General features: G+C 36.5%; 61 protein-coding genes and 3 other annotated features (1 of these 64 running past the window's edge). Of the genes, 25 read left to right on the top strand and 36 right to left on the bottom strand.

The window, feature by feature from the left end; all coding sequences use genetic code 11:
- The 7 genes in view from trpA to trpE are tightly spaced (at most 3 nt apart) and all read right to left on the bottom strand, a layout consistent with a single transcriptional unit that may run on beyond the window.
- A protein-coding gene (gene trpA / locus BAQ46_RS02605) for a tryptophan synthase subunit alpha (protein WP_061131558.1) crosses the window boundary here: on the bottom strand, nt 1-391 show its 5' portion. The gene continues 386 nt to the left of window position 1, outside the view; only the first 391 of its 777 coding nucleotides appear in the window; it begins with the start codon at nt 389-391; its stop codon lies off the left edge, out of view.
- Between the two features lie 3 nt (nt 392-394).
- Nucleotides 395-1588, bottom strand: a complete 1194-nt coding sequence (gene trpB, locus BAQ46_RS02600) for a tryptophan synthase subunit beta (protein ID WP_001105011.1) — start codon at nt 1586-1588, stop codon at nt 395-397.
- Entirely contained in the window at nt 1585-2199 is a 615-nt protein-coding gene (trpF, locus tag BAQ46_RS02595) for an N-(5'phosphoribosyl)anthranilate isomerase (protein WP_061185263.1), read from the bottom strand. Before trpF ends, trpB begins: the two co-directional genes overlap by 4 nt.
- Nucleotides 2196-2957 carry an indole-3-glycerol phosphate synthase TrpC gene (trpC, locus tag BAQ46_RS02590; protein ID WP_061131556.1) on the bottom strand — a complete coding sequence of 254 codons (762 nt, stop codon included), beginning with the start codon at nt 2955-2957 and terminating at the stop codon, nt 2196-2198. The genes trpF and trpC overlap by 4 nt, the downstream gene beginning before the upstream one ends.
- A gap of 1 nt (nt 2958) precedes the next feature.
- Nucleotides 2959-3984: an anthranilate phosphoribosyltransferase gene (gene trpD / locus BAQ46_RS02585; protein WP_061131555.1), complete on the bottom strand. Its 1026-nt coding sequence runs from the start codon at nt 3982-3984 to the stop codon at nt 2959-2961.
- The gene (locus BAQ46_RS02580) at nt 3981-4568 is read right to left on the bottom strand and encodes an aminodeoxychorismate/anthranilate synthase component II (RefSeq protein WP_000636349.1); all 588 of its coding nucleotides are present in this window, start codon (nt 4566-4568) and stop codon (nt 3981-3983) included. The genes trpD and BAQ46_RS02580 overlap by 4 nt, the downstream gene beginning before the upstream one ends.
- On the bottom strand, nt 4565-5983 hold the full coding sequence (gene trpE / locus BAQ46_RS02575) for an anthranilate synthase component I (protein WP_061131554.1): 1419 nt from the start codon (nt 5981-5983) through the stop codon (nt 4565-4567). Before trpE ends, BAQ46_RS02580 begins: the two co-directional genes overlap by 4 nt.
- A 52-nt stretch (nt 5984-6035) precedes the next feature.
- Nucleotides 6036-6280 (bottom strand) — a binding site (T-box leader).
- Nucleotides 6281-6322: 42 nt separating this feature from the next.
- Nucleotides 6323-6560 (bottom strand) — a binding site (T-box leader).
- Nucleotides 6561-6866: 306 nt separating this feature from the next.
- Between trpE and putP the strand changes: the two genes are divergently transcribed.
- Both putP and BAQ46_RS02560 read left to right on the top strand, forming a co-directional pair.
- Nucleotides 6867-8345 carry a sodium/proline symporter PutP gene (gene putP, locus BAQ46_RS02565; RefSeq protein WP_000107220.1) on the top strand — a complete coding sequence of 493 codons (1479 nt, stop codon included), beginning with the start codon at nt 6867-6869 and terminating at the stop codon, nt 8343-8345.
- 164 nt (nt 8346-8509) lie between these two features.
- Nucleotides 8510-8908: an Ig-like domain-containing protein gene (locus BAQ46_RS02560; RefSeq protein WP_071741575.1), complete on the top strand. Its 399-nt coding sequence runs from the start codon at nt 8510-8512 to the stop codon at nt 8906-8908.
- A 24-nt stretch (nt 8909-8932) separates the two neighbouring features.
- Here the strand turns inward: BAQ46_RS02560 and BAQ46_RS02555 are convergent, their stop codons facing one another.
- Both BAQ46_RS02555 and BAQ46_RS02550 read right to left on the bottom strand, forming a co-directional pair.
- Nucleotides 8933-9328 (bottom strand): PH domain-containing protein, encoded by a 396-nt coding sequence (locus BAQ46_RS02555; protein WP_071741574.1) that lies wholly within the window; start codon nt 9326-9328, stop codon nt 8933-8935.
- A gap of 76 nt (nt 9329-9404) precedes the next feature.
- Nucleotides 9405-10316 carry a DMT family transporter gene (locus BAQ46_RS02550; protein ID WP_000808261.1) on the bottom strand — a complete coding sequence of 304 codons (912 nt, stop codon included), beginning with the start codon at nt 10314-10316 and terminating at the stop codon, nt 9405-9407.
- Between the two features lie 203 nt (nt 10317-10519).
- Here BAQ46_RS02550 and BAQ46_RS02545 point away from each other — a divergent pair, with 203 nt between their 5' ends.
- From BAQ46_RS02545 to exsF, 6 genes are all read left to right on the top strand, one after another.
- Complete coding sequence (locus tag BAQ46_RS02545) at nt 10520-11251, top strand: alpha/beta hydrolase (protein ID WP_071741573.1); 732 nt, start codon at nt 10520-10522, stop codon at nt 11249-11251.
- 92 nt (nt 11252-11343) lie between these two features.
- A complete protein-coding gene (locus BAQ46_RS02540; protein ID WP_000765876.1) occupies nt 11344-11862 on the top strand; it encodes a YjcG family protein in 519 nt (172 codons plus the stop codon).
- Between the two features lies 1 nt (nt 11863).
- Entirely contained in the window at nt 11864-12286 is a 423-nt protein-coding gene (locus BAQ46_RS02535) for a GNAT family N-acetyltransferase (protein WP_000543279.1), read from the top strand.
- A gap of 99 nt (nt 12287-12385) precedes the next feature.
- Nucleotides 12386-14452, top strand: a complete 2067-nt coding sequence (locus BAQ46_RS02530; protein WP_061131551.1) for an ATP-dependent helicase — start codon at nt 12386-12388, stop codon at nt 14450-14452.
- 143 nt (nt 14453-14595) lie between these two features.
- Nucleotides 14596-15063, top strand: coding sequence for a spore coat protein CotY (cotY, locus tag BAQ46_RS02525; protein WP_001277713.1), 468 nt, complete (start codon nt 14596-14598; stop codon nt 15061-15063).
- 167 nt (nt 15064-15230) lie between these two features.
- Complete coding sequence (gene exsF, locus BAQ46_RS02520; RefSeq protein WP_000492942.1) at nt 15231-15734, top strand: exosporium protein ExsF; 504 nt, start codon at nt 15231-15233, stop codon at nt 15732-15734.
- 78 nt (nt 15735-15812) lie between these two features.
- Here the strand turns inward: exsF and BAQ46_RS02515 are convergent, their stop codons facing one another.
- Both BAQ46_RS02515 and BAQ46_RS02510 read right to left on the bottom strand, forming a co-directional pair.
- Nucleotides 15813-15998, bottom strand: coding sequence for a hypothetical protein (locus tag BAQ46_RS02515; RefSeq protein WP_011181560.1), 186 nt, complete (start codon nt 15996-15998; stop codon nt 15813-15815).
- A gap of 101 nt (nt 15999-16099) precedes the next feature.
- Nucleotides 16100-16459 carry a DUF1360 domain-containing protein gene (locus tag BAQ46_RS02510; RefSeq protein ID WP_000899670.1) on the bottom strand — a complete coding sequence of 120 codons (360 nt, stop codon included), beginning with the start codon at nt 16457-16459 and terminating at the stop codon, nt 16100-16102.
- 125 nt (nt 16460-16584) lie between these two features.
- On the opposite strand from BAQ46_RS02510, the gene exsY reads away from it, so the two are divergent.
- Nucleotides 16585-17043, top strand: a complete 459-nt coding sequence (gene exsY, locus BAQ46_RS02505; protein ID WP_001277732.1) for an exosporium assembly protein ExsY — start codon at nt 16585-16587, stop codon at nt 17041-17043.
- Between the two features lie 60 nt (nt 17044-17103).
- Here the strand turns inward: exsY and BAQ46_RS02500 are convergent, their stop codons facing one another.
- The 10 genes from BAQ46_RS02500 to BAQ46_RS02455 all read right to left on the bottom strand — a co-directional run bounded on the left by BAQ46_RS02500 (nt 17104) and on the right by BAQ46_RS02455 (nt 25120).
- A complete protein-coding gene (locus tag BAQ46_RS02500; RefSeq protein WP_074543462.1) occupies nt 17104-17628 on the bottom strand; it encodes a spore coat CotO family protein in 525 nt (174 codons plus the stop codon).
- Between the two features lie 140 nt (nt 17629-17768).
- Complete coding sequence (gene fabI, locus BAQ46_RS02495) at nt 17769-18539, bottom strand: enoyl-ACP reductase FabI (RefSeq protein WP_000421886.1); 771 nt, start codon at nt 18537-18539, stop codon at nt 17769-17771.
- A gap of 108 nt (nt 18540-18647) precedes the next feature.
- Nucleotides 18648-19502 (bottom strand): dTDP-4-dehydrorhamnose reductase, encoded by an 855-nt coding sequence (gene rfbD, locus BAQ46_RS02490; RefSeq protein ID WP_071741572.1) that lies wholly within the window; start codon nt 19500-19502, stop codon nt 18648-18650.
- An 11-nt stretch (nt 19503-19513) separates the two neighbouring features.
- On the bottom strand, nt 19514-20482 hold the full coding sequence (rfbB, locus tag BAQ46_RS02485) for a dTDP-glucose 4,6-dehydratase (RefSeq protein WP_001024147.1): 969 nt from the start codon (nt 20480-20482) through the stop codon (nt 19514-19516).
- A gap of 15 nt (nt 20483-20497) precedes the next feature.
- Complete coding sequence (rfbC, locus tag BAQ46_RS02480; protein ID WP_000451992.1) at nt 20498-21043, bottom strand: dTDP-4-dehydrorhamnose 3,5-epimerase; 546 nt, start codon at nt 21041-21043, stop codon at nt 20498-20500.
- 8 nt (nt 21044-21051) lie between these two features.
- Nucleotides 21052-21789 carry a sugar phosphate nucleotidyltransferase gene (locus BAQ46_RS02475; RefSeq protein ID WP_000676174.1) on the bottom strand — a complete coding sequence of 246 codons (738 nt, stop codon included), beginning with the start codon at nt 21787-21789 and terminating at the stop codon, nt 21052-21054.
- A 14-nt stretch (nt 21790-21803) separates the two neighbouring features.
- Nucleotides 21804-22484: a glycosyltransferase family protein gene (locus tag BAQ46_RS02470; protein ID WP_000654997.1), complete on the bottom strand. Its 681-nt coding sequence runs from the start codon at nt 22482-22484 to the stop codon at nt 21804-21806.
- Nucleotides 22485-22496: 12 nt separating this feature from the next.
- Complete coding sequence (locus BAQ46_RS02465) at nt 22497-23183, bottom strand: glycosyltransferase family protein (RefSeq protein WP_001272381.1); 687 nt, start codon at nt 23181-23183, stop codon at nt 22497-22499.
- Entirely contained in the window at nt 23180-23869 is a 690-nt protein-coding gene (locus BAQ46_RS02460; RefSeq protein WP_001087862.1) for a class I SAM-dependent methyltransferase, read from the bottom strand. Before BAQ46_RS02460 ends, BAQ46_RS02465 begins: the two co-directional genes overlap by 4 nt.
- Before the next feature lie 150 nt (nt 23870-24019).
- The gene (locus tag BAQ46_RS02455) at nt 24020-25120 is read right to left on the bottom strand and encodes a glycosyltransferase (protein WP_000932900.1); all 1101 of its coding nucleotides are present in this window, start codon (nt 25118-25120) and stop codon (nt 24020-24022) included.
- A 165-nt stretch (nt 25121-25285) separates the two neighbouring features.
- Here BAQ46_RS02455 and BAQ46_RS02450 point away from each other — a divergent pair, with 165 nt between their 5' ends.
- The 7 genes from BAQ46_RS02450 (at nt 25286) to BAQ46_RS02420 (ending at nt 32640) form a co-directional block, all read left to right on the top strand.
- Nucleotides 25286-26128, top strand: coding sequence for a BclA C-terminal domain-containing protein (locus BAQ46_RS02450; RefSeq protein WP_071741571.1), 843 nt, complete (start codon nt 25286-25288; stop codon nt 26126-26128).
- A 122-nt stretch (nt 26129-26250) separates the two neighbouring features.
- Nucleotides 26251-27096 carry a TylF/MycF family methyltransferase gene (locus BAQ46_RS02445; protein ID WP_000428847.1) on the top strand — a complete coding sequence of 282 codons (846 nt, stop codon included), beginning with the start codon at nt 26251-26253 and terminating at the stop codon, nt 27094-27096.
- Between the two features lie 136 nt (nt 27097-27232).
- The gene (locus BAQ46_RS02440) at nt 27233-27991 is read left to right on the top strand and encodes a class I SAM-dependent methyltransferase (RefSeq protein ID WP_001004741.1); all 759 of its coding nucleotides are present in this window, start codon (nt 27233-27235) and stop codon (nt 27989-27991) included.
- Between the two features lie 6 nt (nt 27992-27997).
- Nucleotides 27998-28933, top strand: a complete 936-nt coding sequence (locus BAQ46_RS02435; RefSeq protein ID WP_000427737.1) for a glycosyltransferase family 2 protein — start codon at nt 27998-28000, stop codon at nt 28931-28933.
- Nucleotides 28934-29075: 142 nt separating this feature from the next.
- Nucleotides 29076-30236, top strand: coding sequence for an FtsW/RodA/SpoVE family cell cycle protein (locus tag BAQ46_RS02430; protein WP_000654692.1), 1161 nt, complete (start codon nt 29076-29078; stop codon nt 30234-30236).
- Between the two features lie 74 nt (nt 30237-30310).
- Nucleotides 30311-31051, top strand: a complete 741-nt coding sequence (prpE, locus tag BAQ46_RS02425; RefSeq protein WP_000872681.1) for a bis(5'-nucleosyl)-tetraphosphatase PrpE — start codon at nt 30311-30313, stop codon at nt 31049-31051.
- Between the two features lie 200 nt (nt 31052-31251).
- A complete protein-coding gene (locus tag BAQ46_RS02420) occupies nt 31252-32640 on the top strand; it encodes a peptidase G2 autoproteolytic cleavage domain-containing protein (protein ID WP_071741570.1) in 1389 nt (462 codons plus the stop codon).
- 47 nt (nt 32641-32687) lie between these two features.
- On the opposite strand, the gene BAQ46_RS02415 is transcribed toward BAQ46_RS02420, so the two are convergent.
- The 4 genes from BAQ46_RS02415 to BAQ46_RS02400 are packed head-to-tail and all read right to left on the bottom strand — an operon-like array spanning nt 32688 to nt 35453.
- Nucleotides 32688-33581, bottom strand: a complete 894-nt coding sequence (locus BAQ46_RS02415) for an RluA family pseudouridine synthase (protein ID WP_001079095.1) — start codon at nt 33579-33581, stop codon at nt 32688-32690.
- Between the two features lie 15 nt (nt 33582-33596).
- Nucleotides 33597-34394: an NAD kinase gene (locus BAQ46_RS02410; protein ID WP_000673184.1), complete on the bottom strand. Its 798-nt coding sequence runs from the start codon at nt 34392-34394 to the stop codon at nt 33597-33599.
- A gap of 18 nt (nt 34395-34412) precedes the next feature.
- Nucleotides 34413-35051 carry a GTP diphosphokinase gene (gene yjbM / locus BAQ46_RS02405; protein WP_001081482.1) on the bottom strand — a complete coding sequence of 213 codons (639 nt, stop codon included), beginning with the start codon at nt 35049-35051 and terminating at the stop codon, nt 34413-34415.
- Between the two features lie 30 nt (nt 35052-35081).
- Entirely contained in the window at nt 35082-35453 is a 372-nt protein-coding gene (locus BAQ46_RS02400; RefSeq protein WP_001180003.1) for a UPF0738 family protein, read from the bottom strand.
- Nucleotides 35454-35599: 146 nt separating this feature from the next.
- Here BAQ46_RS02400 and BAQ46_RS02395 point away from each other — a divergent pair, with 146 nt between their 5' ends.
- The 4 genes from BAQ46_RS02395 to BAQ46_RS30535 all read left to right on the top strand — a co-directional run bounded on the left by BAQ46_RS02395 (nt 35600) and on the right by BAQ46_RS30535 (nt 38053).
- Nucleotides 35600-36178, top strand: coding sequence for a CYTH domain-containing protein (locus BAQ46_RS02395; protein ID WP_071741569.1), 579 nt, complete (start codon nt 35600-35602; stop codon nt 36176-36178).
- Nucleotides 36179-36358: 180 nt separating this feature from the next.
- Nucleotides 36359-36757, top strand: a complete 399-nt coding sequence (locus BAQ46_RS02390) for a globin domain-containing protein (protein WP_000043380.1) — start codon at nt 36359-36361, stop codon at nt 36755-36757.
- The gene (locus BAQ46_RS02385) at nt 36757-37650 is read left to right on the top strand and encodes a ClpXP adapter SpxH family protein (protein WP_000360652.1); all 894 of its coding nucleotides are present in this window, start codon (nt 36757-36759) and stop codon (nt 37648-37650) included. Before BAQ46_RS02390 ends, BAQ46_RS02385 begins: the two co-directional genes overlap by 1 nt.
- A 229-nt stretch (nt 37651-37879) precedes the next feature.
- On the top strand, nt 37880-38053 hold the full coding sequence (locus BAQ46_RS30535) for a hypothetical protein (protein ID WP_000754592.1): 174 nt from the start codon (nt 37880-37882) through the stop codon (nt 38051-38053).
- Between the two features lie 117 nt (nt 38054-38170).
- Here BAQ46_RS30535 and pepF read toward each other — a convergent pair whose 3' ends face one another.
- The 4 genes from pepF to mecA form a co-directional block, all read right to left on the bottom strand.
- Nucleotides 38171-39997 (bottom strand): oligoendopeptidase F, encoded by a 1827-nt coding sequence (gene pepF, locus BAQ46_RS02375; protein WP_061131545.1) that lies wholly within the window; start codon nt 39995-39997, stop codon nt 38171-38173.
- 50 nt (nt 39998-40047) lie between these two features.
- On the bottom strand, nt 40048-41292 hold the full coding sequence (locus tag BAQ46_RS02370) for a competence protein CoiA (RefSeq protein ID WP_061131544.1): 1245 nt from the start codon (nt 41290-41292) through the stop codon (nt 40048-40050).
- An 80-nt stretch (nt 41293-41372) separates the two neighbouring features.
- A complete protein-coding gene (locus BAQ46_RS02365; protein WP_000799204.1) occupies nt 41373-42917 on the bottom strand; it encodes a cardiolipin synthase in 1545 nt (514 codons plus the stop codon).
- A gap of 72 nt (nt 42918-42989) precedes the next feature.
- Entirely contained in the window at nt 42990-43673 is a 684-nt protein-coding gene (gene mecA, locus BAQ46_RS02360) for an adaptor protein MecA (protein WP_000350710.1), read from the bottom strand.
- 339 nt (nt 43674-44012) lie between these two features.
- Here mecA and BAQ46_RS02355 point away from each other — a divergent pair, with 339 nt between their 5' ends.
- Entirely contained in the window at nt 44013-44687 is a 675-nt protein-coding gene (locus tag BAQ46_RS02355) for a TerC family protein (protein ID WP_000362603.1), read from the top strand.
- A gap of 49 nt (nt 44688-44736) precedes the next feature.
- On the opposite strand, the gene spx is transcribed toward BAQ46_RS02355, so the two are convergent.
- Nucleotides 44737-45132, bottom strand: a complete 396-nt coding sequence (gene spx / locus BAQ46_RS02350; RefSeq protein WP_000258267.1) for a transcriptional regulator Spx — start codon at nt 45130-45132, stop codon at nt 44737-44739.
- Nucleotides 45133-45724: 592 nt separating this feature from the next.
- Here spx and BAQ46_RS02340 point away from each other — a divergent pair.
- The gene (locus BAQ46_RS02340) at nt 45725-45928 is read left to right on the top strand and encodes a hypothetical protein (RefSeq protein WP_000559978.1); all 204 of its coding nucleotides are present in this window, start codon (nt 45725-45727) and stop codon (nt 45926-45928) included.
- 28 nt (nt 45929-45956) lie between these two features.
- Here the strand turns inward: BAQ46_RS02340 and BAQ46_RS02335 are convergent, their stop codons facing one another.
- Entirely contained in the window at nt 45957-47603 is a 1647-nt protein-coding gene (locus tag BAQ46_RS02335; RefSeq protein WP_000728616.1) for a peptide ABC transporter substrate-binding protein, read from the bottom strand.
- A gap of 350 nt (nt 47604-47953) precedes the next feature.
- On the opposite strand from BAQ46_RS02335, the gene BAQ46_RS02330 reads away from it, so the two are divergent.
- A complete protein-coding gene (locus BAQ46_RS02330; RefSeq protein ID WP_002163724.1) occupies nt 47954-49399 on the top strand; it encodes an MATE family efflux transporter in 1446 nt (481 codons plus the stop codon).
- Nucleotides 49400-49543: 144 nt separating this feature from the next.
- On the opposite strand, the gene BAQ46_RS02325 is transcribed toward BAQ46_RS02330, so the two are convergent.
- The 5 genes from BAQ46_RS02325 to BAQ46_RS02305 form a co-directional block, all read right to left on the bottom strand.
- Nucleotides 49544-50479: an ABC transporter ATP-binding protein gene (locus BAQ46_RS02325; protein ID WP_000166346.1), complete on the bottom strand. Its 936-nt coding sequence runs from the start codon at nt 50477-50479 to the stop codon at nt 49544-49546.
- Nucleotides 50472-51515 carry an ABC transporter ATP-binding protein gene (locus BAQ46_RS02320; RefSeq protein ID WP_000854346.1) on the bottom strand — a complete coding sequence of 348 codons (1044 nt, stop codon included), beginning with the start codon at nt 51513-51515 and terminating at the stop codon, nt 50472-50474. Before BAQ46_RS02320 ends, BAQ46_RS02325 begins: the two co-directional genes overlap by 8 nt.
- Nucleotides 51516-51533: 18 nt before the next feature.
- Nucleotides 51534-52550 carry an oligopeptide ABC transporter permease gene (gene opp3C / locus BAQ46_RS02315; RefSeq protein WP_000974101.1) on the bottom strand — a complete coding sequence of 339 codons (1017 nt, stop codon included), beginning with the start codon at nt 52548-52550 and terminating at the stop codon, nt 51534-51536.
- Nucleotides 52547-53476, bottom strand: coding sequence for an oligopeptide ABC transporter permease (gene opp3b, locus BAQ46_RS02310; protein ID WP_000534165.1), 930 nt, complete (start codon nt 53474-53476; stop codon nt 52547-52549). The genes opp3C and opp3b overlap by 4 nt, the downstream gene beginning before the upstream one ends.
- 126 nt (nt 53477-53602) lie before the next feature.
- On the bottom strand, nt 53603-55258 hold the full coding sequence (locus tag BAQ46_RS02305) for a peptide ABC transporter substrate-binding protein (protein WP_000727207.1): 1656 nt from the start codon (nt 55256-55258) through the stop codon (nt 53603-53605).
- A 319-nt stretch (nt 55259-55577) separates the two neighbouring features.
- Here BAQ46_RS02305 and BAQ46_RS02295 point away from each other — a divergent pair, with 319 nt between their 5' ends.
- Both BAQ46_RS02295 and trpS read left to right on the top strand, forming a co-directional pair.
- On the top strand, nt 55578-55958 hold the full coding sequence (locus tag BAQ46_RS02295) for a DUF3899 domain-containing protein (protein WP_001044991.1): 381 nt from the start codon (nt 55578-55580) through the stop codon (nt 55956-55958).
- A gap of 105 nt (nt 55959-56063) precedes the next feature.
- Nucleotides 56064-56280, top strand: a binding site (T-box leader).
- Between the two features lie 75 nt (nt 56281-56355).
- Nucleotides 56356-57345 carry a tryptophan--tRNA ligase gene (trpS, locus tag BAQ46_RS02290; RefSeq protein WP_000110985.1) on the top strand — a complete coding sequence of 330 codons (990 nt, stop codon included), beginning with the start codon at nt 56356-56358 and terminating at the stop codon, nt 57343-57345.
- Nucleotides 57346-57671: the final 326 nt, after the last annotated feature.

The following is a 57671-nucleotide window of genomic DNA, read 5'->3' as shown; positions in this document are numbered from 1 at the left end:
CATACGGTAAATCTGGAACGATAATACCGTCCACACCTGCTTCTAAGCATCTCTCAATGAAGTGTTCTTTTCCGAATGCAAGTACTGGATTTAAGTATGTCATGAGTACAAAAGGAATTTGTACTTCTTTTCTTACTTCTGCTAACGCTTGAAAAATGCCCTTTAATGTTACACCGCTATCTAGTGCTCGTTTCCCTGCTCTTTGAATCGTTGGGCCATCTGCGACTGGATCTGAAAACGGGATACCAATTTCAACGATGCTTGCTCCTGCTTCATCAAGAAAACGAATTCTTTCTTTTAATTTTTCAAGGCCACCATCTCCGCCCATTACGTACGGAATAAATGCTTTCTTGCCATTTTCAAATGCTGCTTTCATTTTTTCTACTCCCATTGTTTACACCTCTTCCATATAACGTTTTATACTCTCTACATCTTTATCACCGCGGCCAGATAAACAAATGACAAGCCCTTCGTCTTTCTTCATTTGCGGCGCTAATTTTAAAGCGTACGCGACAGCATGCGAGCTTTCTAACGCCGGGATAATTCCTTCTTTTTTCGTTAATAATTGAAATGCTTCTAACGCTTCATCATCAGTAATGGAATGATAAGAAACGCGGCCAATATCTTTTAGCAAGCTATGTTCTGGCCCAACACCAGGGTAATCAAGTCCCGCCGAAATAGAGTGAGCTTCTTGAATTTGTCCTTCTTCATTTTGCAGAAGATACATCATCGATCCGTGGAGAACGCCAACGCTTCCTTTCGTTAAAGTAGCTGCATGCTTTTCTGTATGAACTCCTTTTCCAGCTGCTTCTACGCCGTAAAGAGCAACTTCTTCATCGTGTACGAACGGATAAAACATACCCATCGCATTACTACCACCGCCAATACAAGCAACGACTGCTTCTGGTAACTTTCCTTCTAACGCCTCATATTGTTTTTTCGTTTCATTTCCAATTACACTTTGGAAATCACGGACAATTTGCGGGAATGGATGTGGTCCGAGAACAGATCCCATAATATAGTGCGTATCATGCACGTGTGAAACCCAGTAACGAAGTGCCTCGTTTACCGCATCTTTTAATGTACCGCTACCTGCCGCTACACTTTCTACTTTCGCTCCGAGTAATTCCATTCGGAACACATTTAATTTTTGACGTCTTACATCTTCTTCTCCCATAAAAATGACGCATTCTAATCCGAGTAGAGCACATACAGTAGCTGTTGCAACTCCGTGTTGTCCAGCTCCTGTTTCAGCGACAACTTTTTTCTTGCCCATTCGCACCGCAAGAAGTGCCTGACCAATTGTATTGTTAATTTTATGAGCTCCTGTATGGTTCAAATCTTCACGTTTTAAATAAATCTTTGCACCTCCGCAATACTCCGTCATATTCTCAGCGAAATAAAGCGGTGTTTCTCTTCCGACATACGTTTTTAAATAATGATTTAATTCCTTTTGAAACTCTTCATCTTCCATTGCCTCTTTATATGCTTCTTCTAATTCTAATACAGATTGCATTAACGTTTCTGGAACGTATCGTCCTCCGTATATACCGTAGTGACCTTTTTCATCTGGATATGCGTAGTTCATTTAGAACACTCCTTCGCTTTTATAATAAATTGTTTTATTTTCTCTACATCTTTCTTTCCTTCTGTCTCTACTCCGCTGCTCACATCGACCATATATGGCCTAACAGTTCGAATTGCTTCTTCTATATTGAGAGTGTTTAATCCACCAGCTAATATCGTTTTCTCTCGTAATTCTTTTGGCATATGTGCGAGTAGTTCCCATGAAAATTTCTTTCCATTTCCTCCGTGAAACCTTTCTTTTGGGCTATCAAATAATATATAATCCGTTTCATACACTTGAGCATTTTTCATATCAATCTCTGAAGTTACTCCGAGCGCTTTTATAGACGGAATATTCAATCTTCTAATCAGATGATTATCTTCGTCCCCATGTAGTTGCACATGTGTTAACCCGCATTCATCTGCAATTTTCTGGATCACTTCTACTGATTCATTTACGAAAACACCAATTTTTAACACGTTGGCTGGAAGTTCCTGAATGATTTCTTTCGCTAGCCCTGGAGTAATTTTTCTCTTACTTTCTGCAAAAACAAATCCGAGTGCATCAGCTCCGTATTCGCAAGCACGTTTTGCTGTTTCCATATCAGTGATCCCGCAAATTTTCACTTTCATATGTTCACCTTACAATCTTCAAAAAAGGTACGAATAGAAGATGATGTCATAAGTGCTTCCCCAACTAATACACCTTTTGCTCCTGCTTTTTTAACACGAATAATATCCTCTTTTGAATGAATCCCGCTTTCGCTAATCCAAAGTAATTTCTCCTCATTCAATCGTTTTCCAAGCTTTTCTGTTTGGCCTAAATCGACTTCAAATGTTTTTAAATTACGGTTGTTAATACCGATAACGTGCGGATTTAATTGAATTGCAATTTCTAATTCCTGTTCATCATGAACTTCAACAATCGCTTCTAACCCTTTTTCTAATACGTAGCTATACAACTCTTTTAATTTCTCTTTCGTTAACGCCGCTACGATTAGTAAAATAATATCTGCACCAGCTTCATACGCTCTATCAATTTGAATCTTATCGATTATGAAATCTTTACATAAAAGCGGAATGCTACTTTCTTCTCTTGCCGTTTGTAAATCATAAAATGATCCTTTAAAAAATTGACCGTCTGTTAAAACAGAAACTGCACCAGCGCCGCATTCTTCATATGTCTTCACTTGTTTTCGTACATCAACATGTAAATTAATATCTCCTTTTGATGGTGATGCTCGCTTTACTTCTGCAATGACAGTAAATTGCTCTAGAGCCTTTACAAGTGAGCGCGTTTTTCTTTTTTCTTTTACTGGTGTATATGTTTCATATAATGTCGCAACTTCCTTTTTCTTTTGATCTACAATTTTGTCTAAAATCGTCCCCACTTTAATTCACCCTTTCTAATTTTTCATTACTTGCTGCAATTAATAAGTTTAGTTTCGCTAATGCTTTTCCAGAGTCAATGCTATGTGCTGCGAGTGTTATTCCTTCTTCAATCGTCTTTGCTTTTCCATTTGCGAAAAGAGCAAGCCCTGCATTGAATAAAACAGTATCACGGTAAACACTCTTTTCTCCGCTTAATACTCCGAGCGTAATCTTTGCATTTTCTTTCGAATTCCCTCCTCTAATCTCTTCGTTTTTCACTATTGAGAATCCATATTTCTCAGGTTCAATACTCGTTTCTACTATTTCATTATCTTTTAAAATGACAACATGATTTTCTCCTTGCAATGATGCTTCATCTAAAAACCCACTTCCGTTTATGACAAGTGCTTGTTTTCTTCCTAGTTTCTGTAGTACTTGCGCAACTGGTAGTAACATATCTCGTTTATAAATGCCGACAAATTGTGTTTCTAAATTCACCGGATTCGTTAACGGTCCAATTAAGTTAAAGATCGTCGGAACGTTTAATTCTTTTCTTATTTTCATAATGCGCTTTAATGCTGGATGCATCGCTGGTGCGAATAAAAATGCGATTCCGACATGCTCTAATAAATAATCAATTTCGTTTGGCGTACTACTAATATTTACACCGAGTTCTTCTAATAAATCTGCACTTCCTGTTTTACTAGAAACAGCACGATTACCATGTTTTGCAACCTTTACGTCAGCTCCTGCCAGTACAAATGCTGATGTTGTGCTAATATTAAACGTTTGGGCACCGTCACCACCTGTCCCGCAATTGTCCATCGCGCCTTGTATATGATTCGAAAACGGTAATGCCTTTTCGCGAAGAGCTCGAACGAGACCGTATATTTCTTCTGCCGTTTCACCTTTCGCTTTCAGTAAGACTAAGAAAGCTGCAATTTCACTTTCCAATATGTTTTCATTTAATAAAAGAAGCCCCGCTTTATACATTTCCTCTTCTGTTAAATGTTGTCCCTCCACCAATTTACGAAGATAGTTATTCATACTCTTTCCTCCTCTTTCACTTCGCCTAAAAAGGCACGTATTAACTTTCCGCCTTCTTCTGTCGCGATTGATTCCGGATGAAACTGTAATCCGAAGAGCGGATAATAATTGTGACGAACTGCCATTATTTCTCCATCGTCCATCGCTGTCGCTAATATGTCAAAACACTGTGGCAAGCTCGTTTGTGCTGCAACAAGAGAATGGTAGCGCATCGCTGTTAGCGGCTGCGTCACATATGAAAAGATTGACGTTCCGTTATGTTTCACACGCGATGTTTTTCCGTGTTTAATGCGCTCTGCTCTTACAATCTCTCCTCCAAACGCTGATATAATTGCTTGATGACCAAGGCAAATACCTAATATGGGAACGTTCTTATAAAAATGATGAATCACTTCAATACAAATGCCAGCATCCTCTGGTTTTCCTGGTCCTGGCGAAAGCACAATTCCTTTTGGGTTCATTTCTTCTAATTGTTCTATCGTTATTTGATCATTTCTTACGACAACAATTTCTTCTTCGTATTCGCCTAATAGTTGGTACAAGTTATATGTGAATGAATCATAATTATCGATCAGTACAATCATTTCATTACCTCCAATAGCGCTCTCGCTTTATTTAATGTTTCTTCATATTCAGCTACTGGATCTGAATCGTAAACGATGCCCGCTCCTGCCTGAACGTATGCTTTTTCATCCTTTACGACCATTGTTCGAATGGCGAGCGCCATATCAAGATTCCCTGAAAAACTAACGTATCCAACTGCACCAGCGTATACATTTCTTTTTTCATTCTCTAGCTCATTTATAATTTCCATCGCTCTAATTTTCGGAGCACCTGATACCGTCCCCGCTGGTAAGCAATACGCTAATGCATCAAATCCGCTCATTCGTTTTCGTAATGTTCCGTAAACTTCAGATACAATGTGCATAACGTGAGAATATTTTTCTACTTTCATATATTTATCTATCGTAACTGAGCCGATTTCACTCACTCTACCAATATCATTTCGCCCTAGATCTACAAGCATCATATGCTCCGCTCGCTCTTTCTCATTTTCTAACAGTTCTTTTTCAATTTCCGTATCCTCCTGCTTCGTTTTCCCTCTCGGTCTCGTACCGGCAATTGGATTCGTCATCACTTTATCCTCTCTTACTGATAACAAACTTTCTGGCGAAGAACCGAGTACAACATAATCTTGAAAATCGATATAAAACATATATGGTGATGGATTGGCAATTCGAAGTTTTCGATATAACGCGAATGGATCACCAATACATTCGCTTTGCAAACGCTGAGATAATACAACTTGAAATATGTCCCCGGCCCCGATGTGTTCTTTCGCCGTTTCTACCATCACGCAAAATTCTCTTTCCGTTACAGAAGAAGTGAATGATAATGTTGATCTTATTTCAGTTACTCCCGCTTCTTCTCCCTGTAGTACTTCCTGTTTGTATACTCGTAGCCTTTCGTATACTTCTTCATAATCTGCTGAATCATCTTCCCTGCATACATATACAAACGACAACCTTTGGCGTAAGTGGTCATACACGATAAACTCACGGTATAGTAAAAGGTGTACTTCTGGAATATTCAATGGATCATATAAATCTGCTCCAATGTTTTCATATTGCCGAATGACATCATAGCCAATATATCCAACTGCTCCCCCGCAAAATGGAAAAGGACTATCTACCTGAGCTGACGCGATTATTTCTTCTAACACTTGTAGTACGTTACTTTGCAACTTTTCTGACCTGCCGTAAATCGTTCGTTCCACTTCCGTACCAACACTTTTCACTTCCCCATACGGATTACACCCTAAGTAAGAATAGCGTCCTTTATCTTGATGAAGCTGTGAGCTTTCTAATAAAAATTTCTTTTTACCTTTCATACGTCTATATAAAGAAATTGGCGTAATGCTATCTCCTTCTTCTTCAGTGATTACTAAAAATGTCTTTCTCTCTCTTTTTTGTTTTATAAATTCTTCTTTCGTCATCATGTCCTTCACCTCGCCCTGAAAAATAAAAAAGTCCTCTACATATCGAAAATATGTAGAGGACGATAAATATACCGCGGTACCACCTCGTGTTGGATGCAAAAGCATCCCGCTTTGTTCAGGTACAAAATTTATACCTTATCCTTGTAACGGCGGAACCCGGGTTGCCTACTGAAAATAATTGTTCAGCATACCTCTCGTAAGCCCATTCCGTATATGGCACCGCACCGGGCTCCCACCTATCCCCGGCTCTCTGTAACGTCTCCAATATACGTACTCTTCTTACTTAAACGATTTCATTTATTTAATTTTTTATACACAAAAAGGGAGTACTCATCCTATAGAAAGGACGGGTACTCCCGTGGTGCCACCTTAATTCGTTACGAACGTAACGCACTTTACCGTATCAAAAACAATACGTGTCTCTTGTATCGATGAGATCATGTCGCCAAAGCCTACTTCTTTCGTTTCGGTTTGGAAGCTCCGAAGCCCATTCCACATCAATTCCATACTGATTCGCACCAACCATCAGCTCTCTGACATGTTCATCATGTGTACTCTTCTTCATCAACGCTTGCATTTTTTTAAGTTGCACTCATTATAGACCTAACTTTTTTCACAAGTCAATACTTTTTAAAAAATTTTATTTTTCTCTCCTTTCAATATTATATTGACAAAACAACCTCTTTTTATGTAAATATAATAAATACTCTATTAAAAATAAGGTTTTTTGTATGAATATTATATATTAAAAAAGTAAAATGACATCGAAAAACGCTTACATTTCTGAAAATTCATATTTCTATATGGATTTTTCAGAATAATCATGATAGATTATAAATATGCATAACGCATCAAAAGACATGACAAAAGGAAGGGGAACTACATGAGTACGCAGATGTTAACTTTAACTTCTATCTCTATTTACATGCTCGGGATGTTAGTAATTGGCTATTTCGCCTATAAACGAACGTCCAACTTAACAGATTATATGCTTGGCGGGCGTACACTAGGCCCCGCAGTAACAGCATTAAGTGCTGGAGCATCCGATATGAGTGGTTGGCTTTTAATGGGCTTACCCGGTGCAATGTTTAGCGTTGGATTAAGTAGTAGTTGGATTGCGATCGGCCTAACACTAGGCGCATACGCAAACTGGCTATATGTCGCTCCTCGCTTACGTACCTACTCAGAAATTGCAAACAACTCTATTACTATCCCAGAATTTTTGGAACACCGATTCCAAGACAAATCCCATATGCTACGCTTAGTATCTGGACTTGTTATTATGATTTTCTTTACTTTTTATGTAGCTTCAGGATTAGTTTCAGGCGCTGTATTATTTGAAAATTCATTTGGTATGAACTACCATGTTGGATTATTCATTGTTGCAGGCGTTGTTGTTGCTTACACGTTATTTGGTGGTTTCTTAGCAGTAAGTTGGACAGACTTCGTGCAAGGAATCATTATGGTAATTGCTCTTATTCTTGTTCCTACTGTTACAATTATGAATGTAAATGGGCTTGGTCCAGCATTTAGCACAATTAAATCAATTGATCCAACATTATTAGACATTTTTAAAGGCACTTCTGTATTAGGTATTATTTCATTATTCGCATGGGGCCTTGGTTATGTTGGACAACCACATATTATCGTACGATTTATGGCAATTTCTTCTGTAAAAGAAATTAAAAGTGCAAGACGAATTGGTATGAGCTGGATGATTTTCTCTGTTGTTGGAGCTATGTTTACTGGTCTTATCGGTATTGCATACTACTCAGACAAAGGATTAAAGCTATCCAACCCAGAGACAATTTTCCTTGAACTGGGAAAAATTTTATTCCACCCGCTTATTACTGGATTTTTATTAGCCGCTATTTTAGCAGCAATTATGAGTACAATCTCATCTCAGTTACTCGTTACTTCTAGTGCCATAACTGAAGACTTATATCGTACTTTCTTTAAACGTTCTGCTTCTGATAAAGAGCTTGTATTTGTCGGCCGTATGGCTGTACTTGTTATTGCATTAGTTGGATGTGCATTAGCGTTTAAACAAAATGATACGATTTTAGCTCTTGTTGGATACGCTTGGGCTGGATTTGGCTCTTCATTCGGACCTGCTATTTTATTAAGCTTATACTGGAAACGTATGACGAAGTGGGGCGCACTTGCTGGTATGATTTCTGGTGCCGCTACAGTCATTATTTGGACTCAATTCAAATTCTTAAAAGAATTCTTATATGAAATGATTCCTGGTTTCACTATTAGTTTACTAGTAATCGTAATTGTTAGTTTACTAACACAGCCTTCAAAAGAAATTGAAGAGCAATTTGAGAATTTCGAAAAACAACATAGTGATAATCTATAAAGGAAAAGCTCTGCTGTTATCGTATCAGCAGAGCTTTCTTTTTTCTCAAAGTTCGACAATCTTCTGCTCGAATTTAACAATTTCTTTATGTTTCATTAAATTAAACGTAACACTACTCCTTTATAGTAATACTATCAGCACTTATACAGAAAGGGGACTCCAACATGTTAGCAGCTTTCCAGCAACAACAAACACGAAAATTTTCACCTATCACCAATACTTCTGCGTCTTGTTTGAACATACAACCTAATCCACCTAAAATTTCAATCGCTCCTTCTGTTATTTCAGTCATCGGTGTTCATATGGAAAAAAATAAGTTGAAAATAAGAACTGGCCAAAGCACTGAGTTGTCCGCCACTGTTTTGCCAGTACAAGCAACCAATAACGAACTTATTTGGACAAATATGAATGCTGATGTTATCACACTGTATCCAAAAGGTGATACAGTAACGATTACTGGAAAAAGTGCAGGTAGAGCAGTCGTAATTGTCACAACTGCTGAAGGAAAGTTCCGTGACCTATGTATCATTCACGTACAACCTTATATAACAAACCCAAAGTAAAAGAGTGGCTTCGTAGCCACTCTTTTACTTTATTTCAATGTGTGGATTCTTATTTTTTACCTGACTAATAAATTGCTCTTTATCTTTAGGAGAAATAATTTCTGTTTGATTTGTATCGTAAACAATTTCAAGTCGATCAAGTGACAATGCATAGGCTGCTATTGGATTTTTCGTATTTGAAATTTGTTTGATATCTCGTATCAATATGCGCTTTTTCACGAAACCGGATCTAATAGTAATTGTTTCTTCTCCGACAATATATTTTGTTGAAAACCAACTCCAAATAAATACTATGGCTAATGGGATTGTGAAAAATAAAAGAAAATATTCTCTTCCTGCAAATATGGGAGCAAAACACGCTCCCATGACAACGAAAAAAATCGGATATAACCAGGCATCTTTTTTTGATAGAAACTCCATTTCCCTCCCCCTTCTACGCCCGTATTTCTATAAAACAAAAAGAGAAGTATCACAACTTCTCTTTTCTCTCTTAACATTATAATTCCTGTGTATAAGCAGGCTCGTTTACGACATTTTTTGCTGTTCTTTTTTGTTGCTGCAATAAGAAAACAGATACACCAAACAATACGAGTATGCTACCGATCATTTGCATAGCATTTAATCTTTCCCCAAGTAAGAAGAACGCTAGTATTGATGCTCCAACTGGTTCCCCTAAAATACTCATCGAAATTGTTGTTGCATTTACGTAGTTTAATAACCAATTATTAATGACGTGTGACACTGTCGGCACGACCGCAAGTAAAAGAAAAACGGTCCAATCCCACTTTGTATAACCTGTAAAAGGCACTTGCAATACTATATTATAAATTCCCATAAAAATACCTGCGAATGCAAAGACTGTAAAGCTGTAAATCCAGTGTGATACTTTCTTTACTGTCGTTTGCCCGATAAATAAATAACCGACAACTGCTATTACACTTAAAAAGGATAATATATCTCCATAAATTGCTTGTTTACTTAGTCCTAAATCTCCCCAACCAATACACACTACACCTAATATCGCAATTCCCATTGTCGCAATGGCTGAGTATGTTGTTCTTTCTTTAAATAAGAAAAAACCTCCAACTAAAGATACGATTGGTTGAAGCGCTAAAATAATCGTCGAACTCGCAACTGTTGTATGCTTTAAAGATTCAAACCATAAAAGAAAATGAAGTGCTAAAAAGAAACCAGATCCAATTAAAAATCCCCAATCTTTTATTTGAATCTTACTAAACTCTTCCCGTTTTTTCCAAACGATAGGCAGCATAAGAAGTACGATAATCCATAATCGATACATACTTAATATGGAAGATGGTGCTGAGGACATCTTTACAAAAACTGCTGCGAATGAAATGGCTATAATGGAAATGGCTAATGGTAGTGCGATTGATCTTTCTTGTTTCAAATTCCGTCTCCCCTCTCACCTGTCAAAAATCCCACTTCATTATATCCGTTTTCTTTCCTAACTTAAATACTAATTTTTTAGATTCTTCGTACCATTATGGTAAAATAGAAACGAAAGCACCTATTAGTGAATATTTCTTTCTTTTTCACTACAAGCGTCGCTCTTACAATTATTACAGTAAATTTTTATTTAGGGGGATCTACATGAATCAAACAATTGGGAGAATTGAAGAGATTTCATTTTATAGTGCATCACTTCAAGAAGATGTTACACTTCTCGTTTACTTACCGGTAAATTACACACCGCTGCACAAACATACAGTTGTCATTGCACAAGATGGCAGAGATTATTTTCAGCTTGGGAAAGCACACCGTGTAATTGAGCGCCTTCGTGAAACTGAAGAAATTGACCGTACAATTATTGTCGGTATTCCATATAAAAATGTACACGATCGTAAAGAAAAATATTTCCCAAACGAAGTAAAAAACGCTGCTTATATTCGTTTCCTTGCTCATGAACTTGCGCCATATATCGATGAAAATTATCCAACGTACCAAATGGGAAAAGGTCGCGTGCTAATTGGAGATTCTCTTGGCGGAACAGTTTCCTTTATGACTGCACTTATGTATCCGCATACATTCGGTAAAGTCGTTATGCAATCACCATTTGTGGATGAAACAGTAATGAACTTAGCAAAAGACTTCAAAAATCCGGAGGCGCTAGAGCTTTATCACGTTATTGGGACAGAAGAAACAGCTGTAAAGCGCACGGATGGACAAGTATCTGATTTCGTAGGGCCGAACCGTGAGCTTCATACGCTTCTGACAGATAGAAATTTCATCACGCATTACGAGGAGTTTGAAGGTAATCATACGTGGAAATATTGGCAAACTGATTTACCGAAAGCTTTCTCTCATATGCTATCAATTAAATAATAGAGAGCAGTATTCAGAATAATTTGATATAATAGATTAAGAGAGTTATTTTCTCAAAATCTAACTAGACTTACAAAGGGAGGAATTGGAACATGAAATTAGGCATTGTAATTTTTCCATCTAAAATGATTCAAGATAAAGCGAACGGATTGCGTAAACGTTATGATCCGCACTACGCATTAGTTCCGCCACATATTACATTGAAAACACCCTTTGAGACGCAAGATGAACAATTAGAATCGATTGTAAACGAGTTACATACAATCGCAAGTAAAACGAACCCTTTCACCCTTCATGTTGGAAAAGTTGGTTCATTCGCACCTGTTAATAATGTTATTTATTTTAAAGTAGAAAAAACACCTGAACTTACTTTCTTAAATGAGGAAATGCATAGCGGATTCTTTACACAAGAACGCGAATACGCTTTTGTACCTCATTTAACAATTGGACAAGGCTTATCAGATGCAGAGCATGCTGATGTACTAGGTCGATTACGTATGAAAGATTTCTATTACGAACAACCAATTGACCGCTTCCACCTTCTATATCAATTAGAAAACGGAACATGGACTGTACACGAAACATTCCGCCTTGGAAAGGGGAACAACTAATTTGCATGCACAGATCGTACAAACGGACGAACAACTAAGAGATGCATTCTCTGTACGTAAGCAAGTATTTGTGAAGGAACAGCAAGTTTCTGCCGAAGAAGAGTATGATGAGTTTGAAGAAACTTCCATACACGTCGTTATATATGATAATGATGTTCCCGTTGGTGCTGGGCGTTTTCGCACCATTGATGGAATAGGAAAAATGGAACGCATTTGCGTACTAGCTTCCCATCGAAAAAAAGGCATCGGAAAAATTGTTATGAATGCACTTGAAGCATATGCGAAGGAAAACTCGCTACCAAAATTGAAGCTGCATGCTCAAACACATGCAGAAGATTTCTATAAGAAACTTGGATATGTAACGAATTCTGATGTATTTATGGAAGCAAATATTCCTCACATCGTTATGATAAAAGAATTGTAATTTGAAAACAGGAGGTATCCCCTCCTGTTTTTTACATTGCTATTTTCTTTTTCTTCCGCTAAAGTTAAATGTTGATGCTATAGTTTTGAAGGTGAATATATGACACAAGAAAAATTTTCACAAAAATCATTAACGCACGCTGATATCCCACGTGCAACATATCATATTCCGAAAACATCTACCCATTTAATTATGGAAGAAGATGCAGATGCGGCGTATTTCCGCGCTCTCGAACAGCAAAATGTATTTTTAAACGAAAAACAATTAGAGGCTGTACGAACGACAGAAGGCCCTGTTCTTACACTGGCTGGTGCTGGAAGCGGGAAAACATCTGTTTTAACAACTCGCGTCGGTTATTTAGTAAATGTAAAACAAGTTCATCCGCGAAATATTTTATTACTTACATTTACACAAAAAGCGGCTGAAGAAATCCGAAATCGTGTAGCGAATTTACCGGGTATGAATCATGCGGCAAGTAGCTACGTTGTTGCCGGTACATTCCACTCTGTCTTTTTAAAATTGCTTCGTAGTCAAGGATATAATCAGCAAATTTTAGCAAACGAAAAACATAAACAAATTATGATAAAGAAAATTTTAAAAGAATTGCGTTTAAAAGACGATTATGATGCTGAAACGATGCTCGCGATGATTTCACTTGAGAAAAACAAATTAAATCGTCCGAAAGATGTAAAAGCAAAAACACCCGTTGAACAAGAATTTAAAGAAGTATACGAGCGTTTTGAAGAAGTGAAACAACGATATAATTATATTGATTTCGATGACATCTTATTAGAAACATATTATATGTTAGAAAATAACGCTCCTTTGCTTACCCAATTACAACAACGTTTCCACTATATTGAAGTAGATGAGTTCCAAGATACATCGTATGCTCAATATGAAATTGTAAAATTGTTAGCTTCGCCAAGAAATAATTTATTTATCGCAGGTGATGACGATCAAGCGATATACGGTTGGCGAGGAGCAAGTCACCAAATTATTTTATCTTTTCCAAAAGAATTTGATAACACTACGATTATCGCCCTTAATACGAATTATCGATCCAATCCTTTTATTGTCGGACTTGGAAATGAAGTTATCAAACTAAATCAAGAACGGTTTGATAAAGAGCTATATTCTGTTCGTGAAGAAGGTGTACAACCTTTTTACGCAAGACCGGCTACGACTCTTGATGAAGCAAATCAAATTTTGCAGCTCATTCAAGAAAAAGTAGATAGTGGTGAACGAAATTATAAAGATTTTTGTTTGCTGTATCGCACACATTCTGTAAGCCGTTCGTTACTTGATCAGCTTACCATTCATAAAATCCCGTTTATTAAACACGGTGCGAGTCAGTCATTTTATGAACATTCTTTAATTAAGCCTGTATTGGATCATTTACGACTCGTAATTGAACCATTTCGATTAGAATCACTTTCAAACATATTGCCAACGATGTATATCGGGCGTGATGATTGTATTTCATTTATTGAACGTGAACAATGGAAATATGGTGAAGGCCGTTTCCCTTCTCTTCTTCATTTCTTATTATTAAATCCGAACTTAAAACCTTTTCAAGTGAAAAAGGTAAATGAGCGTATCGATTTTATTAAATTTATAAAAGAATTAGAACCGAAAAAAGCATTAAAAGAAATTATTCATGGTAAAGGAAAGTATTTAGAGTACTTACAAAGTAACGATCGTTCTTCCTTTACAATGCATAAAGATATACAAGAAGAAATGTTAGAAGAATTAATGGAGTCTGCAACTCGTTTCACCGACATTCCAGCTTATTTACAATTTATTGATGAAGCCATTCAAGGGCAAAAAGAAATGGAAGCATTAAAAACAATGCCGCAAAAAGATGCTGTTTCACTTATGTCTATTCATAACGCAAAGGGCCTTGAATTTCCATGTGTCTTTTTACTTGGAGCGAGCGATGGTATTCTGCCCCATACTTCTTCTTTAAAAGATGCAAATGATCGTGTTACAGAGACTTCTGAGGCTTTAGAAGAAGAACGCCGACTGCTTTATGTCGCGATTACACGTGCAAAAGAAGAACTATACATTTCCTCTCCGCAATTTTTCAGAGGAAAAAAATTAGATATATCTCGTTTTTTGTATACTGTGCGAAAAGATTTACCTGAAAAGACATCCACTCAATAAGGATGTCTTTTTTTTATATTGCATTATGTACATCCCTCCTATATAAATTCCCTGTTTTCATCATGATAATTAACGTAATATCAATCATATCCCGTTCATATTGTAATAGTGTATGTCAGAACTCACGAGAAGGAGTGAACATAATGAGTTGCAATTGTAACGAAGATCATCAACATGATTTTGATTTCAACTGTGTATCTAATGTCGTTCGTTTTATACATGAACTACAAGAATGTGCAACGACAACATGCGGATCTGGTTGCGAGGTTCCATTTTTAGGAGCACATAATAGCGCATCCGTAGCAAATACGCGTCCTTTTATTTTATACACAAAAGCTGGAGCACCTTTTGAAGCATTTGCACCTTCTGCAAACCTTACTAGCTGCCGATCTCCAATTTTCCGTGTCGAGAGTATAGATGATGATGATTGCGCTGTATTGCGTGTATTAAGTGTAGTATTAGGTGATACTTCTCCTGTACCACCTACCGACGATCCAATCTGTACATTCCTAGCTGTACCAAATGCAAGATTAATATCGACTAACACTTGTCTTACTGTTGATTTAAGTTGCTTCTGTGCTATTCAATGCTTGCGTGATGTTACGATTTAAAACTAAATAATGAGTTAAGCATGGATTGGGTGGCAGAATTATCTGCCACCCAATCCATGCTTAACGAGTATTATTATGTAAATTTCTTAAAATTGGGAACTTGTCTAGAACATAGAACCTGTCCTTTTCATTAACTGAAAGTAGAAACAGATAAAGGAGTGAAAAACATGTTCTCTTCTGATTGCGAATTTACGAAAATCGATTGTGAGGCGAAACCAGCTAGTACACTACCTGCCTTCGGTTTTGCTTTCAACGCGTCTGCACCTCAATTCGCTTCATTATTTACACCACTACTATTACCTAGCGTAAGCCCAAACCCAAATATTACTGTTCCTGTAATAAACGATACAGTAAGTGTAGGAGATGGCATACGAATTCTACGAGCTGGTATTTATCAAATCAGTTATACATTAACAATTAGTCTTGATAACGTACCTACTGCACCAGAAGCTGGTCGTTTCTTCTTATCATTAAATACACCAGCAAACATTATTCCTGGATCAGGTACAGCGGTTCGTTCTAACGTTATTGGTACTGGTGAAGTAGATGTATCCAGTGGTGTTATTCTTATTAACTTAAATCCTGGTGACTTAATTCAAATTGTACCAGTCGAGTTAATTGGAACTGTAGACATCCGTGCTGCAGCATTAACAGTTGCACAAATTAGCTAGTAAAAAGCGGTATTTCTAATACAGAAATACCGCTTTTTTATATGTATAATAAAAAACACTCACAGTAACATGAGTGTTTCATTCTTCATAGTGTTTTATTGTGTTCTTTTTTTTCCCACAATTACATCCCTTTTTCTTCACAAATCCTTGTTGCTGTAATTGTTCTTGATATGCCTGTTGTTGTGCTTGGTGTTGTTGCTGCATGTGATACCATTGCTGCAGGTCATATGAATTTTGCCTTGGATTATTGCTCACAGCAAACATCTCCTCTACTGTCAATTCTGTCTATTTACTATATGAACAACTCTTTATTTCCGTTCCCTCATTCTTTTAAACTCCGCTTTTTCTCGTATTATGGAAATATATTATTCTCCCATAAAGTATCCTGTAATCGTTTCAATGATTGCTGCTGCTCCTGCAATAGCTAATAATGCAAGTAACGGCTCTGCAACGATTGGAATCCAATTATATAAGACTAATAAAAAAGCACTAACCCATACACCTGTACACCAATAACAGCTTAATAATTCGCCAACCCACTTTCTTAATCCTTTACCTTTTACTTTTGTAAAAGTTGATACACTTCCATCCGGCTCTGTAATTTCTAATTCATCAATAAATGGTCTTCGCAAAAAGCCTGTAATTTTATCATAAACAATTAAACGAGTGAGCCTAAAAGCAGCTAACGCGAAAATAAAAAATAAAAGCCAGCTTGTAAACAGCATAATTCCACCTTCCCTTATCCTCTTTCGCCTATTTAAAAAAAAAGGTCTTGAGATTGTGACCAAATCTCCTCAACTCCAATATCTTATTAATGTAAATACAAACAAGAAGATAAGGAGTGACATTAATGAGTTGTAACGAAAATAAACACCATGGCTCTTCTCATTGTGTAGTTGACGTTGTAAAATTCATCAATGAATTACAAGATTGTTCTACAACAACGTGTGGATCTGGTTGTGAAATTCCATTTTTAGGCGCACACAATACTGCATCAGTAGCAAATACACGCCCTTTTATTTTATACACAAAAGCTGGAGCACCTTTTGAAGCATTTGCACCATCTGCAAACCTTACTAGCTGCCGATCTCCAATTTTCCGTGTGGAAAGTGTAGATGATGATAGCTGTGCTGTACTACGTGTATTAAGTGTAGTATTAGGTGATAGCTCTCCTGTACCACCTACTGATGACCCAATTTGTACGTTTTTAGCTGTACCAAATGCAAGACTAGTATCGACATCTACTTGTATTACTGTAGATTTAAGCTGTTTCTGTGCGATTCAATGCTTACGCGACGTTACTATCTAATAAGTGAAGTAAACTAAAAAACTATTGAGGTGGTAGAAGGTTTCTACCACCTTTACATATTTAAAAGCCGGCCATATCAATCGATTTTATCTCCTCTATAGATAACCTAATATCTCTCATACTATTTGGCGGCATAATGGCTACAATTCCATTACGATACGAGATGATTGATCCAACATATGAGATTGTAGCTGTTTTTATTCTGCACCTTACTTTCGGAATATAATGAGGACGATTTAATAAAAAATGAATCTTCTCTTCATTATTCATATCCTTAAATGATTTATTATACGGGACAGTTCTCACTGGTTCTTTCTGTTTCTGTTCCAGTTCCTCTTCTTCTTCTATTTTCTCTTCTACTTGTTGCTCTTCTTGTTCTTCTATTACCTCTTCCACCGCACTACTTACAACATTTTCGTTTCTATTACTTTCCTCTTTTTGATCCTCATTTTCAAAGTTTGTTAAAATAATTCTTTTTATTTTCGGTGCAGCAAGTTCCAAACTTACTTGCGCAATATATAACAACGGTTTTCCAACTGTTGAACTTTTATTTTTATTCTTCACACTCGTCCCTCCCACTTCCATACGTAGCTGAATAAATCGTGTACTATTATACTTATATTCATAACGTGGTAAGAACTTTCGTTAAAAATCGTTCTTTCTAAGAACAAATAAAAAGGACAATCTCAACATGTAGAGATTGTCCTTTAAAATTAATATTATATTTATCCTAAGATATGATACCCTGAATCAACGTGAATGTTTTCTCCTGTTACGCCGCGTGCTAAATCACTGAATAAGAATACTGCTGTATCCCCAACTTCTTCTTGCGTTGTTGTACGACGAAGTGGTGCGCGCTCCTCAATTTCTCTTAAGATTGAGTTAAAGTCGCCTACACCTTTTGCAGATAACGTACGAATTGGACCTGCAGAAATAGCGTTAACGCGAATGCCATGTTGACCTAAATCGTTAGCTAAATATTTCACGCTCGCTTCTAATGAAGCTTTTGCTACACCCATAACGTTATAGTTTTTCACAACGCGCTCGCCGCCAAGATATGTTAACGTTAAAATATTTCCGCCTTCTGTCATTACTTTCTTCGCTTCTCTTGCTACAGCTGTTAAAGAGAATGCACTAATATTTTGTGCAAGTAAAAATCCATCGCGAGAAGTATCTACAAATTCACCTTTTAAGTCGTCACGATTTGCAAAAGCAATACAATGTGCTACACCGTGAATTGTACCAACTTCTTGTTTGATTGTTTCAAAGCAAGCTGTAAGTTCTTCATCATTTGTTACATCACAAGGTAATACAAGTGACTCTTGTCCTTCTAATGTATCCGCTAATTCACGAACGTTTCTCTCTAAACGTTCTCCTGCATATGTGAAGATTAATTTTGCACCTGCATTATGCAAAGAGCGAGCAATTCCCCATGCAATACTTCTTTGGTTCGCAACGCCCATAACAACAAATGTTTTCCCTTGTAATAGTTCCATGATATATCCTCCCAGAAATACTTATACTTGTTATTAGTACCTGATACTATAATTATAGTAACATAAAACCTCTTAAAGGCAAACAAAAAAGTCATTAACTGAAAATTGTTAATGACTTTTTGTTTCTATAAAAAAACGCTCTAATCCTTCTTCCCAAGAAGGCATTTGTAAAAAACCATTTAATCGCAGCATGTTGTGTTGGAAAATAGAATATTTCGGCCTTGCTGCTGCAGCCCCAAATTCTTCGGTTGAAAGAGGTAACACATTCACTTTCATATTTGCATACGAAAATATTTTCTTTGCAAATTCAAACCAAGAGCATGAACCTCTATTGGATACGTGATACGTACCGTATAGAGAAGTGTGAATAAGCTTATTAATCATCGTATTTAAATCTGCCACATACGTAGGAGAGCCAACTTGATCCGCTACAACTGATATTTCATCTTTTTCTTTCCCTAACCGCATCATCGTTTTCACAAAATTATTGCCATACTTACCATACAGCCACGATGTGCGAACGATAAAATATTTATTATGTAACTCTTTGACAAACTGCTCTCCCGCATACTTAGAAGCTCCGTATATATTTATCGGTGATGGATTATGAAATTCATCGTACCCTTCCGGTCTATCACCTTGAAATACATAATCCGTACTAATATAAACTAACTTTGCCCCTACTAATTGTGAGGCAACTGCTACATTTCGAGCTCCTATTGCATTTATTCTATAAGCAAGATCTCGTTCTTTCTCAGCTTGATCAACCTTCGTATACGCTGCACAATGAATAATGATATGTGGACTTATTTCTTGTACTACTTGCTGCACTTTGGATATATTTGTGATATCTAGTAACTTTTTATCAAATGGATATATGTCATATTCTTCAGGATTTAACTCTTCTTGTAGTTGCTTTCCCAATTGACCATTTGCTCCTGTTATGATAATCCGTTCTCTCATTTATATGCCCCTTACTTTTTTAATGGTTTCCACCATTCCTCATTCTTCTCATACCATTGCACCGTTTCTTGTAACCCTTGCTCAAACGTATACTTCGGTTCCCAATCAAATTCATTCTTCATTTTCTCTGCATCAATCGCATAACGGCGGTCGTGTCCTAAACGATCTGTCACATATTCAATATCCTTTTCCGTTTTTCCTAAGAGAGTAATAATTTGTTCCACAACATCTATATTTGTTTTTTCATTATTTCCACCTATATTATATACTTCTCCTATACGTCCCTTATGCAAAACAACGTCAATCGCACGACAATGATCCGTTACATGTAGCCAATCTCTTACATTTAATCCATCGCCATATAACGGTAATTTTTTTCCTTCGAGCGCATTCGTAACCATTAACGGAATTAATTTTTCAGGATATTGATACGGCCCGTAGTTATTGGAACAACGCGTTACGATAACTGGTAATTGATATGTTTTATAATAAGATAAAGCTATCATATCAGCGCTCGCTTTGCTTGAAGAATATGGACTATTTGGAGCTAACGGGGTTTCCTCGGTAAATCGCCCTGTTTTTCCTAAAGATCCATACACCTCATCCGTTGATACTTGCACGAGTTTAATATGCGGATATTTTTTTACTAATTCTAATAAGGTGACTGTCCCAATTACATTTGTATCATAAAAAGGAAGCGGATTTTCAATACTACGGTCCACATGTGATTCAGCTGCGAAATTGACAATGACTTGCACATCACGTTCCTTAATAACATGCTCCAGCAGCTCTCCATTTTGAATTTCACCTTTTACAAAATAGTAATTCGGATGATCTTGAATAGACTTTACATTATTTAAGTTTCCACTATATGTTAATGCATCGAAATTAATAATTTTATATGTTTCATAGCTTTGTAACATATAATGCACAAAATTACTTCCAATAAATCCGGCCCCACCTGTTACTAATATATTCATACACAACTCTCCTACTCAAAAACTATCTTCACATTCCTGAAGCGATGGTAATATTCGATCTTTATCAGACAAAATAGGGCTTGTTACCGGCCATGGAATTGCTAAGTCTTTATCATTCCAAAGTACCCCTGAGTCATGATTAGCACTATAATACTCATCTACTTTATACATAACAATAGTATGCGGGACAAGTGTACAAAAACCATGTGCAAATCCTTTTGGCACTAATAATTGCCGATGATTATCCGCGCTTAAAATATATCCTCTCCATTGTTTAAACGTTGGTGAATCTTTTCGCAAATCAACGATAACGTCATAAATTGCTCCTTGCATAACTTGAATAAGTTTCGTTTGTGCTTTCGGATTTTTTTGAAAGTGTAACCCCCGAATCGTTCCCGCTTCTGTCGAATACGAAACATTATCCTGTACAAATGAATACGTAACTCCTAATGTTTCTAGCACCTTCTTATTATAACTTTCAGTAAAAAAGCCACGCTCATCTCCAAATAACCTCGGTTCTAACAATTTTGCGTCGGTAAAGTTTGTTTCTATAACTTCCATATTCTCACCTATTCTCCGTTAAACTGTTTACCAAAGTTTATATCCCGCGCTAACATATTCGCCCTTTGAAGAGAAACATGAGTTCCTGCATCAGTCCACCAACCGCTCATTTCATTATAAGTAAGTACCTCACGTTTTAAATACCAATTATTGATATCTGTAATTTCAAGCTCTCCCCTTGCGGAAGGTTTTAATTCTTTTATATAAGAAAAGACTTTCGAATCATACAAATAAATTCCTGTGACTGCATAGGAACTTTTCGGCTCTTTCGGCTTTTCTTCAATTTCAATTATTTTGCCGTTTTGAATATTTGCTACGCCAAATCTCTCCGGATCATCTACAGATTGCAGCAGTACTTTCGCACCTTCTTTTTGATTTGCAAACTCTTCAACATACGGACGAATATCATCCGAAAAAATATTATCACCTAATATAACTACCATGCGGTCATTCCCAACGAAATCTTCACAAAGCCCTAATGCTTGCGCAATTCCACCAGCCTTATCTTGCACACGATACGTAAAGGACACGCCAAACTCTTGACCGCTTCCTAAAAAACTAACAACATCTCCCATATGCTCTTTACCTGTAATAATCATAATATCTGTAATCTCGCATTGTTTTAGCTTATATACCGCATGATAAATCATTGGATAGCGTCCAACAGGAAGCAAATGTTTATTCGTTACTTTCGTTATTGGGTATAACCTCGATCCAGTACCGCCTGCTAAAATAATCCCTTTCACTCTGCATCTCTCCCTTATGATGGAGATAATATATCTTTATACTGTTCTACAAACACTTTTCGATCTTTCTCATATGTATCCGCATCAAATTCATCTCCGTTATAATGAATACACCATAAATTTGATTGATTTGGGATACCAATTAAATAACCAGCCCTTTGAAACTCTAAAGACTGTGATACATCATAAAAGTGGAACCCTTGAAACAAATCTTCTCGCCACGGAATATCATACTGCGTTGCCATGAATAAGCCATCAATTGCCTGCACCGACATAAAAGATTGGCTTCCATAAAACCCCTGATCTAAATTTAATAGTTGATAATTCCGTCTTCTATACTCAATCACTTTCCCTACTAAATTTTTCCCTTCCCACCATATCCCGTTACTCGGTAAAAATTGGGCTCCAGCTACTCCAATTAAGCCGAGCTTTTCATTATCTTTAAACAGAGAAATAAGTGTATAAAACATCTCTCGATTAATAAGATAAGTGTCCTGATGTATATAAACCTTATACTTCGCGGGATATGAAAGCGCTCGGTTATATGCGCTTGCCATACTTTTCGCATCTCGTATCGGAAAAATTTGCACGACATAATCAGGGGGAACAAAAAGGTTTCTTATTTGTCTCTCGCATTGTTCAAATAGCTCTTCATTATTTACACAGACAACAACTAATATTGTACGATCCTTCATTTTGTAGCCCCTCTATTCGTCTTGATTTACATCTGACATATAGTTCTCCACAAATATCTTTCTATACTTGTCATAGTTGGTCATATTTACATCAATATGATAGTGAATGCACCACGCATCACGCTGTACAGGAACCCCAACTGTATAGCCAGCTTTTCTAAATTCAAATGACTGAGATACATCATAATAGTCAAACCCATCAAACAAGTCTTCTCGCCACGGAATATCGTATTGCGTTGCCATCAATAAACCGTCTATACATTCCACAGGCATAAATGTTTTTGACTCATGGTACGGTTGTTCTTGCGTTGCCATATAAAATAAATCGTTCATATAACCAATTACTTTCCCAACAACTCCCTTGCCTTCATTCCATATCCCGTTTGGAGGAACATACTGGGCTCCAATCATTCCAATCATTCCAAGATGTTCATGTTCGTTAAATAATTGAAGTAATCCGTATAAAAATGCCACATTCATAATGAAAACATCTTGGTGTATATATACTTTATATTTCGCTGGATGCGAAATCGCTTGATTATATCCGCTCGTCATACTTTTCGCATTCCGAATTGGCATAAATTGTACAATATATCCTGGAGGCACTGCCAATCTCAATATATGCCGTACACACTGTGCATACATTTTCCGATCATTTATACACGTAACAAATAATATTGTTTTTTCACCAGCACTCATAACTGTGATTTTTCTGCTTCAATAATATACTGAAATACGACCGTCTCAGCCATGAAGCCACTTCCAAGACGATATTTCTTACAAATTCCATATAACTCCTCAATTAACGGTTCATACACTTTATGATCAATATATACACGATCTACTTTACTAATCGAATATCCTGCTTTTAAAAACATTCGGAGCATTTCATTAAATGTAAAGAAACGAATATGCGTTTTATCTAATAAACCATATTCTGTATACGTCCAATTTCCAGCAAGTAACGGTGCTAATACTGAAATGTGAGCAACGTTTGGTATACTTGCTAAAATCACACCATTTTCTTTTATATATGGCTTTACTTTTTCTATTACAGCCCAAGGATCAAATAAATGCTCTAATACGTCACCAAATATAACGCAATCAAATTGCTCCTCCTCGTACGGCATATCCATTGTTTCTATATCGCCTAAAACGACATGATCTAGTTTTTCTTTTGCTTGTTCTGCCGCCTCTGGGAATGCCTCAATTCCAGATACACGTGTGCCATTTTCTTTTATGGCAGCTCCCAATGCACCACTCGAGCAACCGATATCAAGAACTTCTTTCCATTCCTTTTTTATATGCTTTAATAAATTCGGATTCACTGCATTATAATAATGCCCAGACTTTTCTTCGTATAAAGAATTTTTTGGGGAATTCATTTTACACACTCCTTATGCAAATTGAATTTGAAATATAAATCTCATTTAAAGTCTATAAATGTAACCTGTACTAGTTACATTGCCGATACTTTACTATATAGCCAATCTATTAGAGTTAGAATCGCGATGAGCCATTTCTAAAAAAGCTGCCTATAACGATTTATATTGTTTATCAAAAACACTCCGAAAATATTTGCGGTTATATTCGATTGCAGCATTATTTGGAACATAAGCAGCCGCTAATTCGTTGTAATAATAAGCTTTGTCTTGATCTCCTAACTTGCTATAACAAATACACATTTGTAAATAGGGAAGCCATGTGTAGCTCGCTGGACTATGAAATGGACTCTCCGTCGCCATTGGTACTTCCGTTGCAAGTTTAAACCAAAATATCGCTTCGTTATATTTTTGTTGTTCCATATATATATATCCTATTCTTGTACAATTCTCCCCTCTAGGAACATCATATCGAAACGACTTCACGCAAGATTCAATTGCCTTTTCCCATGATCCAAGCTTTGCATAGCAATCTCCTAACTTACCACATGCATAAATTTTCTCTTCATACCATCCTTCATCTTGATTAAGAAATGTTTCATATAGCATAACTGCATCATCATATTTTTGGTTATCCATAGATTCATTAGCGTAATAAAATAAATCTCTCGGACTCAATTCTTCTCCTGCAGCTACAGCATTTTGAAAAATTTTCAAATTACGATTTGTTACCTTTTTTTCTTTTTTATGTGTAATAGCAACATTACTACTAAAAGTTTCACCAGAAATAGCTAAATACTCATGAACCTTTCCAAACCATTGAAATTGTTTTTCACGCTTTACAAGTCGATTTCTTTTTGTACAATATAAAGGTTTCCCGCTAGAATCCAATGCAAGATGATACGGCATCGAAACAGCATCAATTTTAGGATCTAATTCTCTTTTTAAAAGTTTCAATGCTTCTTGAGCATCTTCTAATAATACGTCATCTGCATCTAGCCACAATATATACTCTTGCGTTGCTTTTGAAAAAGAAAAATTTCTTGCTGCTGCAAAATCATTAATCCATGGAAAGTCATATATGTTAGAGGTATATTGAGCTACAATTTCTTTCGTTCGATCAATGGAACCTGTATCAACTATAATAATTTCATCAACAATTTTTTCGACTGCATCTAAACATCGACCTATTGTATCTTCCTCATCTCGAACAATCATACATAAACTAATTGTAATTCCTTGCTTGTTCAACATAATCACCCTCTTCCAAATCAATCATATGTTATACATACAATAAACTTTCCACTTTTTTAACTTGCACAAGCAGTTTAAGATTTCTTTTCAATAATTCAAATGTCCGTGTCATTTTCTTTCGGTTTTGCATCTACTATATAATGAACGCTTTATGGAGGTGAATTTATGTCAAATAATAATTATTCAGATGGATTGAATCCCGATGAATCTTTATCAGCTAGTGCATTTGACCCTAATCTTGTAGGACCAACATTACCACCAATACCACCGTTTACCCTTCCGACTGGACCAACTGGACCGACTGGACCAACTGGGCCGACTGGGCCAACTGTACCAACTGGGCCAACTGGACCGACTGGACCGACTGGGCCAACTGGTACAACTGGACCAACTGGTGCTACTGGACCGACTGGGCCAACTGGTACAACTGGTACGACTGGACCAACTGGGCCAACTGGTACAACTGGTACGACTGGATCAACTGGGCCAACTGGTGACACTGGTGCTACTGGACCGACTGGGCCAACTGGTACAACTGGTGCTACTGGACCGACTGGGGCTACCGGACCGACTGGGCCAACTGGACCGACTGGACCATCAGGGCTAGGACTTCCAGCAGGATTATATGCATTTAACTCCGGTGGGATTTCTTTAGATCTAGGAATTAATGATCCACTACCATTTAATACTGTTGGATCTCAGTTTGGTACAGCAATTTCTCAATTAGATGCTGATACTTTCGTAATTAGTGAAACTGGATTCTATAAAATTACTGTTATCGCTAATACTGCAACAGTCAGTGCATTAGGAGGTCTTACAATCCAAGTGAATGGAGTACCTGTACCAGGTACTGGATCAAGTTTAATCTCACTTGGAGCACCTATCGTTATTCAAGCAATTACGCAAATTACGACAACTCCATCATTAGTTGAAGTAATTGTTACAGGGCTTGGATTATCATTAGCTCTTGGTACGAGTGCATCCATTATTATTGAAAAAATCGCTTAAATTTTTACTTAGCAGTAAAACTGATATCAGTTTTACTGCTTTTTCATTGGTAAATTCAATCATTAAATCCTTCTTTTCTACATAGTCATAATGTTGTATGACATTCTTCAGGAGGCACTTATATGGAAAATAAATCGGCTGTCCAGCTTTATCTCGAGTTATTAAAGAAAACAATTTTATTTGAAATATGGTTGGAATACGAACCATACTTACCTGCTTCGTTACATATTTCTAAAGAACTATCATATGAACCAGTTACGGTTCCCCTTCCTTTATTTCTTAAGCAGTATATAGAAAATCACAATTTAAAAATCGTTAATCCTAACGTTTCAAACAATGAGCGTCAAGGTGGCAAGGATTGGCCAAGAGCTGCACATAGTATGGTTGGGCGAAAACGTATGAATCAATTACAAGAAGCGATGGAAACTGTAGTCAGGGAAAATATAGAAGGTGATTTTATTGAAACTGGTGTATGGCGCGGAGGATCATGCATTTTTATGAATGGGTTTTTACAAGCAAACAACATTAAGGATCGTACTGTATGGGTTGCCGATTCGTTTGAAGGTCTGCCCGCACCTAACTTAGAACAATATCCGAAAGATTACGGTGATTATTTGCACACATTCGATTACTTACGAGTTTCTTTAGAAACAGTGCAAGAAAACTTTAGAAAATATGATTTATTAAATGATCAGGTGAAATTTTTAAAGGGTTGGTTTAAAGATACATTGCCTTCAGCACCGATAGAAAAAATTGCAATTGCACGCCTTGATGGTGATATGTATGAATCAACGATGGATAGTCTTGTAAATTTATACGATAAAGTTTCAATAGGTGGCTTTATTATTATTGATGATTATGGACTGATAACATGCGCAGAGGCTGTAACAGATTTCAGAAGTGAAAGAAACATAAAAACTCCTATGACTCAAATCGATGATTTCGGTATTTTTTGGAGAAAAGAATAGAACAAAAAAATATTTAGTTGAGGGGTACTATTATACTACTAATTCATGAAAACCAATCTTGTAATGAATAAAAGCAAAGCTCCCCTCAATATAAAGTAGAAATTTCCTACTTTACTATAAGAAAGGTGTGAATTTTTTGAACGAAAATGAGAAAAAAATCACATTAATCCCACCTCCAGAACTTGTTCAATATGTAGGTGGTCATTTTGAAGAAGTTGGAAAAGAGTTTATGCAGTATTTTATTGAAATTGGCAATTTAAAATCAAATGAAACAGTGTTAGATGTAGGCTGTGGTATCGGCCGGATGGCGGTTCCATTAATGAACTATTTAAGCGATGATGGTAATTATTATGGATTTGACTTATTTAATAAGGGAATTACATGGTGCAAAAATAACATTTCAACACGCCGTAACAATTTCCATTTTGAACATGTCGATATATATAACCAATTCTACAATCCCGATGGAAAAGAAGATGCTTCCCAATACAAGTTTCCATATGAAGATGAATCATTCGATTTTATTTTTTTAACGTCTGTATTTACCCATCTTCTTCCGAAAGAATTAGAACATTACGTACGCGAGATTGCACGAGTTCTGAAAAAAGATGGGAGATGTTTTATTACTTTCTTTTTAATTAATCCTGAATCTTCCTATTACTTAAATGCAGGACTAAGTCCGTTAGGTTTTTACCATCAAATTGACAATTGCTATGTTCTAAATAAAGATATCCCGAATTTCGCAGTTGCCTATCTTGAGGAAGATATTCGTACTCTATTAAATAAATATGGGCTAGAAATGCAGACTCCTCCCCATTATGGTTCATGGTGTGGCAGAACTGAACACACAAGTTATCAAGATATTATTCTTACACAGAAAATTTCTGAAAGGTAGTTGTATATGGAAAACATAAAAAATGTACCTCTCGTTTCCATCCTTATTCCTACCTATAATCGGCCACATTATTTTAAAATTGCTCTAGAAAGTGCATTAGCACAAACGTATTCAAATATTGAAATTATTGTAGGAGACGATAGCACAAATAATGAAACAGAAAAATTAATATACAGAGATTATTTACATAAGCATAAACATATAACGTACATTCGAAACCCCTCTACTTTAGGACAATTTCATAACGCCCTTATGCTTTTAGAACAATCAAATGGAGAGTACATAAATTTCTTAATGGACGATGATATATTTTATAATAATAAAATTGAAAAAATGATGTTTTATTTCCAAAAAGACTTAGATCAAAATCTCGCACTTATTACATCTTATCGTACTTGGATTAATGATGATGGAGAGATAATTGAACAACACCCCTCCATGAACAGATTATATGATGAAGATACTCTATTAAATGGGAAAGATCTTGGAAACCATATGCTTATACTAGGACAAAATATTATTGGTGAACCTACGACTGTACTCTTTCGAAAACGCCTATTAACAGAACCTTTCGGTACTTTAAATGGGAGAAATTATAATTGTAGTGTGGATATGGCTTCTTGGATCAGTTTACTTTCCAAAGGTGATGCAATCTATATTACGGAACCTTTAAGTTCTTTCCGCCTTCATACGGGACAGCAAGTACATCACAAATACCTTGAAGGTTGCGAAGATTTTTCACATCTCGTTTTACATTCAAAAAAATATGGTTTTCTACAAGAGACTGACTATTACAAAACGAGTCTGTTAAAAGCTTGCGAATGGTATAAAAACGCTACAACATTTTATCAGCTATATCCAGAACTCATTCCAACGACCGATACACATACTCGCCTTTCTCATTGTTTGAATATAGTTACAAAAGAACTCCATGCAATCTAATCCATCACAAGGGGGAATTCCTCCCTTGTGATGTATGACTTCCCGCAAATAGTGGAATAAATGTATGCATAGTCTGCTTGTATATTATTTTTTTCATGACATAACCCATATATTTACTAGGCGATAGAAAGGAATACATACATTGAAAGATCCAAATTCTCAATATCAAATAGACTACGTATTACTATGCATTTTATTTGCCATTGGGACTGTTAGTTGCTTTGCAATTGCAAGTGCACAAGCCTCTTTACCACCATTTTTGCAAAATGTAAATTTTGTATTAAAGCAAATCCAGTGGTACTTCATTGGATTCATAGCCATTGGTGTTATTATGATTATCGATTTCGATCGTTATCAAAAAATTGCTTGGTATTTATATAGCTTTGCATTGGTACTACTAATTGGACTAGAACTTCAAGTACCAGGTGCCATTACAATTAAAGGTGCGACCGCTTGGTACAGGCTCCCAGGCATCGGAAATTTCCAGCCTTCTGAAATTATGAAATTGTTTTTAATTATCGTCACCGGACGAATTATAGCAAATCACAATGAGAAATATTTTTACCGAACAATACACGATGATTTTTTATTACTCGGAAAAATATGCGCAACAAGTTTGCCGCCCCTACTACTTATCGCAAAGGAACCTGATTTAGGAAACACAATGGTAATTTCAGCTATGCTTGCAGCAATGATATTAGTTTCTGGTATACGTTGGCGTTTTATTTTCGGGATAGCTTCCGGTATCTTTGCAGCTGGCGTTACATTAACGTATATTTTTTTCACTCATACAAAATTCTTTAAAGCACACATTTTACAAGAATATCAACTAAATCGCTTCTACGGCTGGTTAGCGCCATACAAATATGATGCGCAAGGCTATCAATTAAGACAAGCTTTCTTAGCTACCGGATCAGGGGAAATGCAAGGAAAAGGTTGGGAAAATGGACAAGTATACTTTCCAGAACCACATACAGATTTTATTTTCACGAACGTCGCTGAGCAATTCGGATTTTTAGGCGCAAGCGTCATTATTGCGCTTTTTTTCCTACTTATTTTCCGCATGATTCATATCGCTATAGAAAGTAATGACCCTTTCGGAAGTTACATCTGCGCTGGTACAATCGGAATGTTTACTTTTCAAGTATTTCAAAATATCGGGATGACAATCGGATTACTACCTATTACAGGCATCACACTACCCCTTATGAGCTACGGAGGAAGCTCCTTACTCACATACATGATAGCGATTGGATTTGTTTTAAACGTCCGCTCAAGAACGAAAATCTTTATGTTCAACTGAAGCACAAAAACGGTATATTTTTATCTCTATCCTTTTTTAGATATACTAATGAAAAATATGATGGAGGTTTAAATATGAAATATGACATTATAGGGGATATTCATGGATGCTTCCAAGAGTTTCAAGATTTAACGAAAAAACTCGGATATAACTGGAATAGTGACTTACCGATTCACCCTGATCAACGCAAGCTTGCTTTTGTTGGCGATATCACAGATCGCGGTCCTCATTCATTACGTATGATTGAAATTGTATGGGAACTTGTCATAAATAAAAAAGTAGCGTATTACGCTCCGGGAAATCACTGCAATAAACTATACCGATTTTTCCTTGGACGTAATGTGACAATCGCTCATGGACTCGAAACAACTGTTGCCGAATATGAAGCACTACCTTCTCATCAACAAAACATGATAAAAGAAAAATTCATCACACTTTACGAGCAATCCCCTTTATATCACGTACTCGATGAAAAAAGGTTAATTGTGTGTCACGCCGGCATTCGGCAAGATTACATAGGAAGAAAAGATAAAAAAGTACAAACCTTTGTATTATACGGCGATATTACAGGAGAAAAACATGCTGACGGTTCACCTGTCCGTCGCGACTGGGCGAAGGAGTATAAAGGAACATCTTGGGTTGTATATGGACATACACCCGTAAAAGAACCTCGCTTTGTAAATCATACAGTCAATATTGACACTGGTGCTGTATTTGGTGGCAAACTAACTGGACTACGTTATCCTGAAATGGAGATTGTTTCCGTTCCTTCCTCCCTGCCTTTTGTCCCTGAGAAATTCCGCCCAATTTCATAACTCATATGTGTAAGGATTACCGTATCTTTTAGGCGTCTCTCATATAAAGTGAAACTTTAATCAGCCCTCACCAATCCCACTTTAATGGGCAGCCCGCCCATTAAAGTGGGATAAAAATTGGGTAAAGTCATTAAAAAAAGATGCAATAAAGTGCATCTTTTTTTAATGACACGGCATATACTGTCGCAGGAGGTGACAGAATGAAGAAAAAATCTTCTAAACAAAAAAGAAAATGCCCGCCTTTTTATCTGCCCATGTACGGAATTAACAACTGGTGCAGCATTCGAGCTGCAGCTGTAGAAGAACTGGAAGAACAAGAGGCTTCCACAAAAAACAAAGATAGACCAAAATATGTCTCATTACAGAATGCTGTAATGAGCCGCATAATTGATAATAGAAAAGCAAAGATGCAGCAAAAAAATAAACCTCTCTCTACTCATATTGAACAGATTGTGCCTTCTGAGCAAGTAGAGAAGAATACAGAAGAAAACAGCCCTGTAGCAATAAATAAAAAAGCGGAAGCAGAAATTCCAGCTGCTATTATAAATCAAGTAAAAAAAATTAAAGAAGCATTAGCACCATCAGGTGATATACAAACAGAAAAAACGATTATCATTCAGACCCCTACATCTGAAAATACAAAAGTAAAAAAAGATGGGCGGTATGCATATGCAGAGGGTCTTCACTCTCATGCAGAGGGTACAGCTTCACATGCAGAAGGACTTCTGACACATGCAAAAGGTTCTTTCTCTCATGCAGAAGGATCAAAAACAAAAGCAACTGGACATAGTTCCCATAGTGAAGGAAGTGAAACGACAGCAGGTGGCTCCTATTCTCATGCGGAAGGTAAACATACAATCGCTTTAGGCGAAGCAGCACATGCAGAAGGAACCGCGACTATCGCTAACGGATTCTCTTCTCATGCGGAAGGTAATCATACATCAACAGCTCATTTTGCAGGTAGCCATATTATGGGGCGCTTCGGCACAGCAGATGAATCTTATTCTTGGTTTATTGCAAACGGCACAAATGAAACCGATCATAATATCGGTGCAAAGTGGCTTGCTCATAATGGAGAAATGTACATTGAGGGCGCTTCTTACAATGCAAGCGGAACTGATTTTGCGCAAATGTTTGAAACAGTAGACAATACTTTTATTGATGTAGGTTATTTCGTTACATTTAGTAGCGAAGAAAAAATTCGAATCGCTACTTCAAACGATTCATTCATCTTAGGAATATCTAGTGCCACCCCCGCTCTTATAGGAAATAGCGGTGCTTTAAGTTGGCAAAAACGCTATAAAACAGATAGCTTCGGAAAACGTCAATATGTACGTACGGAATCGCAAGACATACAACCTCTTTTAAATACAGAATGGGATCCAGCTTGCAAATATATAGCAAGAAAAGACCGTAACGAGTGGCTTCCTGTCGGATTAATCGGACAAATGTTAGTACGTGATGACGGTACTTGCGAAACGCATGGATATTGTCGTCCAAATAACGATGGCATTGCTACAAAATCTGAAAGTGGCTTTTTCGTTATAAAGCGCACGGGCGACAATCAAATTTTAATATTATTCCGCTAAGAAAAAGGGAACAAAATTCTTCATTACATAAGAATTTTGTTCCCTTTTTAAGTATGTCTTAATACCGCTTGCATATCGCTTGGAATCGGTGTAGTGAAAGACATTTCTTTCTCTAAAATAGGATGATAAAACGTCAAGGATGTACTGTGAAGCGCTTGTCGTTTCATTTCATCTCTTTTTCCACCATATAAATTATCGCCAAGTAGCGGATGTCCTATGTACGCCATATGCACACGAATTTGATGCGTTCTCCCTGTATCGAGCTCAAGTGATACGTGCGTCTTATGATTGACACTATCGATCACTCTAAAATGAGTAACGGCTCTTTGCCCCTCCTCACAAACGGTTCGCTCAATAATGCTATCCGATTTTCGTCCAATCGGTGCGTCAATCGTTCCTTCTCTTTCTACCATCTCACCGTGAACAATCGCTTCATACGTTCTTTTCACAGCTTTTTGTTGATGCTGTTTCGATAAAAGATGATGTACGAAACGATTTTTTGCAATAAGCATAAGCCCTGAAGTATCACGATCTAACCTCGTTACGATGTGAACCGTACTTGTAAGATGTCGCTTATCATAATGAGATAAGAGCGCATTCGCAACACTTCCTGCCGGATGTTCTCTAGACGGGATCGTTGACATGTTTGCCTCTTTGTTTATGACAAGAACTGCATCATCTTCATATACGATACATAAAGGAATATCTTCAGCAATCATCCCTTCACTTCTTTCCTCTACTGGAAAAAAGACACGTAATTCTTCACCAGCTTGCAACTGATGACGAACGCTCGCATGTTGACCATTTACTTCTATAGATCCGCCATGAAACTTTATATCCGTTAATGCAGCTTTGGAGATTCCTTTTGTTTTTAAAAATTCTCTAACTAAAGTTCCTTCCTCAGCCGAGTCTATATCCCATTTCAATGTAAATCTGTTCAAATATATAAACCCTTTCTATTTATCTGCAACAAACGAGTCACGAACTCGTTTCCAGAACGGAAATGGACGGAAACGAACGAATCGTACTTTCTCATTTGCCACGCGATACTGAATTGATTTCACATCTTGATGAACCATCGTTAAATGGTCCACCGTAATTTGTAAGTTCATTCCTGCCGTCGGCTTCAGCACGCATGTATGATGTTTCGGCAATACGAGCGGCGAACCTACCGTACGAAACACCCGGTTATTAATAGATGCCATTTCCGCAATTTGAATCGCTTCAATAGAAGGGTGAATAATTGCTCCGCCAAGCGCCTTATTATACGCAGTACTTCCCGAAGGAGTAGAAATACAAAGGCCATCCCCGCGGAACGTTTCAAAGTACTCTCCGCGTATTTCCACTTCTGTTACTAATGTACCTTCTGCACTTTTTACAGTCGCTTCATTCATCGCTAAATACTGCGACTCTTTACTCCCATTCACATAGCGAATAATCACTTCTAAAAGCGGATATTCCACCACTTGGAATGGTGTTTTAGCAATTGCAATTACTAATTTCTCTACTTCTGTCGGTAACCAATCTGCATAGAAACCTAAATGCCCTGTATGTACACCAACAAATGCTGTTTCATCCAATCGATTATAATAACGATGAAACGCATATAAAAGCGTTCCATCTCCCCCAACAGAAATTACAATATCGGGTTCCTTTTCATCCATTATAAATCCAAAATCTAGCAAGTATTCTTTCATCGTGCTTGCCAGTGCATCTGATGATTGATCTCCCTTTGACATAATTGTAAATTTCATCGCCCAACACCCTTTAGTTTATGATTCGGAATCTTTCGTTTCTTGCTTTCTTGAAAAAGCTTTCTGCGCTTCTTGAATTTCAAGACGGATAGAAGACATTTCTTCATCTAATAAAAATGCTGCTTCCGCTGCACGTTGCAAGCGTATTTTAATATCTTCAGGAAAACGTCCACTATATTTATAATTTAAAGAATGCTCAATTGTTGCCCAAAAGTTCATTGCTAGCGTACGTATTTGGATTTCTACCAATACTTTTTGTTCACCTTGAATCGTTTGAACTGGGTAACTAATGACAACGTGATAAGAACGATAACCGCTATCTTTCTTCTGCGTGACGTAATCACGTTCTTCCACGATTTCAAAGTCATTTCGTTTTCGAAGATATTCTACAACAGGCTTAATCTCATCAACAAATTGACACATCATTCGAAGGCCCGCGATATCTTGCATATCTTCTCTTAGCCTGTCTAACGGTACATTTCTCTTCTCCGCTTTATCAATAATACTTGCAACAGACTTTACCCTTCCTGTTACAAACTCAATTGGAGAATGCTCTGTTAACATTGCAAATTGAGTACGCATTCCTTTTAGTTTCACTTTCAGCTCTGCCACCGCTTGGTGGTAAGGTGCTAAAAATTCTTCCCAATTTCGATTCATTTCAACCACCACCAAAATCAATCCATTTGCTTATAGAAATACTTTTTCTACAGCAGTTACTAGTTCTTCTCCGTAATTTGCATTACCTTCAATATTTTCAACTAAATATTCTACTTCTTCTTTTAAACCTTCTAATTCCATTTCAATGTCATTCACGCGAACGAACATAACCACGTCGTTATTCATCGCTTCATGCATTGCTTCCCAGCATGTATGCGGAATGCTTACATAAATGAAAGATGATTCGTTTTCTAAGATATATAAAAATGATAAATTATCTGAGTCTACAAGTACGTGATTACGCGCACTTAACTCCTTTACCTCTATTTCACTATTTTCCGCACAAAAAATAAGAGCATTCTCTCTCTTTTCTACGCTCTTAACTTGGATTTTATTTTGCATGCTCTAACTCCTCCATCTCAACTTCCTGTCTTACTTAACAGTATTATTGTATCATAACATGGACGCAAACAAATAAAACATTGAACCAAATTTGTGAAAAAGCGATAATGTGTAAAGAATTATTTTTCAAAAGGAGCGCGCATACAATGACACAAGAAATTGAAATTGAATTTAAAAATATTGTTACAGAAGAAGAATTCAATACATTATGTAAATCATTCTCTATTGAAGGATTTACGAAACAGGTGAATCACTACTTTGAAACACCGAGCTTCTCATTAAAAAAAGCTGGCTCTGCACTTCGTATTCGTCATAAAGGAGAAACTTATACATTAACATTAAAACAACCTGCAGAGGTCGGCTTGTTAGAAACGCATCAAGTTATAACAACAGATGAAGCAAGATTGATGATGGAAACAAATACAATTATTCAAGGCGCTGTAGTAGATCAACTACACACATTACAAATTCCTGTTTCTGCTTTAACTTATATGGGTAGTTTAACAACTGAAAGAGCCGAAACACTATTTGAAGGCGGAACGCTTGTCTTTGATCATAGTTTCTATTACAATCACGATGATTATGAAATTGAATTTGAAGTGCAAGATGAAGAAGCAGGCAAAGCTGCCTTTATTCATTTGTTAAAGCAACACGACATACCAATCCGTCATACAAATAATAAAGTAAAACGCTTTTTCCTTGCCAAACAAAACAAAGCACGCTAAAGTGAAAATTCCACTAGTGAATACGTTCTACTAGTGGATACATCTCACTTTTTGAAAAAGAAAAGATTCTTTTACATCTGTAGAATAAGCAAAGAACGTTATGAAGGCGGTTTATTTGCCCTCCCTAACATTCCATTGCTACAATAGATATACATTTCATGGAAAAAGGAGTTTAAAAGGATGAGCAAGCAACCGATGACACCATTTGAAGCAATTGGCGGTGAACAATGCATTGCAATATTAGTAGACACATTTTATTCCTATGTCAGTAAACACCCTGACCTATCTCCCATCTTCCCGGATGATTTAACAGAAACAGCTAGGAAGCAGAAGCAATTTTTAACACAATATTTAGGTGGTCCTAATTTGTACACGGAAGAACATGGTCATCCTATGTTAAGAGCACGCCATCTCCCGTTTGAGATTACTCCAAAACGAGCAGAGGCTTGGCTATCGTGCATGGAGCAAGCAATGGATGACACAGGAGTGCACGGTCATATAAGAGAGTTCGTTTTTGAACGTTTAGCATTAACTGCTCAGCATATGGTTAATACTCCAGACGAAACAGGTGAAATATAATGGATAAACAGGAAGCAAAGCATATCAATATGCCATCTCCTTCCGCATGTGAGCATAAGTCTGTAGAAGCATATTTATTTATTGATCCACTTTGTAAAGATTGCTGGGAAATTGAGCCCTTTATTATTAAACTATGGCTTGAATACGGGAAATACTTCTCTATTCGTCATATCGTAACAGGAAAAGTGGACGGAACGAACGCTTCCTCACACAAATGGAATAAACCTGCTAATATTCGATTTGTGTGGGAAAAGACAACAAGTTTACAAGGTTTTTCATGTGATGGAAAGGTACATATGCAAGAAGCATCGTCAACACCATATTTAGTTTCGATGGCAATTAAAGCAGCGGAGTTGCAGGGCCGAAAAGCAGGTTCGAAGTTTTTGCGAAAACTCCAAGAATACATTTTCCTTGAAAATGTATCAAATCCTGACTGCGAATTATTACTTGCATGCGCAAAAGATAGCAATATTGATGTAGAAGAATTTAAAAAAGACCTATATTCCGCTAGCGCAAAAAAGGCTTTCCAATGTGACTTAAAATTCACAAATGAGATGCATATTACAGAAATACCTTCTCTCGTATTCTTTCATGCAAATTCAGATGAAGAAGGTATTAAAATCGCTGGAACGTATTCCTACGACGTCTACGTACAATTATTGAAAGAACTTGTAAAATGTGAAATCGAGCCAGAGCCATTACCACCTTTAGAAGTATTACTGGAAGCGACACAATTTATCTCTTCAAAAGAAGTAGCATTTATATATGACTGCTCGAAGCAAGAAATTGAACGTGAACTAAAAAAATTACAACTGAAACGAAAAGTACAAATGATTGACGTAAAATGTGAGCGTTATTGGAAATGGATAGCAAAAGAAAAAGACCTGGTGTAAACACCAGGTCTTTTTCTTTACGGCTTATAAAAATATTAAAGGGGATGGGAGAAATTTTCACGTTCAAACAAAGGGGTATATGTTTGTATGTGAATTCGTTCACGCTTATTATATTACAAGATTCGACGTCAGATGACAACCCCTTTTGTCGAATTTCACACTTTTGTCACATTCTAAACGTTTTCATTTTTGAATAAGCTATAAAAAAGCTATTTTGGAGGTGTTTTGTATGAAAAAAACGTATATTTTACTTATCATTCTAGCTATCATTGTTTCTTTTTTCTTGTACATCCTCTCCCTACTACAAGCTTTTCCTAAAATGATTGCCTTTCCTCTTTTATTTGGAGTCATTGTCATCGCTCTCTCTTATTTCAACCATAAAAAACGATTTAAAGGGTTTTAATGAACTGTAAAACTGCCTTCTAGTTTAGAAAAAAGAAGACAATTCGATTTATTTTCTCGACAAATATCGACAAAATGACATCAAGAAAAAGACGAGGCAAATTCCTCGTCTTTTCTATTACTTCTCTTCAAATAATAATGCTTCTAATTCATTTAATTTCTCTTCAAATACTTGCAATGCTTCTTTTACCGGTTCTGGAGATGCCATATCTACTCCAGCTTTTTTCAGCACTTCAATTGGGTAATCTGAGCTTCCTGCTTTTAAGAACTCATTAATGTAACGTTCTACTGCTGGTTGCCCTTCTTCTAAAATTTGTTTAGATAGAGCCGTTGCTGCACTAAATCCTGTTGCGTATTGGTATACGTAATAGTTGTAGTAGAAGTGCGGAATACGAGACCACTCTAAACCAATTTCTTCATCAATTACTAAAGCATCACCGAAATATTTCTTATTTAAATCATAGTAGATCTCCGTTAGCATGTCTGGTGTTACCGCATGTCCCTCTTGTACTTTCTTATGAATAATATGCTCAAACTCTGCGAACATCGTTTGACGGAATACAGTACCACGGAATCCTTCTAAATAATGATTTAATAAGTATAGACGCTCTTTCTTATCTTCTGTCGTTTTTAATAAATAATCGTTTAGAAGCGCTTCATTACAAGTTGATGCTACTTCCGCAACAAAGATTGAATAATCCCCGTATACGTGCGGCTGCGTTTTTCTTGTGTAGTAACTATGGACAGAATGGCCAAATTCATGAGCAAGTGTAAATAAATTATTTACATTATCATGCCAGTTCATTAAAATATAAGGATTTGTTCCATAGGCACCAGATGAATATGCTCCGCTTCGTTTTCCTTTATTCTCATACACATCTACCCAGCGATTTTCATATGCTTCTTTCAAAATATCAACATATTCATCACCAAGTACATGTAAAGACTTTAATAACATGTCTTGCGCTTCTTCATACTTCACATTCATTTTCACTTCTGGTACAAGTGGTGTATATAAATCATACATATGAAGCTCATCAAGCCCTAGTGCTCGCTTACGAATATCAATGTAACGATGTAGCAAGTGTAAATTGTCATTTACAGATTGAACAAGTTGATCATACACCGCTTCAGGAATATTATTATTACTTAATGCTGCTTGACGTGCAGAGTCATATTTACGAACGCGTGCATTAAAGTTATTACGCTTCACAGCTCCGCTTAACGTACTTGCAAATGTGTTCTTATATTTCCCGTACGTTTCATATACAGCTTTGAATGCATCTTCACGCACACGACGATCATCACTTTCTAAAAACTGAATGTAACGGCCATGTGTAATTTCTACTTCTTCTCCATCCTCACCTTTAATAGATGGGAATTTCAAATCCGCATTATTCAACATACCAAATGTATTACTTGACGCACTCATTACTTCAGATGCTTCTGCTAATAAAGCCTCTTCCGCTTCAGATAATACGTGAGGGCGTTGACGCGTAATTTCTTCTAACGCATGTTCATATACACTTAAGTCTCTATTTTCTTTCAAGAATGTTTGCAATGTATCTTCTGAAATCGATAAAATTTCAGGCACAATATATGCTGTGCTACTAGATACTTGTGAATATAAATTTGTCGCGCGATCATTTAACGCTTGATACACAGAGTTTGTTGTATCTTGATCGTAACGCATATGTGCATATGTATATAACTTACCTAATCGCATTGAAATTTCATCTTCATATTGCAATGCTTCAAGTAAATTGTTCGCAGAGTCACCAAGTTTCCCTTTAAATTCAGTTAACTTCGGTAATAGCTCTTTAATAGCTTGGAATTCTTGTTCCCATTCTGCATCTGTTTGGAAAATATCTTCTAATCGCCACGTACTTGATTCTTCAATTTCGTTACGATCCGGTAATGTTTTTGTTGTGTTTTGTTCAGACATGCTTTAAGCCCTCCTTTAAATATCTCTACTTACATACAATTCGATTTTTCTTATGTAATTCCTTCACGATTAGTCTTTATTATATCCGCTTTTCCTTCTCTCATGTTGTACTTTGCCTCAAATAAAGATAAGGCATACGCTAAACTCCTTTCATCATATTTCATAACTTCCTCCTCTGTTTTTAACATGGATATCCCCCGTATTTTCCGGTACTTATAAGTCCCTACTCTCTGCAAGACACCTACATAACATAAAAATGTCATATATTCAGTAACTGCCACTTTCCATATATGCTGTGAAAAGTACGGGAGCATACGCCTTTTCGTATACTTTTTTATATAACTACACACGTACTTGAGGGAAATACAATCCCCTACCGCAAGCTCACCTATACACTTCATATATAGAAAAGCTTGCCATATAAATGAATTTGTTTGAAAAGCAAATGAGGACGGGAGTGGCACACCAATTTCAGAAGGAAAATTTGCTGGGGTACATTTACATTGATATAAGAGGCGTAATAGTGACTTATCATTATACTTCAAGATGGGCAAAGCGTTTTGACGAAAATAATCCTTTCGCTTCTTCCATTCTCGGTTTAATACTTCCCTTTGGAAAGGAACAGGAGAAAAGAGCATTTCAAAAGTAGTCGTTTCAATTGGTAAATATATAATATGTGAAAAAGCAACGCTTGTAGAAAATGATGTAATAAACGTGCATTTCATAAATGATTTTTGTTTCGAACAGAAGAAAATAAGAAGTGGCTGAGGATAAGATTGTAAGGAGAAAGCCATAATTGAGGAGAATTTCATCCAGTATGCAGAGTGCTTTTTCAATTGATTTCCACCAATAATCCAAATGACTTGTATACCAGCTTTCCAATACGAATAGGTTCGTTTGCAGAGCTGCTCTATAGAAAGATTGGCGCATTGATATTCAATCGCAATTTTTCTCCCTGCTCTCTCTATAAAAATATCCGGTCGTTGCTGAATCTCTGGTAGATAATGCTCTATCTCTACATGAACATTTTGACGTTTGAACCACCGATATAACAATTCTTTACCGTACATATGATATGTAGATTCTGCTTCATAAAAGGCTAAACATGAATCTACTTTCTTATGAGCAAAATGCCACCTTTTTTGTTTTCCTAATCTCATTAGTACTTCCTTCCCGCAAGCTATGCAAAAGAAACTTTCCCTTTTACGCATATGGTGTAAAAGCTCTTCATCATGATGATCGAGTAGATGAATTTTTTCTCCGTTTTCTCTTTTTGCGATAAATATTGGAATCACACCCTTTCAGCTCCTTATATTCTACAATTTATTACAAATTCCTTTTAAAAAAGAGATGTCCCAATTTTGGACATCTCTTTTTATAATAAAGGCGATAATAACCGGTACGTTGATTCAACGATTCGTCTATGAAGACGCCTTTTATGAAAACGATCGACATGAATTTCACTTGATTCTTCTAAATCGTCTTTAAAATCTTGAACAAGTTTTCGAATGCTATCTGTATCATATAAAAAGGCATTTACTTCAAAGTTCAAATGAAAACTTCTCATATCCATATTTGCTGTCCCAATTGAAGCTAAATCAGAATCGACAATGACAACTTTACTATGGAGAAAACCTTTTTCGTATTCATATATCTTTACCCCTGCATCTAAAAGCTCTGGGAAGTACGATCTCGATGCGTAAAAGACAGTTCTCTTATCAGGCTTACTCGGCATTAACAACCGAACATCAATACCAGCAAGTGCCGCTACTTTTAATGCGGATAAAATATCATCATCCGGAATGAAATACGGCGTTGCAATCCAAATGGATTTCCGCGCAGAAGCAATCATGGCAAAATATAAATGTTTAATTGTTTCCCATTTATTATCCGGCCCACCTGCAACGAGCTGCACGCCGCCCCAATGCTCCCCCTCAACTGCTTTCGCTTGTAAATATTCAGGGGCTAGCACAGCCTCGCCAGTCATATAAAACCAATCTTGAAGGAAAATAAGCTGCAAACTTTGCACAGCTTCCCCACGCAAATATAAATGCGTGTCTCGCCAAAAGCCGAAGTACTTATCCTTTCCTAAATATTCATCACCAATATTTAATCCACCTACAAATCCTTCATTCCCATCAATAATAACGATTTTTCGGTGATTTCGATAATTAATCTTATCGTTTAAAATCGGAAAACGTACAGGGAAGAACGGAATCATTTCGACACCTGCGTCGTTTAATTCTTCAATATATGATTTTGATAATTTAAAACTTCCAACCGCATCATATAAAAAACGAACGACTACGCCTTCTTTTGATTTTTGTATTAAAATATCTTTAATTTCTGTTCCAAGTTTATCATCACGCACAATGTAATATTCCATATGAATGTGATGTTTCGCTCGTTTTAATCCATCTAAAATAGCCTGAAACGTTTCATCTCCATTTGTTAATGTTCTCGTTTCAGTTTGAAATGAAATATTTAAAGCGCCTAAGCGATCCGCTAAACGAAATAACAGCTCTTGATGCTTATGATTGCGCAAAATCCGTTCTTCGTAATCTTCATGCCCCTTATATTGTAAAAACGCTTGTTCATCGAGCAACGCCTTCTTTTGGAACATTCTCTTCCTCCGAAAGTTCTGTCCGAATAATAAATAAGCGAAGAATCCAAATACCGGAAAAATCCCTAACACAATGAGCCATGTAAGTGTTTTTGACGGATGACGGTTCTCTAAGAAAATAACGCAACCAATTAAAAATGCAGATACCGTAAATAAAATACTAATAATACCTAAAATCGAAACATCTTTTATCCCAATTACATCCGAATAAAACGCTACATCAATAAACATACGTAATGACACAAATAATGCGAACAATAGTAAAACAAAGAAAATCAACTTTAACGTATTTTTCATCTCTTACCTCCTTACTAAGAAAGCTTTCCTATTCTTCATATAAAAAGCCGATTTCATACTACAGAAATCGGCCTACGTTTTAGCAGGAAAATTATTGCGAATTGTTTCAAGCGCATGCTCTTTCACAATTTGTTTCCCATACTCACTTACACGATGAATTGTTAAAGTTGATTCTTCCCCGTATTCTAAAACAATGCTTAAAATGCGATCAATTTCTTCTTCATCATGTAGCACTTCATCGAATTCCACATATACATAATAGCGGTCCTCAAATGAATACAGCTCATCTTTTATATCTTCAAAGATAAGACGATGACTTAATGAAATGACATCTTCAAAATCATTAAACTTAATTAAAAAGCCAAACGTACCATCTTCGTTAAAGTTTGTACCTGCTTGTTCCTCTACCTCTTCCACTAATTCTTGCTGGAATAATGATTCAATACCTTCATCTAGAGGAATGTCTATAATTTTATCTACACCTATTGGTAGTTCTAGCTTTTGTCCATCCTTTGAAAGTTCTGCTTTCGTTACAAGTACTTCAATCCCTTTATCGACTGCTTGCACTTGAATCCATAACGGCCCATCAATAAAGAAATCGTCATGATCACGAGCTTCGTCCATCATTTCCCAAAAGAGCTCTTCGCTTCTTTCGCGGTCATACCAAATTTCCTCACGATTAAAGCCTCTGTCCTCTATATCAATGTACGTAATAAAAAATTTCATCGTATGATCATTAATTCTTTCAATATCCAAAATACAACTCTCCCTTCCTGCTTAGAATTGTTATGAAGGGATTCCCCACTCATATGACAAATCAATAGATTCTTGTACTCTCATTTTATGATAAGATTCTCCAGAATGGAAATAAAATCGATTTATTTTACAAAAATAGTTATATACCTATCTTCATTCAATGGTATACACAAATATATCATTGTCGCGATGCCTCACTTATAAAAAATTTGGACATACATTTCCATCTTCCCCCGTACACTGTAATAAAGTGAAACTTTTATTAGAGAAGATGCTTTAGTCTTTTTCACCACATACATATAGTTCGCTTATTAAAACATCATAAATGGAGGCAGACGAATGGACTTAGAGTTTTTAACATCTGTACTAATGATTGTCGGTATCGATGTTGTATTAGGTGGTGACAACGCAATTGTCATCGCACTAGCTAGCCGAAATTTACCTGAATCGAAACGAAATAAAGCTATTTTGATCGGTACTCTTTTAGCAATCGTACTAAGAATTATCCTTACTATACTAGCTGTCTATTTGCTCGACATTCCATTTCTGCAACTTATCGGGGGCATTTTACTTACATTCATTGCAGTAAATTTACTAACTGATAATAGCAACGATCTTTCTTCTATTCAAGGAAAAACAACTTTATTTCAAGCTGTGCGTACAATTGTATTCGCGGACCTTGTTATGGGATTTGACAACGTTATCGCCATTGCAGGGGCAGCTCACGGAAGATTTTTACTCGTAATAATCGGTTTACTCATTTCTATCCCGATTATTATTTGGGGCAGCAAACTCATTTTAATACTTATGGAACGCTTTCCACTCCTCATTTATTGCGGGGCAGCAATTCTCGCTTATACAGCAGGAAAAATGGTCACACATGAAGACAGACTTGCAACCTTTTTTCATAACAACCCAAGTTTCACTGCAGGCATTCCTTACTTATTTATTTTCACCATCTTATGCATCGGCTTTATCGTTCAACGAGTTCGATTACGAAATTTGAAACATTAAAAAAAACCTTCTACTATATAATAGGTAGAAGGTTTTCATATTATTATAATTAATTTACAAGACGCTGTGCTTCACGTAATTGGAACGTTCTTACTGTACGTGGTAAGAAACGGCGGATTTCGTCTTCATTGTAACCTACTTGAAGGCGTTTCTCGTCAATCATAATTGGACGACGTAAAATCCCTGGATAGTCACGAATCATCTTATATAAATCTTGAAGTGGTAAAGACTCTAAGTTTACATTTAATTCTTGGAAAACTTTCGAACGAGTAGAAATAATCTCATCCGTTCCGCTTTCTGTCATACGTAAAATCTCTTTAATTTCCTCAATCGTTAATGGATCTGAGAAAATATTACGTTCTGTATAAGGAATATGATTTTCCTCTAGCCATAATTTCGCCTTTCTACAAGACGTACAGCTTGGAGAACTATATAATGTTACCATACAAAGCTCACTCTCCTTAAAGAGTACAAATTCTGTACTAATTACAGTTTAAATTTCTAAATTCAGCAATTTTTCGCGATACCTTGTCTTAAAACAAAGTGCAAAAATTGCTTTTCATGTAAGCAACAACTTTTAGTAAACAACAATTACTTTTAATAAGTAACTTCTATAATCATTATACAATAGATTTTGCAAGAAATATACAGTAAATTTCCTTCTAATTGAGAAAACTCTTCCGTGCATTTCACTGCTATGTAACATAATCACACTTACTTCAGCTGTTCTTTAACAATAATCTTCAACCCTCTTAACGCTTGCTTTTCATAGATTTTTCATATGATTTATAGTTATTCTCTCATAATCTTTCCTATGAAAAAGAGAACGTTTTCTTACCTTTTTTTGATAAATCAATTAAGAAATGTAAGACTATACAAGTGAGAATCAAAAGAACGTTTGTTCTCATTTTAACAAACATTCTCATTCATGTCCATACGATTTCTAAAATAAATCAAAAATTTTTCTGACATTTCTTTCTTTTTCATTTTTTATCTCATACAATAAAAATACAGACAGGCAAAGGGGGAATTTGCAAATGATTGCTTTTTTTATTGATTTTGTCACTGTTGCTGCCCTCATCATCGGAATAACAGCATTGATTGGCGTCATTACAAATAGTATTGGTGAAAAACTCTTTGGCGGAAAAGAAAAGATGAAGTTTGTTAATAAAAGTTTGGATGTACAATCCGGCTGGAACCAAGTTGGTGGGAAAGGTATTTATAAGAAACGTACGTATTAAAAAAAGCAGGCAATTACCTGCTTTTTTCTTATTTCTCTACTGACGCCCATTTAAAGCTTAAATCGCCACCATATTTATGGTTGTACATATTTTTAATGGAATCTCTTTGTAAGTATGCTCTACCACGTTGATATACCGGTACAATCGCAGCGTCATCAAGTAACATTTTCTCTGCTTCTAGTAAGCTTTTCCAACGAGCATTTACATCGCTTCCATCTTTTTTTGCTTTCATGATGATCTCATCATATTTCGGATTAGAATATTTCATTTTATTTTGTGATCCGTCAGTTACAAACATATCAAGATATGTAATTGGATCTGGGAAGTCTGCACTCCATCCAGAGAATGACATGACGAAATCGCCCGCATCTTCTAATTTTAGTTTTTGCGCGAATGGTTGTTGTTTAATTTTCACTGTTAAACCTGGTAAATTCTTTTCTAACTCACCTTTTAAATATTCCCCTGTTTTCTTCGATAATTCAACATCTTCGTTTAATAACTCTAATTCGATTTCATTTTTACCAAGCTCTTTTTTACCAGCTTCCCAATATTTCTTCGCTTCTTTCACGTTTGGTTTTACAATATCTCCATTTACAGCACGAAAGTCCTTTTTATCCGGTCCTTTAATGAAGTTATCAGGAATTAATCCTGTTGCTGGCTTAGAACCGTTATTTAATAATGTATCAACGAACGGTTTACGTTCAAAAGCAAGTGAAATTGCTTTACGAATATTTTTATTTGCTAACGCTGGATCTTTTTGATTTAAACGAAGGAAGAATACAGATGTATCTTCTACTGTTTGGAAATCTGGTTTTCCTTTATATTTATCGATGAACTCCGCTAATAACGTTGCTCGATCGACTGCGTTTGTTTCATATAAATTAATTGGTGTAGACGTGTCTTTAACAATATTAAAGTTTACTTCCTCAATCTTCACTTCTTTATTATCCCAATATGACGAGCTCTTTGTCATTTTAAAGCTACGTTCATGTTGCCAATCACTTAATGTAAATGGTCCGTTATAGAGTGTTGTATTCGCTTCCAAACCAAACTTCGTACCTTGCTCTTTCACGAACTTTTCATTCACAGGATAGAAGATTGGATATACCATTAAATCTACAAGGTATGGAATGGAATTGTCTAATTCCACTTCTAATGTATAATCATCAATCGCCTTTACCCCTAATTGGTCCGGACTCATCTCTTTTTTGTTAATTTTCTCTGCATTTTTTATATCATACATAATGTACGCTGATTTCGCAGCTGTATCTGGGTTAATCGCTCTTTGCCATGCGTATACGAAATCTTTTGCCGTCACAGGCTCACCATTTGACCATTTTGCGTCTTCACGTAATGTAAATGTATATTTTTTACCGTCTTCTGATTTTTTGAATTCCTTCGCTACACCAGGAACAAGCTTATCGTCTTTTCCTAAACTGTATAAGCCTTCCATCGTATTAGTCATTACTCTTGAAGAAACTGCATCAGCTGATAACGCTGGATCCATCGTTGGAATTTCTTGCGTTTCAATTAAGTTAATAACTTGCTTCGCACCGCTTTTCCCGCTATCCCCTTTTGCGTTCGCTTGCGGCTCATCTTTTTGGTAGCTACATGCCCCTAACATCATGCTCATTGCTACTGTTGATACTACAAAAACTGGCATCTTTTTTTTCATATTTCCACCCTCCACAAAAATGTTAGCCCTTTCATTTTCAAACAAAAAGAAATATATATGTTCTAACAATTCATATTATACACACAAATATATTTTTTGTATATTTATATTTCTATTTTATTAAAATTTTCTGTTAAAACTTAATCCTTTGTAAACGTTTCATATTGCCGATTTTCCTTACTGAAGTGTCAGAAATAATTATTTTTATATTTTTCTAAATTATTAGATAAAAACAAAATTTATATTTTATAATACTTTACGCATAATTATCCTTCTGTTTTTATCATAAAATAGCTCTCCCTTCATAATAAAGATATGTAGGTTAAAATGAGTGCAAAGGTCAAGAAAGTATGTTACGATACACTTTGCTAAAAATAGATATCGGTAAAGAGGGGACGGACATGACAGCAATTCAGGCAAAAAACAGGCCTACTGAGAAATTAAGTTTATTCTTATTAACATGGCCTATTTTTCTAGAAGTTTTTCTATTTATGTTAATGGGGATCGCTGATACTTTCATGTTAAGTGCATTATCAGACGATGCTGTATCTGGGGTTGGTGCAGCGAATCAATATCTCCATATCGCTATTTTGGTACTAGAAGTCATCGGGAACGGCGCAGCCATCGTCGTATCTCAATACCTCGGTTCCAAACGTTTTATGGAAGCATCAAAAATATCAGCTTTAGCCGTCACATTAAATTTAGTGGTCGGACTCGTTATAAGCGCTGGTTTTCTTTTATTCTCAAAACATATGATGATGGCAATGAACTTACAAGGCGATGTACTAATGTATGCACAGAGCTATTTATCTATCGTCGGAGGAGCTATTTTCCTTCAAGCTATTATTAATTCATTAGCCGCAATTATCCGCGTACATGGCTTCACAAAGCAAGCGATGTTTATTTCTCTTGGAATGAATATTATTCATATCGCTGGAAACTACGTACTCATTTTCGGAAAATTTGGTTTCCCAGAGCTAGGTGTACAAGGGGCTGCCATTTCTTCTGCTGTCAGCCGACTTATAGCGCTTCTCGTTTTCTTCTGGTTACTGTACCGCGTTATGGAGTACCGTGTAAAATTACAATACTACTTCACCTTATCAAAAGAATATATCGGGAAAATTTTAAAAATCGGAATTCCATCTGCGTTTGAGCAGGTTATGTATCAAGCTTGCCAAATTGTCTTCTTATACTATGCAACATATTTAGGAACGGAATCGTTAGCTGCTAGACAATATGCTACGAACATCTCTATGTTCACTTATTTATTCGCTATTGCAATCGGTATGGGAACTGCAATTATTATCGGACGCCTCGTTGGCGGTGGTGAAAAAGATGAAGCGTATGAACGTGTATGGAAAAGTGTAAAGTGGGCGATCGGTGTCACTTTATGTATGGTTGCTCTCGTTATTACATTCCGCACACAATTAATGGGACTATTTACAGATAATCCGCACATTATTGCGTTAGGTGCGTCAGTTCTTTTACTAAGTGTACTACTTGAAACAGGGCGTACGATGAACATCGTCATCATCAATTCACTTCGCGCAGCTGGTGATGCAAAGTACCCAGTTTTAATCGGCGCATTCTCTATGGTGTTAATGAGTTTACCACTCGGTTATTTTTTCGCCTTCCATTTAGATATGGGGCTCGTTGGTATTTGGCTAGCAATTGCTATTGATGAATGGACACGTGCCATTATTATGTTCTTCCGCTGGAAAAGTAGAGCGTGGGAGCGTTATGCACTTGTTAAACCTGAAGAACAAGAGGAGATTGTTTCTGTTCAGGCGCAATAATACTCGTTTAATTAAGGTGTAGTCATTAGTATAGGCAACTTATATTTGCGATTCTTTAAATATATCGACTTACCGAGAAATATTGACAACTCTTTTATATAGTAAAAAAATCCATTCTTCTGTAATAGAAGAATGGATTTTTTATTATTGATAAATCTCTTTATATTTCTTGTACTCCGCTTCAGAACATAGTACGAAATGTCCCGGGCGAATTTCACGCATTGTCGGTTCTTCACTGCCATAATTGTGCTGAGATGGATCGTATACGATACGTTTACGATTGCGCTCATAATCTGGATCTGGAAGTGGAATTGCTGATAATAGTGATTTTGTATATGGATGAATTGGATTTGCATATAACTCATCACTTGTTGTTAATTCAACGATTTGACCACGGTACATTACACCAATGCGGTCACTAATGTATTTTACCATTGATAAATCATGGGCAATGAATAAGTATGTTAATCCTTTTTCTTTTTGTAACTTTTTCAGTAAGTTTACAACTTGCGCCTGAATTGATACGTCAAGTGCTGAGATTGGCTCATCGGCAATGATAAATTCAGGTTCTACAGCAAGTGCACGAGCGATACCGATACGCTGACGTTGTCCACCTGAGAATTCATGAGGGAAACGGTTTGCGTGCTCTTTATTTAAGCCAACTGTGTTTAATAATTCATGAACACGGTCCATACGCTCTTTTTTGTTTTTCGCTAATCCGTGAATATCAATACCTTCTGCAATAATATCCCCTACTGTCATACGAGGGTTTAATGATGCATATGGATCTTGGAAAATCATTTGCATTTTACGGTTGAATTTCTTCAATTCTGCGCGTGATTTTTTGCCATGTACATTTTCACCGTCGAACAATACTTCACCTGCAGTTGCATCATATAAACGAATAATCGTTCTTCCAGTTGTTGATTTACCACAACCCGATTCTCCTACAAGACCAAATGTTTCTCCGCGGTAAATATCAAATGAAATATCATTAACCGCTTTGACAACACCACCACTCACGTCGAAGTGCTGCTTTACATTTTTTACTTCAATTAATTTCTCACGTTGTTTAGTCATGTTGTTCACCTGCTTTCATTTGAAGAATGCGTTTTTCAACGACTGCCGGCGGTTTTACTTCTGGAGCTTGCTCATGAAGTAACCAAGTTGCCGCATAGTGTGTATCACTTACTTTAAATAAAGGTGGGTCCATTTCAAAATCAATTTTCAGTGCCTGTGGGTTACGTGGTGCAAAAGCATCTCCCTTTGGCGGCTTCAATAAATCTGGAGGCGTTCCAGGAATTGCATATAACTCTTCTTCTGAACCATCTAAACTTGGCATAGATGCGATTAAGCCCCAAGTATATGGATGTTTTGGATTGTAGAAAATTTCATCTACAGTTCCGATTTCAACAACTTTACCAGCGTACATAACTGCTACGCGGTCCGCAACGTTCGCCACTACACCTAAGTCATGCGTAATGAAAATGATTGCTGCTTCTGTTTTTTGTTGAATGTCCTTCATAAGCTCTAAAATTTGCGCCTGAATTGTAACGTCTAGCGCTGTTGTCGGCTCATCGGCAATCAATAATTTTGGGTTACAAGCTAATGCCATCGCAATAACTACACGCTGCCTCATACCACCAGAGAATTGGTGCGGATATTGTTTTAAACGAGCTTCTGGATTTGGAATACCTACAAGGTCGATTAATTCCAACGCAACTTTACGTGCGTCTGCTTTACTCATTCCTTGGTGTTTAATAAGGCCTTCCATAATTTGATTTCCAATTGTCATCGTTGGGTTTAATGATGTCATTGGATCTTGGAAAATCATCGCGATATCTTTACCACGTACTTGCTGCATTTCTTTTTCTGTTAATTTCGTTAAGTCACGACCTTCAAATACGATTTCACCATTTTTAATGCGTCCAGGAGGATTCGGAATTAATCCCATTAACGCTTTAGAAGTAACTGATTTCCCAGAACCAGATTCTCCTACAATCGCTAATGTTTCCCCTTTTTTCAAATCAAAAGTAACGCCGCGTACAGCTTGTACTTCACCTGCATGTGTATCAAAGGAGACTTGTAAATCTTTTACCTCTAACAATGTTTTCATCTTTGCCTCTCCCCTCTTTTACTTACGCATTTTTGGATCTAACGCATCGCGTAATCCGTCTGCCATTAAGTTAAACGCTAAAATTAATATACTGATGACAACCGCAGGAATGAACATCATATGCGGATACGTTTGAATTGATTTATAACCGTCATTTACAAGAGAACCAAGTGATGCGAATGGTGGCTGAATACCTAAACCGATGAAGCTTAAGAACGCCTCACCAAACACCGCTGTTGGAATTGTAAACATTGTCATTACGATAATTGGTCCCATTACGTTCGGGATTAAGTGTTTTACAATTAATTGTGTATTTGTTGCACCTAATGTACGAGATGCTAATACGTATTCTTGATTTTTTAATTTAAGGATTTGTCCACGAACGATACGCGACATCCCTATCCAACCTGTAATTGCCATTGCGAGTGTAATTGACCATATACCAGATCCCATAATGATTACCATTAAAATAACGATGATTAAGTATGGAATACCGTTAATAATCTCCATAATACGTTGCATAATGTTATCTACTCTACCGCCATAGAACGCTGAAATACCTCCATATGCAACCCCAATTACTAAGTCAATTGCTGCTGCTAAAAGAGCGATATATAATGATACGCGTGTACCTTCCCATGTTCTTGTCCATAAATCGCGTCCAAGATCATCTGTACCAAACCAGAAATACTCTTTAATATCACGTTTTTCATATTGGTCAACACCATATTGATCTGTACCGTCAAATGGTAACCAATGAACATTTTCAATAACTGGAATTTTCGGTGGCAATTTTGCACGTCCTAAATCTTGCTCTTTATACGAGTGCTTACTTACCATCGGTCCGAAGATTGCTAGTAAGATAATAAGCGTTAATAAAACTAAACCAAACATTGCTCCTTTATGTTGGAACAAACGTCTTCTTACATCTTGCCAAAACGTTAAGCTTGGACGGGCAATGACTTCATTATCCACATTATTTTGATTAGCTTGTTGAAATAAGTCTGGAGATAATTTTTGTACATCTTTCATCATTTTTTCCCTCCCGCTAAACGAATACGAGGATCAATAATTCCGTATAAAATATCAACAATGAAAATAACTAAGATGAAGATCGCACTATAGAAAATTGTAGTTCCCATAATAACTGTATAGTCATTCACTGTAATAGATTTAACGAACTGTTCCCCTAGTCCTGGTACAGCATAAATTTGCTCAATAACTAATGTACCTGTAATTAACCCTGCAACCATTGGTCCTAAAATTGTTACAACTGGAATTAACGCGTTACGAAGGGCGTGTTTGATAATGATAACGCCTTGGCTAATTCCTTTCGCTTTCGCTGTTAAAATGTAGTCAGCTTGCATAACTTCAATTAACTCTGCACGAGCGAAACGTGCGATTGTTGCGATAACTGCCATCGATAAAGCGATTGTAGGCATTACTGTAAACTCTGGCCCTTTCCAGAATGCTACTGGGAACCATCCAAGTTTTACCCCTACGAAATATTGTAGTAATGCGGCAAATACGAACGATGGTACCGACATCCCGAGTACGGAAATAATTGTCGCTCCATAGTCGACCCACGTATTGTTACGAAGTGCCGCAACGATTCCTAAAATTAAACCGATAAATGTTCCTAATATAATCGCTTGTAAACCAAGTTGTGCTGATGGTCCAATGCGATCCACAATCATGTCTGTTACTGGACGGTTATCATATTGGAATGATACCCCTAAATCCCCTTTTGCTAAGTTACCTAAGTAACGTGCATATTGAACTGGTACTGGATCATTTAAACCATATTTTTCAAGAATGATTTCTTTTTGTGCCGGTGATAACTTCTCCTGATTTTTAAGCGGAGAACCTGGAAGTAATTTCATCAAAAAGAAAGTCAACGTAGTAATTAAAAATAATGTCAAAGCCATGTACACGAAACGTTTTAATACATAACGTCCCATAGTCAAGCACCTCCCCGTTTTTCTCAAAAGCAATAAGATAGTTTAAAATATTCTTACTTTTATTTTTTTAAAATAAGAGTACATGCCCATCATAGGCATATACCCTAGTAAACGATGGAAAAAAGATTATTTTTGTTCAACAGATGCCCATTTGTAAGTTAATTTACCACCATAGTTAATTGGGATAATATCTTTTACAGCACCTTTTACTACATACGCTGAACCTTTTTGGAAGATTGGAGTGATAACTGCATCCTCTTTAATTAACATCTTCTCTACTTCTAATAGGTTGTCCCAGCGTGCTTGTAAATCTTTTGTATCTGTTTTAGCTTTTAGAATTAACTCATCATATTTCTGATTAGAATAGCCTGTTTTATTTTGAGAACCATTCGTAACAAACATATCTAAATATGAAATTGGATCTGGGAAATCTGGTCCCCAAATACCAAACGCAATATCATATTGCTGAGAATCTTCTAATTTATTTTTTTGTGCGAATGGCTGCTGTTTAATTTTAATAGATAAACCTGGTAAGTTCTTTTCCATCTCACCTTTTAAGAATTCACCAACTTTTTTCGCATCCTCATTATCGAAGTTTAAGAATTCTAGTTCGATTTTATCAGTGCCAAGCTCTTTCTTCGCTGTTTCCCACAATTTTTTCGCTTCTTTTGGATTTGTTTCAACTAAATTCCCATTTTCAGCTCGGAAATCTTTTTTATTCGGACCTTCAGCGAAATCTTTTCCAACAAATCCATAAGCTCCAATTGCACCATTATTTAAAATAACCTTCGCAATGTTATCACGGTCAAAGGACATTGAAATTGCTTTTCTTAAGTTTTTATTGCTTAAGTATTGATTACTTTGATTAAATCTTAGGTAAGCAACCCCTGCTTCTTTTCTTGTGTGGAATTCTGGGCTTTGTCTAAACTTATCAACAAATTCTGAAGATAGAGCCGCACGATCAATTGAGTTTGTCTCATATAAATTTACATCAGTTGACGTATTTTTAACAATATTAAAGTTAATTTCTTCGATTTTAACCGTTTTATTATCCCAATATGATGGGTTCTTCTTAAACTGGAAGCTTTGCTCATGTTTCCAATCACTCATAACAAATGGCCCATTATATAATGTTGTATTTGCCTCTAACCCAAACTTATCACCTTGTGCTTTTACAAAGTTCTCATTGAGCGGGTAAAATACTGGATAAACCGTTAAATCAACAAAGTAAGGAACGGGATTGTCTAATTCCACTTCTAATGTATAGTCATCAATCGCTTTTACACCTAATTGGTCAGCAGGTAATTCTTTTTTATGAATTTTCTCTGCATTTTTAATATCGAACATAATGTACGAATACGTCGCTTTTGTATCTGGATTTACTGCTCTTTTCCAAGAATACACAAAGTCTTTTGCTGTTACAGGTTCCCCATTCGACCACTTCGCATCTTTTCTTAATTTAAATATGTATTTCTTTCCATCGTCTAGCTTCTGAACATCTTCAGCAATTCCAGGCACTCTCTTTTGATCTTTGCCGATACGATATAAACCTTCCATCGTATTATTTAATGCTGTAGAAGATGCAGAGTCAGATGCTAATGATGCATCCATTGACGGAATTTCAGATAACTCTGTTAAATTAAGAATCTGCTTTCCGTTACTACTACTCGTAGCGTTTTCTTTCCCTTTTGCTTTTGCGTCATCCTTCTGATAGCTACACGCACCAAGCAACATACTTGCAGTTAAAGTCGATGCAAGTAATAACGGTATCTTTTTCTTCATGTTGTGTTGCCTCCCCTAATTGCACTTCCTGTACCCTCACTTGTAAAAAAGTAGAATTGAAAGAATAATCTCCAAGTTTCTACAATTTTCATTATACATATAATATAACAATTGTGAATATAGTTTTTTGTTTTTTTGTTAAAATTTTTAATAAAATGTTTATTTTTTTATTTTTTTGTAAAGGGATACGTTAACATTGCTACCATCATCTTGCAATCAGACCTTTAATTGCGTATAATTTTCAAAAAATTAGTTCTAGTACATATTATAGCTTTTATAGTATAATAATTCTAGTAATATTTTGACGGAGGGGAACATTTTGAATAAAGTTTTTTTTCATACTTGTATACTAATTTTCATAGCGATAATTGCTTCTAGTATTGGCGCATTCCTTGTTTCATCGCAGTTTTTGTTGAATTTTGTCAACATCTCGTTCTATATCGCACTATTTTTTATTCTTATAGGCGGTTTTTTATTCATATTTCAAAATGGATTTTTTAATGTAACAATTTACGCCTTCCAAAGAGTATTTGGTACGAACAAAAAAATCGACTCTTTAATTGAAGAAGTAGAGGAACCTGTCGATAAGAAAGAACGTATTTATAAAACATATTCATTCAAATGGACGTATCCAATTTGCATTACCGGTATCGTTCTTGGGTTGTTCTCGACCTTCATTAGCTTTACTATTTTGATGTAGTTTGCAAACACTATCCCATATGATATAATAATCTGCAAAACATTTTGTTATAAAACTTTAGTTCTTTCATATTTAAAGAGCTCAAGTAACAATAAATAAATTTATATGTATGCGATGATAAAGAAGAGTACATATTGAGGCAATTTCAGAGAGCTTGTGGCTGGTGTGAACAAGTAATTGTACAGTATGGAATGGGCTTTTGAGCTCCAAACCGAACCGAAAGTAGTAGGCTTTGGCGTTATATCCAAACGTTATTATGGATTAGAGAGATTTCACAGTAGTGAAATAATTAGGGTGGTACCGCGGTCCATTCGTCCCTATAGTTTTTTGGGATGAATGGGCTTTTTTGTTTGCCTTCTCTTCCCTATCACGCATTCAAATTTAGGAGGAATTACTTATGTCAGTTATCTTTTCTGGTATTCAGCCGAGTGGAACGATTACACTTGGAAACTATTTAGGGGCTATGAAGCAATTTACAGAGCTTCAAAACGAACACGACTGTTATTTCTGTATTGTAAATCAACATGCGATTACAGTGCCTCAAGATCCCGTCGGGCTTCGTAAAAACATCCGCAGTCTTGCTGCACTTTATGTAGCATGCGGTATCGATCCTGAAAAAGCTACGTTATTTGTACAATCAGAAGTACCGGCACACGCTCAACTAGGATGGATTATGCAATCAGTTGCTTACGTTGGAGAATTAGAGCGTATGACGCAATATAAAGATAAAGCGTCAGGTAGAGATTCAGTACCAGCTGGATTACTAACGTATCCACCATTAATGGCTGCTGATATTTTACTTTACAACACTGAAATCGTGCCTGTTGGTGATGACCAAAAGCAACATATGGAATTAACACGTGACCTAGCAGAGCGTTTCAACAAACGCTTCCGTGAAGTATTCACAATTCCTGAAATTCGCATTCCAAAAGTAGGAGCTCGCGTTATGTCACTAACAGAGCCTACGAAAAAAATGAGTAAATCTGATCCGAATCCAAAATCAATGATCAGCATGCTTGATGAACCAAAAACAATTGAAAAGAAAATTAAAAGTGCTGTAACTGATTCTGAAGGTATCGTGAAATTTGATAAAGAAAACAAACCTGGCATCTCTAACTTATTAACAATCTACTCTTCATTCTCTGGAAAAACAGTTGAAGAAATTGAAGCAATGTACGAAGGAAAAGGATATGGCGACTTCAAAGGCGACTTAGCGCAAGTAGTCGTAGAGGCAATTCGTCCAATCCAAGACAAATATAACGAACTAATCAACTCACCAGAACTAGACGAAATTCTAGACAAAGGTGCCGAAAAAGCAAACCGCGTCGCATTCAAACAACTACGCAAAGTAGAAAACGCAATGGGACTAAGCAGAAAACGTAGGTAACATATAAAGCGGAGGCGACTGCTTAGCCCTGACGGCTAAGGTTCTTTCCCACAGAAGGTGCTTTTTACCTTCTTGTGGGGAAGGTTCTTAGACGCGAAGGGTTAGGAGCCGGAGCTAGATTACATATAAAGCGGAGGCGGCTCGTTCAGCTCTGACTGGCTAAGGTTCTTTCGCATAAAAGGCGCTTTTTGCCTTCTTATGCGGAAGGTTCTTAGACACGAAGAGCTTGCCGCTGGAGCTGGATTTCATATAAAGCAGAAGCGGCTCGCTTAGAATGTGAGGGGGATGGAGCTCCTGACGTAGAGGCGTTTTTTGCCTCGCAGGAA

The sequence above is a fragment of the Bacillus paranthracis genome (assembly GCF_001883995.1).
GTDB classification, from domain to species: domain Bacteria; phylum Bacillota; class Bacilli; order Bacillales; family Bacillaceae_G; genus Bacillus_A; species Bacillus_A paranthracis.
Note: the sequence above shows the minus strand (reverse complement) of the source record. Positions and strands in the feature narration are given on the sequence as shown.

What these genes read in the sequence shown, in the direction of transcription:
- trpF (WP_061185263.1), bottom strand. Translation starts at nt 2,199, where the DNA reads ATGAAAGTGAAAATTTGCGGGATCACTGATATGGAAACAGCAAAACGT.
- rfbC (WP_000451992.1), bottom strand. Translation starts at nt 21,043, where the DNA reads ATGGAAGTTATAGAAACAAACTTTACCGACGCAAAATTGTTAGAACCG.
- BAQ46_RS02450 (WP_071741571.1), top strand. Translation starts at nt 25,286, where the DNA reads ATGTCAAATAATAATTATTCAGATGGATTGAATCCCGATGAATCTTTA.
- BAQ46_RS02325 (WP_000166346.1), bottom strand. Translation starts at nt 50,479, where the DNA reads ATGACTAAACAACGTGAGAAATTAATTGAAGTAAAAAATGTAAAGCAG.
- yjbM (WP_001081482.1), bottom strand. Translation starts at nt 35,051, where the DNA reads ATGAATCGAAATTGGGAAGAATTTTTAGCACCTTACCACCAAGCGGTG.
- BAQ46_RS02335 (WP_000728616.1), bottom strand. Translation starts at nt 47,603, where the DNA reads ATGAAAAAAAAGATGCCAGTTTTTGTAGTATCAACAGTAGCAATGAGC.
- BAQ46_RS02395 (WP_071741569.1), top strand. Translation starts at nt 35,600, where the DNA reads ATGACACAAGAAATTGAAATTGAATTTAAAAATATTGTTACAGAAGAA.
- BAQ46_RS02540 (WP_000765876.1), top strand. Translation starts at nt 11,344, where the DNA reads ATGAAATTAGGCATTGTAATTTTTCCATCTAAAATGATTCAAGATAAA.
- opp3b (WP_000534165.1), bottom strand. Translation starts at nt 53,476, where the DNA reads ATGGGACGTTATGTATTAAAACGTTTCGTGTACATGGCTTTGACATTA.
- BAQ46_RS02320 (WP_000854346.1), bottom strand. Translation starts at nt 51,515, where the DNA reads ATGAAAACATTGTTAGAGGTAAAAGATTTACAAGTCTCCTTTGATACA.
- BAQ46_RS02355 (WP_000362603.1), top strand. Translation starts at nt 44,013, where the DNA reads ATGGACTTAGAGTTTTTAACATCTGTACTAATGATTGTCGGTATCGAT.
- BAQ46_RS02410 (WP_000673184.1), bottom strand. Translation starts at nt 34,394, where the DNA reads ATGAAATTTACAATTATGTCAAAGGGAGATCAATCATCAGATGCACTG.
- putP (WP_000107220.1), top strand. Translation starts at nt 6,867, where the DNA reads ATGAGTACGCAGATGTTAACTTTAACTTCTATCTCTATTTACATGCTC.
- BAQ46_RS02460 (WP_001087862.1), bottom strand. Translation starts at nt 23,869, where the DNA reads ATGAATTCCCCAAAAAATTCTTTATACGAAGAAAAGTCTGGGCATTAT.
- BAQ46_RS02385 (WP_000360652.1), top strand. Translation starts at nt 36,757, where the DNA reads ATGGATAAACAGGAAGCAAAGCATATCAATATGCCATCTCCTTCCGCA.
- BAQ46_RS02390 (WP_000043380.1), top strand. Translation starts at nt 36,359, where the DNA reads ATGAGCAAGCAACCGATGACACCATTTGAAGCAATTGGCGGTGAACAA.
- fabI (WP_000421886.1), bottom strand. Translation starts at nt 18,539, where the DNA reads ATGGAACTATTACAAGGGAAAACATTTGTTGTTATGGGCGTTGCGAAC.
- BAQ46_RS02455 (WP_000932900.1), bottom strand. Translation starts at nt 25,120, where the DNA reads ATGTTGAACAAGCAAGGAATTACAATTAGTTTATGTATGATTGTTCGA.
- trpB (WP_001105011.1), bottom strand. Translation starts at nt 1,588, where the DNA reads ATGAACTACGCATATCCAGATGAAAAAGGTCACTACGGTATATACGGA.
- trpS (WP_000110985.1), top strand. Translation starts at nt 56,356, where the DNA reads ATGTCAGTTATCTTTTCTGGTATTCAGCCGAGTGGAACGATTACACTT.
- BAQ46_RS02500 (WP_074543462.1), bottom strand. Translation starts at nt 17,628, where the DNA reads ATGGAAGTGGGAGGGACGAGTGTGAAGAATAAAAATAAAAGTTCAACA.
- opp3C (WP_000974101.1), bottom strand. Translation starts at nt 52,550, where the DNA reads ATGATGAAAGATGTACAAAAATTATCTCCAGACTTATTTCAACAAGCT.
- exsY (WP_001277732.1), top strand. Translation starts at nt 16,585, where the DNA reads ATGAGTTGTAACGAAAATAAACACCATGGCTCTTCTCATTGTGTAGTT.
- BAQ46_RS02435 (WP_000427737.1), top strand. Translation starts at nt 27,998, where the DNA reads ATGGAAAACATAAAAAATGTACCTCTCGTTTCCATCCTTATTCCTACC.
- BAQ46_RS02580 (WP_000636349.1), bottom strand. Translation starts at nt 4,568, where the DNA reads ATGATTGTACTGATCGATAATTATGATTCATTCACATATAACTTGTAC.
- pepF (WP_061131545.1), bottom strand. Translation starts at nt 39,997, where the DNA reads ATGTCTGAACAAAACACAACAAAAACATTACCGGATCGTAACGAAATT.
- BAQ46_RS02555 (WP_071741574.1), bottom strand. Translation starts at nt 9,328, where the DNA reads ATGGAGTTTCTATCAAAAAAAGATGCCTGGTTATATCCGATTTTTTTC.
- BAQ46_RS30535 (WP_000754592.1), top strand. Translation starts at nt 37,880, where the DNA reads ATGAAAAAAACGTATATTTTACTTATCATTCTAGCTATCATTGTTTCT.
- cotY (WP_001277713.1), top strand. Translation starts at nt 14,596, where the DNA reads ATGAGTTGCAATTGTAACGAAGATCATCAACATGATTTTGATTTCAAC.
- rfbD (WP_071741572.1), bottom strand. Translation starts at nt 19,502, where the DNA reads ATGAGAGAACGGATTATCATAACAGGAGCAAATGGTCAATTGGGAAAG.
- BAQ46_RS02340 (WP_000559978.1), top strand. Translation starts at nt 45,725, where the DNA reads ATGATTGCTTTTTTTATTGATTTTGTCACTGTTGCTGCCCTCATCATC.
- BAQ46_RS02465 (WP_001272381.1), bottom strand. Translation starts at nt 23,183, where the DNA reads ATGAGTGCTGGTGAAAAAACAATATTATTTGTTACGTGTATAAATGAT.
- BAQ46_RS02420 (WP_071741570.1), top strand. Translation starts at nt 31,252, where the DNA reads ATGAAGAAAAAATCTTCTAAACAAAAAAGAAAATGCCCGCCTTTTTAT.
- trpD (WP_061131555.1), bottom strand. Translation starts at nt 3,984, where the DNA reads ATGAATAACTATCTTCGTAAATTGGTGGAGGGACAACATTTAACAGAA.
- rfbB (WP_001024147.1), bottom strand. Translation starts at nt 20,482, where the DNA reads ATGAATATATTAGTAACAGGTGGGGCCGGATTTATTGGAAGTAATTTT.
- BAQ46_RS02365 (WP_000799204.1), bottom strand. Translation starts at nt 42,917, where the DNA reads ATGAAAAATACGTTAAAGTTGATTTTCTTTGTTTTACTATTGTTCGCA.
- BAQ46_RS02510 (WP_000899670.1), bottom strand. Translation starts at nt 16,459, where the DNA reads ATGCTGTTTACAAGCTGGCTTTTATTTTTTATTTTCGCGTTAGCTGCT.
- trpE (WP_061131554.1), bottom strand. Translation starts at nt 5,983, where the DNA reads ATGATGACGAAAGAAGAATTTATAAAACAAAAAAGAGAGAGAAAGACA.
- exsF (WP_000492942.1), top strand. Translation starts at nt 15,231, where the DNA reads ATGTTCTCTTCTGATTGCGAATTTACGAAAATCGATTGTGAGGCGAAA.
- BAQ46_RS02330 (WP_002163724.1), top strand. Translation starts at nt 47,954, where the DNA reads ATGTTACGATACACTTTGCTAAAAATAGATATCGGTAAAGAGGGGACG.
- BAQ46_RS02515 (WP_011181560.1), bottom strand. Translation starts at nt 15,998, where the DNA reads ATGTTTGCTGTGAGCAATAATCCAAGGCAAAATTCATATGACCTGCAG.
- spx (WP_000258267.1), bottom strand. Translation starts at nt 45,132, where the DNA reads ATGGTAACATTATATAGTTCTCCAAGCTGTACGTCTTGTAGAAAGGCG.
- BAQ46_RS02530 (WP_061131551.1), top strand. Translation starts at nt 12,386, where the DNA reads ATGACACAAGAAAAATTTTCACAAAAATCATTAACGCACGCTGATATC.
- BAQ46_RS02400 (WP_001180003.1), bottom strand. Translation starts at nt 35,453, where the DNA reads ATGCAAAATAAAATCCAAGTTAAGAGCGTAGAAAAGAGAGAGAATGCT.
- BAQ46_RS02445 (WP_000428847.1), top strand. Translation starts at nt 26,251, where the DNA reads ATGGAAAATAAATCGGCTGTCCAGCTTTATCTCGAGTTATTAAAGAAA.
- prpE (WP_000872681.1), top strand. Translation starts at nt 30,311, where the DNA reads ATGAAATATGACATTATAGGGGATATTCATGGATGCTTCCAAGAGTTT.
- BAQ46_RS02305 (WP_000727207.1), bottom strand. Translation starts at nt 55,258, where the DNA reads ATGAAGAAAAAGATACCGTTATTACTTGCATCGACTTTAACTGCAAGT.
- BAQ46_RS02560 (WP_071741575.1), top strand. Translation starts at nt 8,510, where the DNA reads ATGTTAGCAGCTTTCCAGCAACAACAAACACGAAAATTTTCACCTATC.
- BAQ46_RS02545 (WP_071741573.1), top strand. Translation starts at nt 10,520, where the DNA reads ATGAATCAAACAATTGGGAGAATTGAAGAGATTTCATTTTATAGTGCA.
- BAQ46_RS02470 (WP_000654997.1), bottom strand. Translation starts at nt 22,484, where the DNA reads ATGAAGGATCGTACAATATTAGTTGTTGTCTGTGTAAATAATGAAGAG.